Genomic DNA, 56,841 nt, shown 5'->3' with positions numbered 1-56,841 from the left:
CTCGGCCGTGCGCCGGATGGTCTTTGAATCGTCGATCACCATCACCCGAAGACCGTTCAAATCCCCGGCCGGGCTTGCAATGTCCGTCATGTCACTTCATCCCCTAGCGCGCAGCGCTTCTTCCCGGCGCTGCTGCGAAGTTGCCTATATCCCATCGCCCGCCCGGACGTGTCAAGCCGCCAGCGCGGACGGGCGCCGCGGAAGGACCTTAATGCGAACTGGGTCGCAGTGCGCGCCTGCTACCATCGCCGCTCCCACCGCACAGACCCCCAGCGCATGTCGTACGACGTCGTCGTCGTGATGGACCCGATCGGCTCCATCAAGATCGCCAAGGACACCACCTTCGCCATGCTGCTGGAAGCGCAGCGACGCGGGCACCGCCTGCGCTACGTGACCCCCGGCGGCCTGTCCATCCGCGAGGGCCGCGCCATGGCCCAGGTCGCCGACCTGACGGTGCAGGACGTCAAGCCCGGCCACGGGGACAGCTGGTTCACCCTGGGCCAGCCGCAGGCGATGGATTTCGGCCCCGGCCAGGTGGTGCTGATGCGCAAGGACCCGCCGGTGGACGCCGAGTACATCTACGACACCCAGGTGCTGGCGCTGGCGCAGCAGGCCGGCGCCCTGGTCGTCAACGACCCGCAGGGCCTGCGCGACTACAACGAGAAGCTGGCCGCGCTGCTGTTCCCGCAGTGCTGCCCGCCGACCCTGGTCAGTCGCGATGCCAAGGCCCTGAAGGCCTTCGTGGCCGAGCACGGCCAGGCCGTGCTCAAGCCGCTGGACGGCATGGGCGGGCGCTCGATCTTCCGCTCGGCCACCGGCGACCCCAACCTCAACGTGATCCTGGAAACCCTGACCGACGGCGGCCGCAAGCTGACCCTGGCGCAGAAGTTCATCCCGGACATCACCGCCGGCGACAAGCGCGTGCTGCTGGTGGACGGCGAGCCGGTGGACTATTGCCTGGCACGCATTCCCCAGGGCGATGAGTTCCGCGGCAACCTGGCCGCGGGCGGGCGTGGCGAAGGCCGCCCGATCAGCGAGCGCGACCGCTGGATCGCCCAGCAGGTCGGCCCGCTGATGAAGGAGAAGGGCATGTTGTTCGTCGGCCTGGATGTGATCGGCGACTTCCTGACAGAGGTCAACGTCACCAGCCCGACCTGTGTGCGGGAGCTGGACGCGCAGTTCGGCCTGAACATCGCCGGGCTGCTGTTCGACGTCATCGACCGCAAGTTCGCCGCCCAGGCATGAGCCCGCCGGCGGCCTCGCTGCGCACGCCAGGCGCCGGGGAGCACCAGCGCCTGAGCATCGCGCTGGCGGTGTCGCTGGTGCTGCACGGCCTGCTGATCCTGGGCGTGGGCTTCACCCTCAAGGGCGCCGCGCCGATGGTGCCGACCCTGGATGTGATCCTCAGCCAGACGCGCACGCCGCTGACCCCGAAGCAAGCCGATTTCCTGGCCGCGGCCAACCAGCAGGGCGGCGGCGAGCAGGACCAGACCCGGCGTCCGCGCGAAGCGCAGGCCGGCTTCGTGCCCAAGGCCGACCCGGGCATGGCTCCGCTGCCGCTGCAGGCGCAGACGCCCGCGCAGGCCCCGCCCCCGCAGGAGCGGGTGGTGACCAGCCGCGACCAACTGGACGCGCTCGCCCAGGCCCAGCCCCGCCCGCTGCAGGAAGACCCGCTGCCCGAGCCCAGCGCGGAGAAGATCGAACACGACGCGGAGATGGCCCGCCTGGCCGCCGAGGTGCACCTGCGCTCGGAGCTGTACGCCAAGCGGCCCAAGCGCAAGTTCGTCTCCGCCAGCACCCGCGAATACGTCTACGCCAACTACCTGCACGCCTGGGTGGAACGCGCCGAGCGCGTGGGCAACCTCAACTACCCGGACGAGGCGCGCCGGCAGCGGCTGTCCGGGCAGGTAGTGATCAGCGTGGCCGTGCGCCGCGATGGCAGCGTCGAGCAGAGCCGCATCATCCGCTCCAGCGGCATCCCGCTGCTGGACTCGACCGCCCTGCGCATCGTGCGCCTGGCCGCACCTTTCCCGCCGCTGCCCCAGACCTCCGAGCAGGTGGACATCCTGCACGTCACCCGCACCTGGGTGTTCCTGCCCGGCGGTGAAGTGCGCGACGAATAGCGCGCCGCGTCGGCTCCCGCGCTGTGCGGTCAGCCTGCGTGCGCCACGTTGACGACCGCCTCGATCCGGTGGCCGTCCGGATCCACCAGAAAGGCCGCGTAGTAGTCCGGGCCATAGTCGGGCCGACAGCCGGGCGAGCCGTTGTCGGTGCCGCCCACGCGCAGCGCATCGGCGTGGAACGCATCCACGGCCGGCCGCGAGGGAGCGGCAAACGCCAGGTGGAAACCTGGGCCGGAAGGTGCCGGGTCCGGCTCGAGATTCAACAGCAGCCAGTCCTGCCCCTCGACCAGACCGTAGCCGATCGAGGCCTCACCGCTGAACACCCGGCGGTATCCCAATGCGCCCAGCGCCGCATCGTAGAAGGCGCCGGACACCGTCAGGTCGCGAACCCCCAGGGAGACGTGGTGCAGCAGCGTCACGCCCTAAGCGCCCTTGGCCGCGCGCGCGGCCTGTTGCTCGACCAGGGTCAGGGCCACGTTGTTGCGCAGGTAGGCCGGCTCGATGGTTTCCGGGGCCGGGCGCGCGCCCTGCGCGTAGGCGGCGGCCGCCAGGCGGGCCAGATCGCCCGCATGCGGAAGCGCGGCCGCGTCCAGGCGCGCGGGCGGCCAGTCCAGATGCCGGGCCAGGGCGCCATCCTGGGCCGCAAAGCCGGTGCCGACTCCGTGCCAGTCCGCAACCGCCAGCGCAGGCAGGGCCACCGCCTCCGGGGCGCACACGCGCTCGGCGTCCAGCGCGCTCCAGCCCTGGCCCGCGCGCTGGAAAGCGGCCGCGTAGACCTCGCCCATGCGCGCATCGATCGCCGCCAGCACCTGGGTGGCCTCGGTCGGGGCGCGACAGGCCAGCACCTCCAGCGTGGACACGCCGATCAGCGGCCGATCCAGCGCCAGGGCCACGCCCTGGGCCAGCGCGATGGCCAGGCGCACGCCGGTGAAGGCGCCAGGCCCGCGGCCGACGGCAATGGCATCCAGCTGCGCGCGCGCCAGGCCGGCCTCGGCCAGCAGCGCGTCGGCCCACGGCAGCGCGAGCTCGGCATGCCGACGCGGGGCGATGTCATGGCGCTCGCGCACCTGCCCATCCAGATACACGGCGACCGAGCAGGCCTCGGTGGAGGTTTCAAAAGCGAGCAGTTTCATAGGCATCCAGTAGCGGGTCGGGTGCGACGGCATCGGCCTGGGGTTCGACCCCGAAGAAGCGCTGCACGTCCTGCACCTGGCGGGTGCGGGCAAACGGCGGTAGCGAGTCCAGGAACAGCCGGCCGTAGGATTTGCCGGTCAGGCGCGGGTCGCACAACACCAGCACGCCGCGATCGGTCTCGCTGCGGATCAGCCGGCCCACGCCCTGCTTGAGCGCGATCACCGCCTGCGGCAGCTGTTCGTCGCGGAAAGGGTTGCCGCCGCTGCGGCGGATCGCCTCCAGGCGCGCCTCGAACACCGGGTCGTCCGGCGCGGCGAAGGGCAGCTTGTCGATGACCACCACGCTCAGCGCATCGCCGGCCACATCCACGCCCTCGCGGAACGAGGCCGAGCCCAGCAGCACGCCGTTGCCGGACTCGCGGAAGCGCTGCAGCAGCGTGGCGCGCGGCGCCTCGCCCTGCACGAACAGCGGCCAGGGCGCATCGCGCAGGGTCTCGGCGGCCTCGCGCAGGGCGCGGTGCGAGGCGAACAGCAGGAAGGCGCGGCCCTGTGAGGCCTGCAGCACCGGGTAGATCGCGGCGATCAGGGCGGTGCCGAAGCCCCGCGCGTTCGGGTCCGGCAGGCCGGTGGGCAGATAGCACAGCGCCTGCCGTGGCCAGTCGAAGGGGCTGGGCTGCAGCAGGATCTGCGGGTCGTCCAGGCCCAGGCGCTGGGCGATGTGGTCAAAGCCCTGGCCGACGGCCAGGGTGGCCGAAGTGAACACCCAGGCCGCCTGCGATTTCTGCCGGTGCTCGCGCAGCGGGCCGGATACATCCATCGGCGTGCGCTGGCAGCGGAAGCCGCGCGGGGTCAGCTCGTACCAGACCACGTCGGTGTCCGGCGGGGCCGGGGTCGGCTCGGCGTCGAAATCCGGCAGTGGTTGATCCTCGCCCAGCCAGCGCAGCAGGCGCGCGCTGAACTCGGTCAGGCGCGCGGCGCAGGCGTCCATGCCCACCGAAGCATCGGCCAGGCTCGCCAGCGGCTCGGCCAGGCCGGCCATTGCCGCGATGAGGGTCTCAAAGCCATGCCGCACCGGCGCCTGCGCCAGGGCGCGGTCCTGGGTGCCGCGCGCGGGCAGGCCCTCCATCGCCGCGCGCAGGTCGCGCAGGGCCTGCTCCAGCTCGCTGGCCGGGCCCTGCAGCGTCGCCTGGCCGCCGGCGATGTGGCGGGCCTCTTCCATCACATCGCGCGCAAGCTCCTGCAGCGGGCGCATGCCGAAACCCTCGCCGAAGAAGTTGGCGGCCAGCTCGGGCAACTGGTGGGCCTCGTCGATCACGAAGGCTTGCGCCCCGGGCAGGATCTCGCCGAAGCCTTCCTGCTTCAGGGCCAGGTCGGCCAGCAGCAGATGGTGGTTGACCACCACCACGTCGGCCGCCTGCGCCCGTTGCCGGGCCTGCACCACGAAGCATTCGGCCCAGAACGGGCACTCGTTGCCCAGGCAGTTATCCACGGTGGAGGTCACCCGCGGCAGCAGCGGCGAATCCTCCTGCAGGAAGGACAGCTCGGCCATGTCGCCGTACTGCGTGCGCCCGCCCCAGGCCACGATGCGCTGGAACTGGCCGGCCTGCTCGCGCGTGGTGAACTGCGGCTCGCCGCGGGCCTGCTCCAGGCGGTAGCGGCACAGGTAGTTGGCGCGCCCCTTGAGCAGGGCCGAGGAATGTCCCACGCCCAGGGCCTTGCGCACGCGCGGCAGGTCGCGGTGATACAGCTGGTCCTGCAGCGCGCGGGTGCCGGTGGAGATGATGGTCTTCAGGCCCGACAGCAGCGCCGGCACCAGATAGGCGAAGGTCTTGCCGGTGCCGGTGCCTGCCTCGGCCAGCAGCACTTCGCGCGACTCCAGGCAATCTGCGACCGCCTCGGCCAGGTGCTGCTGCGCCGCGCGCGGGACAAAGGCATCGAGCTGGTCGGCCAGCGCCCCACCCTCGCTCAGGGCTTGTCGGCTGGCGTAGGCGAGGCGGGACATGGGGGCATTGTAAGAGCGAGGAACGAGTTAAGAGGAACGAGGAACGAGTAAAAGCGGAGTTCACTGCTTTCCACTCGTTCCTTGTTCCTCATCCCCAACAGCGATTCAAACCCGCCATCGTGTCGCTTTGGATCTGAGGAGGCGTTGACCCGTCGGCCAGCGCCCAGCTCCCGCTAAGGGCTCGTCGGCTGGCATAGACGAAGTGGGATACGTGCCACTTTAAGAGCGAGGAAAGAGTTTGGAGGAACGAGGAACGAGTGAAAGTGGGGTTCACTGCTTTCCACTCGTTCCTTGTTCCTCATCCCCAACAGCGATTCAAACCCGCCATCGTGTCGCTTTGGATCTGAGGAGGCGTTGACCCGTCGGCCAGCGCCCAGCTCCCGCTAAGGGCTCGTCGGCTGGCATAGACGAAGTGGGATACGTGCCACTTTAAGAGCGAGGAAAGAGTTTGGAGGAACGAGGAAAGAGTGAAAGCGGGGTTCATCGCTTTCACTCGTTCCTCATCACTCGTTCCTCGTTCCTGCCCCTTAGTACCGATTCAACCCCGCCACCGTGCAGCTTTGGATCTGCGTCTGCGCCGAGGCGGCGTTGGCCTCGTCGCCACGGGCCAGGCGGGCCTGCCAGATGGTGGCCCAGTGGCGGCGGCACAGCGGGCCGGTCTTGGAGCCGAGCTGGATCGCCTTGTGCGCGAAGGCCTCGGCCTGGGCGTCATCGGCCAGCAGCAGCGCGACCTCGGCGCGTTCCTGCAGCACGGCCGGGTCTTCCGGCGTGATCTCCAGGGCCTGGTCCAGCACCTGCGCGGCGGCCTTGGCGTCGTTCTTGGCCAGCGCGTTCGCTGCCGTCTCGCGCAGGTCTTCGACCTGAGGGTCACGCAGCGGCTGCACGTTGAGCTCGCGCTCATCGCTGCCCTGCCCGGCCGCTTTCACCGCCTCCAGGCGCGCCTGCGGGCTGACCTGCGGCTTGGCCGGCGCAGGCGGCTGCGGCGGCGCGGTGACGCAGGCCGACAACGCCAGGGTGAACGCCAGCGCGGTCAGGGTCAGGCGGGTATGACGCATTACGGTGTCTCCTGTGCGGATCCGGCAGCACTCTGCTCGGTGTCGTCCTTCTTCGGCGGCAGGCCGAACCAGCTGCGCCAGCCACCACCACTGTCCTCTTGCGCCGGCGGTTCGGCGACGCAGGCGCTGTAGGCCGGGGCGTAGCCGGCCACGAACGGAAACTGCCGGGCGCCGGCGCAGGTGGCGTCGGTGGCGTTGTCGCCCACCACCCACTGCCAGTCCATGCCCTTGTCCGACACTTTCAACGGCGCGCTGGGAAGTCGCGTGAAGATGCCCGACCACACCCGCATCGCGCCGGTGGCGCCGTACAGGCCGGTCTGCTCGTTCTGGTCGTTGCCCATCCACACCACGGCCAGGTGATCGCCGGTGAAACCGGCGAACCAGCTGTCGCGACCATCGTTGCTGGTGCCGGTCTTGCCCGCCGGCGACAGCCGGCCCAGCCCGCTGCTGAGCAGCGAGCGTGCGGTGCCCTCGGTGACCACGCGCTGCATGGCCACGCTGACCAGATGCGCGGCCACCGAATCGCCCTCCTGCGCATCGGCCGGCGCGGTGTCGTAACGCTTGAGCACCTTACCCTGCGGATCGATCACGCCGCGCACGGCATGCAGCGGCTGGATCTCGCCGCCAGAGGCAAGGAACTGGTACAGCTGGGCCATCGCGTACGGGCTCTGGTCGGTCGAACCCAGGATCAGCGCCGGGTTGGGATCGGCCTGGATGCCGGCCAGCACCTTGATCAACTGGGCGATGCGCTTGGGATCGACCTGCATGCCCACGCGCACGGTGGCCTGGTTGTAGGAATGGGCCAGCGCATCGATCAGTCGCACGGTGCCGTGGCTGCGGTTGTCCGAGTTGCCCGGGCTCCAGCGCTTGCCACGGCCAAGCTGCACGGTCACCGGCGAATCGTCGACCCAGGTGGCCAGCGAATTCTTGTCAGGCTGGGCCAACGCCAACAGGTAGACGAAGGGCTTGAGCAACGAGCCGACCGGACGCGCCGCTTCCACCGCGCGGTTGAAGCCCTGCGCCGAGACGTTGCGGTCGCCGACCACCGCCAGCACGTCGCCGTTGTGCACGTCGGTCAGCACCAGCCCGGCCTGCAGCGGCGGGCGCCGCTTGTTCTCCAGCGCCTTGATCGTGCGCGTGACCGCGCCTTCGGCATAGGCCTGCGCCGAGGGCGACATGCCGGTCATCACGCTCAGGCCTGCGCCCTGCAGCGCGCTTTCCGGGTAGTCGCGCGCCAGCTGGCGGCGGACCAGGTCCACATAGGCCGGGAAGCGGTTAGCGGCCACCAGCCCGGGCTCGCGCGGCACCCCCAGCGGGGCGGCCAGGGCGCGCTTGAACTCGGCCGCATCGATCAGCCCGGCCTCGTGCATGCGCCGCAGCGCCAGGTTGCGTCGGTCCAGCGCGCGCTCGGGCCAGCGCCGCGGGTCGTAGTACGAAGGCCCCTTGACGATGCCGATCAGCAAGGCGATCTGCTCGGTGGTCAGGCTGTTGAGATCGCGCCCGAACCAGAACTCGGAGGCCGCGGCGATGCCGTGAATAGCCTGGTTGCCGCGCTGGCCCCAGAACACCTGGTTGAAATACGCCTCCAGGATGGTGCGCTTGTCGTAGCGCGCCTCCAGGATCAACGCGTAGAGGATCTCGTTGAACTTGCGGGCCGGGGTCTGTTCCTTGCCGATGCCCAGCAGCCCGCTGCGCGCCAGCTGCTGGGTCAGCGTGCTGGCGCCCTGCTTGACCTTGCCGCCGCTGCTGACGAACTCCCACAGGGCGCGCGCCATGCCGGCCGGATCGATGCCGATGTGGCTGCCGAAATCCTGGTCTTCCACCGACTGCAGGCCGGTCACCAGCAGCTCGGGCACGTCTTCCAGGCGCACCAGCCGGCGTTCTTCCTGCTTCTGGCCGTAGAGCGTGGCGATCCGCGCCGGGTCCAGGCGCGCCTGCTTGAGCGGCCGGTTACGGACCAGGTCGCGCACCGCCACCACACGCCCGCCGGACAGGCTGACCTGGATGCGCGAGGGCGCGATGACCCCACCTACGTCGGTGAAGCCACGGCTGGAGATGAGATAGCGACTGCCTTCGCGGTGATACGTGCCCGGCAGGGTGGCGTGCTCGTCCTCGCGGTAGGACGCCGCATCCAGCTCGGTCTTGAGCGTGGCCGCGTCCATCGCCACGTCCGGCGCCAGGTCCAGGGGACGGGCATAGACCCGGGTCGGCAGCTGCCAGCGCAACGCCCCGAAGCGCTCGCCCACCTCATGGTTGAGGTAGGCCACGTAGGGAATCATGAACCCCAGCCCCAAACCCACCAGGGCCAGCGCTGCCGTGATCAGTCGCGAACGCCAGCTGCGCGAGGCGCTTTGCGCGTCGTTGTCATCGTCGTCTTCGTCGAACGTGTCGTCGTCGTAGTCTTTTCGGGGCACGGGGAATGAGACAATGGATGGATAAACAAAAGGTTAGCGCACACCGGTCCGGCAAACCCGTCCCGGCGTCGCACCGATCAGCTGGAGTTGGGATTTAGCGCATGCAGATGTGGACGTGGATCGAGGAGTTCCGGGTGCGGTTGCGCGGCCTGCAATCTGCATGGCGGAGCGCCCGCACCAGCCTGCGCACCCGCGGCCTGGCCCCGACCCTGCGCCGGATCCACCTGCGCCTGCGCCAACGGCTCAGCCGCCGCCCGCCCCAGCGCCAGCTGTTCGCACTGGCGCCTGTGGCCTTCGCGCCGTTCGCCGTGCCCCGCTCGGCGCATCCGGTAGCCAGCGTGATCATCCCGGTCTACGGCCAGGTGGACATGACGGTGGACTGCCTGCGCGCGCTGGCCGCCCATCCTCCAAAGGCGCCGATCGAGATCATCGTGGTCGACGATGGCTCCAAGGATCAGACCGCGCAGTACATGCCGCGCATCGACGGCCTGCGCTACCACCTGCGCGCGCAGAACGGCGGGTTCATCGCGGCCTGCAACGATGGCGCATCCCTGGCCACCGGGCAGTTCCTGGTCTTCCTCAACAACGACACGATCCCGCAGCCGGGCTGGCTGGACGCCCTGCTCGACACGTTCACCGCCTTCCCCGATACCGGGCTGGTCGGCGCGCAGCTGATCTATCCGGACGGCCGCCTGCAGGAGGCCGGGGGCGTGGTGTTCTCCGATGCAAGCGCATGGAACTACGGCAAGTTCGCATCGCCGGAGGACCCGCGCTTCAGCTACATGCGCGAGGCGGACTACTGCTCGGGCGCGGCGATCGCCATTGGCCGGCAGCTGTTCGAGACGCTTGGCCGATTCGATACGCGCTATGCGCCGGCGTACTACGAGGACACCGACCTGGCCTTTGCCGTGCGCCAGGCCGGGCTCAAGGTCCGCTACCAGCCGGCCTCGCGCGTGGTCCATCGCGAAGGCGTCACCTCCGGCACCGACACCGGCGCGGGAGTGAAGGCCTACCAGGTCCGCAATGCGGGCATCTTCGCCGAGAAATGGCGCCAGGCGCTGAGCCATCAGCTCCCCAACAGCGTGGAGCCCTCGCCGCGGACGCTGCACCGCGACCGCAAGCAGGTGTTGATCGTCGACACGCAAACGCCCTGCCCGGATCGGGATTCCGGATCGCTAAGGCTGGTCAACCTGATGCGGGTGCTGCAGGAAGAAGGCGCGCACGTGTGCTTCGCACCACTGGACCTGGCCTATGTCGCAGGCTACACCGAGGCCTTGCAGGCCTCAGGTGTGGAGGTATGGCATGCGCCCTGGGTCGCAGGATTTTCCGACTTGCTCAAGCGGCAGGGCACGCGCTTTGACAGCATCGTGCTGTGCCGCCATGCCACTGCCAACGCGCTGCTGCCGCTGGCCAGGCGCCATGCCCCGCAGGCCAAGCTCGTCTTCGATACGGTGGACCTGCACTACCTGCGCGAACTGCGGGGCGCGCGGATGCGCCAGGACCCAGCCCTGGAACGCCAGGCGCTGGCCACGCGCAAGGTCGAACTTGCAGCCATGCACGCGGCCGACCTGACCCTGGTGGTAAGCCCGATGGAACAGGAGGAGCTCTCGCGCCAGGCGCCCGGCGTGCCGGTCCAGGTGCTGTCCAACCTGCACCGGATCACCCAGCAGCAGGTGCCGTTCTCCGATCGCCACGGCCTGCTGTTCGTCGGCGGTTTCCACCACCCGCCCAATGTCGATGCGATGGCCTGGTTCATCGACGCGGTCCTGCCGCTGGTTCACGCGCGCGAACCGGGCATCACCCTGGACGTGGTCGGCATGGATCCGCCCGAGGAGCTCAAGCGCGCCGGGCAACGGGCGGGGGTGCGCATCCACGGCCACGTCCCCGACCTGGAGCCGCTGCTGGGACGTGCGCGCGTGTCCATCGCCCCGCTGCGGTTCGGTGCGGGCGTCAAGGGCAAGGTCAACCAGGCCATGGCCCACGGCCTGCCGGTGGTGGCCACGACCACGGCTGTGGAAGGCATGCATCTGCAACACGAGACCGACGTGCTCATCGCCGACGATGCGCAGTCCTTCGCCGATGCGGTCCTGCGGCTGCACGCCGATCCCGATACCTGGCAGCGCCTTGCACATCACGGGCTGGACAACGTACGCCAGCATTTCTCGCTGGACGCCGCGCGCGCGGTGGTGCGCCAGGCCTTGCTGCAGCGCGGTTGAGTCAGGCGCGCCGGCGGCGCGTCACGCGAACACCGGCGCAAACCGGCGCGGCTGCACGCCGAGCCGCTCGATCAGCCGTGTGTTGTCGGCGATGAGATCGGCGTCCAGGCGCGACACCGGCCCGCGCAGGGCCGGCTTGAGCCGGGTCAGCGCCTGCATCACCAGCTGCGGCACGAACACCGGCAGCGTGGCCACCGGCAGGCTGGCACGCACGCGCTCGAACATCTGCTGGTACGGCAGGCGTTCGCCGCCACCGATCGGCACCACCAGGTTGTCGGCACGCCCGTCCAGGGCGGCGACCACGGCCTGGGCGATGTCATCGGCATGCACCGGCTGGCGCAGGCCCTGGGCCATGGGGATCGGAAACAGGCGGGTGCGCATCGCGCGCCGCGCGATCGGCGTCAGGCTCTTGTCCAGGCCGGCACCGTAAATCAGCGTCGGCCGCAGCAGGGTCCAGGCGATGCCCAGGCGCTCGCAGGCCTGGCGGATGTCGGCCTCGGCAGTCTGCAGCCGCGCCACCAGCGCGCGTTCGGCCGCATCCTGAGAATCGGCCTTGCTCTCCACGCTCATCGAACCGGTGGCGATCAGGCGCGCGAACGGCAGCTGCGACTGCGTGCGCAGCCAGCGGCCCAGCCCGTCCAATGGCCCGAAGCTCACCAGGGTGCGGCACTCTGACAGCGGCGCCAGCGGCAGACCTTCGGCCAGATCGGCCTGCAGCCAGCGCTCATTGGGCAATGCATCGGCCGCAGGCCGGCGACTGATCGCGGCCACCGCGATACCGCGCTGCGCCAGCCGTGGTCGCAGGAAAAAGCCGATCTGGCTGGTGGCTCCGGTCAGGACGAGCGACATGCGAAAGAGGCGCCAAGCGAGGACGGGCCATGATAGCGGCGTGCCCTGCGCGTCCGCCGCCCGCTACGGCGCCACCTGTGCGCTGCGTACGCGCGCGTCGAAGTCGGCCAGACCGGCGGCAGCCGGGTCCAGTCCGCGCGCCTCGCCGACCGCGCGCAGGGCGAAGGGCACATCGCCCGCGCCCAGGCGCTCGGTGCCCACCGCGATCCAGCGCGCGGCCAGGCGGCGGCGGCCATCGCGCACCCGCTGATCGCCGCGCGCCAAGGCCTGCCAGGCGTCCAGGCAGCCGCGGGCGCGGCCGATGCGATTGGCGCTGAGCTCGTTTTCGAAGCAGCGCTGCACTTCCGGGACCAGGCTTGCGGCCGCCTGACGCACGCGCGGGTCGTCCGGCGCGATCGCCTGCGCGGCGCGCAGGTGGTCGTAGGCGCTGTCGCCCGGGGGTTCGATCCACTGGCCCTTGCCGGCGGCCTGCTGCATCTGCGCCAGATGGTCGATCACGCGCTGCTGCTGGCCCAGCGGCGTGCCGCCGGTCCGACCCAAACGCGCCATCGAATCGCGCGACTGGCTCAGCGACGCCTCGACCTGGCGCACGGCCGCCGAGTCCGGGGCGATGGCCTTGGCCTGCGCCAGTTCCTGCTCGGCATCGGCGAACTGGAAGTCGCCGGCGGCGCGGCGCGCGCGCAGGGCATGGGCTTCTGCCACCCGTTGCAGCGCCGAGCGCGTGAGCGCCTCGTCCGGCCGGTAGCGCAGCACCTGCTGGTAGGTGGTGGCGGCATTGTTCAGATCCCCGGCGGTCAGCAAGGTGTCCGCGCGTGCACGCAAGGCATCCACCGCACGCTCCCACTCGGCCTGAGCCTGCGGCAGGTCGGCGTGGCCAGGGTCGAAGCGACGCACGCGCGCCAACGCCGTGGTCGCCAGGTCCAGGTCGCCGGCCTGCAGCTTGGCGCGCACCCGTGCCAGGACGCCCGCCAGCAGATCCTCGCGGGCCTCCAGCGCCTCGGTGTTGTCCGGCTGCAGCGACAGCACCCGCTGATACAGGGTCAGCGCGGCCTCCTCGTTGCCGCTGCGCCGGCCGGCCTCGCGGGTTTGCCGGGCCTTGGCCAGGATCGCCTCGATGCCCGTGCCGCGGGCTTCCTTCTGCCGCAGCTCCCGGTCCACCGCGTCGGACTCAGCCTTGGGCACCTGCAGCGCCACGGCCAGCTCCAGGCGCTGGCGCGCCAGCACCACGTCGTTGCCGGCCATGGCCTGGCGGGCCTGCTGCAGCGCCGCCAGGCCGGTACGCATCAGCCCGTCACGCGCCTCGCTGCGGTCGCTGTCCAGGGCCAGGGCCGCCTCGAACTTCTGTCGGGCGCCACTGCCGTCGGGGGCATCGAGCATGCCCTGGGCCAGCGCCGCATCGCCCTGCGCCAGCAGGGACTGCAGGCGCGTGCCGGGCCAGCCGTGTCCGAGCAGTGCCGCCCCGCCGGCCACGACCGCGATCACCGCCAGCAGTCCCAGGAAGACCGGCCAACCATTGCGGTTGCGCGGCGGCCGGGGTGGGCGCGGGGGCGCGGCCATCGGCGCACGCACCGGGTCGGGCTCGCCGCCGAGATGCGGCTCGATGCGTTGCATGGGGTCCGGCGGGCGGCGTGTGCTCACGGGGGGCAGCTTAGAGGCTCAGCCTGAACGGCGCGCATGCTCCACCCCCGGCAGAGCGTCGAGCTTGCCCAGCAGGTTGGAGAGCTGGCCGTAGTCGGACACCTTCAGTCGCAGGCGCAGGCGCACCCGGCCCAGCCGCTGCGCGGTGTCGCTCTGGATCGACAGCACGTGCGCATCCTCCTGCGCGATGAGGTTGGTGATGTCCTTGAGCAACCACTTGCGGTCCACCGCGTCGATATGGGCATCGACCTCGTAGCCGCCACCGGCCACGCCCCACTCCACCGGCAGCACCCGCGGCGGATGCTGTGCGGCCAGGCGTCGGAAGGCGGCGCAATCGCTGCGGTGCACGCTCACCCCGCGGGTCTGGGTCAGGTAGCCGGAGATCGGTTCGCCCGCCACCGGCTGGCAGCACCTGGCCATCTGCACCAGCAGGTTGCCCACCCCCTGCACGGTAAAGCGCGAGGCTTGCGCGGGCGCGGCGCCGTGTCGCGGCGGGCGCGGGGCGGCCACTGCATTGGCCGATGGCTCCGGCGCGGCCGCGGCGCGCTGTTCCTCGGCCAGTGCACGCGAGACCTGGTTCGGCCCGGTGTCGCCCAGCGCGATCTGGATGTACAGCTCCTCCAGCGACTCGGCGCGGAATTTCTTCAGCACCCCGGCCATGTCGGCGTTGAGCAGGCCCAGCCGGCGCAGTTCCCGGTCCAGCAGCTCCTTGCCGGCCTGCACGTTGCGGGCGCGGTCCAGCTTGTGGAACCAACCGCGCACCTTGTCGCGCGAGCGCCCGCTGGCCAGGAAGCCGTTGGCCGGCAGCAGCCAGTCGCGCCGCGGCTCGGCCTCCTTGCCGGTCAGGATCTCCACCCGGTCGCCGCTGCGCAGTTGGTACCCCAGCGGCACGATGCGGCCATTGACCTTGGCCCCGCGCGTGCGGTGCCCGACCATGGTGTGCACGTGGTAGGCGAAATCCAGCACCGTGCCGCCGCGCGGCAGGTCGATGACCTCGCCCTTGGGCGTCAGCGTGTAGATGCGTTCCTCGGCCAGTTCCGAACTGAGCCCGCCGGACAGGCTCTCGCCTTCGGCGGTGTGCTCCAGCAGCTGGCGCATCCAGGCGATCTTGCGGTCGAAGGCCGCATCACCGCCGCCTTCCTTGTAGCGCCAGTGCGCGGCCACGCCGAGCTCGGCCTGGGCATGCATCTCGTGGGTGCGGATCTGCACTTCCAGCGTGCGACCTTCCGGGCCGATCACCGCCGTGTGCAGCGATCGATAGTCGTTGGCCTTGGGCCGGGCGATGTAGTCGTCGAACTCGCTGGGGATCGGCGGCCACAGCGCGTGGACCACGCCCAGCGCGGCATAGCAGGCGGCGACATCCTTGACTGCCACCCGCACCGCGCGCAGGTCGTAGAGCTCCTGGATCGGCACCTGCTTGCGCTGCATCTTTCGCCAGATGCTGTAGATGTGCTTGGGCCGCCCGCTGATCTCCGCGGCGATGCCGTGGCCGGCCAGCGCATCGCGCAGCTGGGCCTTGACCGCCTCGATGTACTGCTCGCGACCGGTGCGCTTGTCGTCCAGCTGCTTGGCGATGGCGCGATAGGTCTCCGGCTCCAGGTAGCGGAAGGACAGATCCTCCAGCTCCCACTTGAGCTGCCAGATGCCCAGCCGGTTGGCCAGCGGCCCGTGGATGTCGCGGGTGAGCCTGGCCAGGGCCACGCGCTGCTCCGGCGGATACAGCTCGGCCGCGCGCAGCCTGGCCAGCTGCCGCGCCAGCAAGATCGGCACCACCCGCAGGTCCTGCACGATGGCCAGCAGCAGCCTGCGCAGGCCTTCAGTGTTGCGCGCGTTGCCCTGCTCGGCGTGCAGCGCCCACACCTGGGCGGCGGCGTTCTGCCCATCCAGCAGCGCCGCCACCTGCGGATGCGCCGCCATGCGCGGCTTGTCCATCACCGACTGCAGCGCCGGCAAGGCGAACAGCAGCGCCGCGGCGGCCACCTCGCCATCGGCCGACAGGCCGCGCAAGGTGTCCAGCGTGCCGGCCACCACGCGCAGCGGGTCCGGCGCACCGCTCAGCACATCGCCCTGGGCCATGCGCTCGCCCATGGCCGCGTGCAGGTCGGCCGGCAGGCCGCCCTGTCGGGCCAGTTCGAGCAATGCGAGAGGTGAATCGATCGACGTCATGGAAAGCGTTGGGGGACGGGAGGCGGCATTGGCGACGCCCTCACCGAATACACTAACGGCCTCAGCACGAAGGAAACAGCCCATGTCGTCTCTGCGCAGCGCGCTCGTGATCGCCCTGTTCGCCCTTCCACTGCACGCCTGGGCCCAGGCCGGCGGCGGGACCGACCTCAAGCAGCAGATGAGCGCGACTGAGTTCAAGGCCGCCGGCCTCGAGCGGCTCAGCGCCGCCGAGTTGGCGGCGCTCAATGCCTGGCTGGATACACGGGGCTCAGCGCCGGCGCCTGCTGGCGCCGCGGCCACGGTGGCGCCCACGCCAGCCCTTGGCACCGCGGCGGCGGCGACCGCTGGCGATGCCGATGCGCTTGAACGCGCCCGCGAGGAAGGCCGCCAGGAAGTCATCCAGAAGAACCGCGGCTTCTTCGACTTCGGCAGCACCGAGCCAATCGAGTCCACCCTGGTCGGCGAGTTCCGCGGCTTCGGCAAGGGTCGTCGCTTCGTGCTGGCCAACGGCCAGGAATGGGAACAGACCGACACAGCCAGCCTGGCCGGCGTGCGCCGCAGCGAGCCGGAGGTCTCGATCAAGCCCGGTGTGCTCGGCAGCGTCTGGTACATGCGCATCGACGGCTACAACACCTCGGCCAAGGTCAAGCGCGTCAAGTAGCCGCGAGCGGCCTGGCGCGGGCCGGGCGTCGCTGGCAACGGGCCCCGCCGCCCCAACGACGGAGGCGCCGGGCCAACGCCTCATGCTTGGCCTCGGCGGGCAAACTTCGCGTTGTCCACTCGACGTCGTAGGGTGGATGACGCTCCTTCATCCACCATCGGGCGGCCCAGAGGGTGGTCGGGCGTGGCCGGCATCGGGTCCTGCCTCCCCCACGCCAAAAGGACCGGGCCGACCCTTCATGCGCGATCTAGGTGGACAAGCTTCGCGTTGTCCACCCTACGCCGTTTCGCGGTGTCCACTCCACTCCACGCGGCGGGTGGACGACGCGCTTGCATCCACGCTCGGGCGGCCAACGGCGGGCGTGGGCCCGCGCCGGTCAACGTAGCGCCGCCACCCGCTGGGCAAGCTTTTTCGGCGAGATGCCGCCGCGTGCGCCCAGCTCCTGGGCGAACAGCGACACACGCAGCTCTTCCAAGTCCCAGCGCAGCGCCTGCCAGGCCTGCTGATCGCGCTTGCCCAACAGGGCTGCCTCCTCCAGCGCCTCGATGAAGGGGGTCAGCTCCAGCATGCGTTGCTGGTCGCGCGCCGGATCGCGCTTGGCCCGCTCGGCGCGTAGCTTCATCGCCTTGAGATAGCGCGGAAACTGGGCCAGCGCCTCGGCCGGCGTTTCCCGCAGGAACCCCGGATGCACCAGCGCGGCCAGCTGCGCCTCCAGGTCGTCCAGGTTGCCGCGCGCCCAACCCATCAACGGGGCTTCCAGCTCGGGCTTGAGTTCGGCCACCGCGCCCAGGATGGCCTCTGCCAGCTTCAGCCGCTCCATCGCTTCGCTGAACAGCGCCTTGCCGGCGCTGTCGCGTCGCTGGGCGAAGCTGCCCGGGTCGCGGATCTGCTCCAGCCCGTCGGCCAGCACCGCATTCAACGCCGCATCGACGATGTCGCCACGCAGCCGCTCCTGCGATTCCAGCGCCGCGTACAGCAGCCCGGTCTTGGGCGAGACCGGCAGCTGCTTGCGCGCCTGCTTGACCTTGTCGGCCAGGGCGATCTCCAGCAGCCGACGCACGCCACGTGGATGCGAAGCCTGGGCCTGGTTGCGGTCGGCGAAGATGCGCAGGGCCGCCACATCGCCGGTATCCACCAGCGCCGGATACGCCGGCACCCCGGCCTCGCCAGGCACCTGCAGCGGGATCGCCACGGCGGGAAAGGCGTGCAGGCCCTCGGCCGCCATGTCGCGGCCGGCGCGCGCGGCGAATGCGTGGCCGGCACGCTCGCCGAAACGCGCGCGCAGCGCGTCCAGGTCGCGCGACTCGGCCAGCGGCTGGCCGCGGTCGTCGTGCAGGCGCAGGTTCATGCGCAGGTGCGGCTCCAGCGCCTGCTCGTCGAACTCCAGGGCCGACAGCTGGGTGCCGGTGGTCCTGGACAGGAAGCGCGCCAGCTCCCCGCGCAGGTCGTCGGCCGAGGGCGCGTTGAACGCCTCGTAGAAGGCCTGTCCGAAATCCGGGGCCGGCACGTAGTTGCGCCGCAAGGCCTTGGGCAGGCTGCGGATCAGGCCGGCGGCCTTCTCGGCGACGAAGCCCGGCGCCAGCCACGACAGCCGTGCCGGATCCAGCGCATTGAGCAGATGCAGCGGCACGTCCAGGGTCACGCCATCGTCAGGCGCGCCCGGCTCGAACCGGTAGTGCAGCGCCAGCCGCGCATCGCCCATCGGGAAGTACTTGGGATAGCGGTCTTCCTCGCTGCCCTCGCCCGGCAGCAGGTCACTCAGCGACCAGCGCAAGCCGCGCCGCTTGTCCTCCGGCAGCGCTTTCCACCAGGCATCCAGGCCGGCGGCCGAATGGATGTCCGAGGGAATGCGGTCCAGGTACCAGCGCGCCTGCCAGTCCTCGTCGGCGACGATGCCCGCGCGGCGCAGCTTGGCTTCTTCCTCGTGCGCGGCTGCCAGCACCTTCTGGTTGTCGGCCACGAAGGTGGCCCGGGTGTTGATCTCGCCCGGCACCAGGCCCTGGCGCACGAACAGCTCATGCGCCTCGGCCGGAGCGATGCGGCCGTAGTGCACGGGCTTCTTCGGCGCCAGCACCAGGCCGAACAGGCTGATCTGTTCCGAGGCCAGCACCTGCCCCTGCGCGCGCGACCAGTGCGGATCGAAATGCCTGCGCAGCAGCAGGTGCGGCAGCTCGGCAATCACCCAGTCCGGCTCGATGGACGCGTTGGTCAGGCCCCAGACCTTCTGGGTATCCAGCAGGGTGGCAGCGAGGAGCCAGGCGGGCGGTTTCCTGGCCAGCGCCGAGCCCGGGAACGGCAGGAAGCGCCGCTGGCGCGGGCCGAGGAAATCGCCCTTCTCGGTGCGATGACCGACCTGCGTGGGCAAGCCCACCAGGATGGCGCGGTGCAGCGACTGATAGGCCTGGGCGCGGACGCGCTCCGGAAAACCGGGAGGAAAACCGGGGTCAGAGTCGACTTTTCTCTCCTTGCCGCCGGTACTCGCAGCATCTCCGGGAAAAGTCGACTCTGACCCCGGTTTTCCTGCCGACTTCCCTTCGCGCGCCAGGCGCGCGGCCCGGTGCAGTTCACCGCGCGGAGGCCGCTGCGGCTTGGCTTCGCCCGGTGCCGCGCCCTGCGGCGATCCGGCCAACAGTGGCAGCAGCGAAGCGGCGGCTTCTTCCTGCGCCCAGCCCAGTTCCTCGCACAGCACCTGCAGCTGGCGATGCAGCTCGCGCCATTCGCGCATGCGCAGGAAGCCCAGGAAATGCTGTTCGCACCAGCCACGCAGCTTGGATTGGGTCAGGTCCTCATGTGCCTGCCGATAGCCTTCCCACAGCCGCAGGATGCCGACGAACTCCGAGCGCGCATCGGCGAACCTGGCGTGGGCATTGTCGGCCGCTTCGCGCGCCTCCGGCGGGCGCTCGCGCGGGTCCTGGATACCCAGGAAGGCGGCGATCACCAGCATCGGGCGCAGGCAGCCGGCCTTGTGCGCGGCCACCAGCATGCGCGCCAGCTTCACGTCCACCGGCAGGCGCGCCATCTGGCGTCCCACCTCGGTGAGCTTGCGCTGGCCGTGGTCCGGCTCGCTGACCGCGCCCAGTTCCACCAGCTGCTGCCAGCCATCGGCCACGGCGCGCTCGTCCGGCGGCTCCAGGAACGGGAAGTCCTCGATGCGCCCCAGCCCCAGCTGCAGCATGCGCAGGATCACCCCGGCCAGCGACGAGCGCCGGATCTCCGGATCGGTGAATTCCGGACGCGACTGGAAGTCGCTCTCGGCATACAGCCGGTAGCAGATGCCCTCGGCGATGCGCCCGCAGCGCCCCTTGCGCTGGTTGGCGCTGGCCTGCGAGACCGGTTCGATATGCAGGCGGTCCAGCTTCTGCCTGGGCGAATAGCGCTTGACCCGCGCATAACCCGGATCGACCACGTAGCGTATCCGAGGGACGGTCAGCGAGGTTTCTGCGACATTGGTGGCCAGCACCAGCCGGCGCTTGCTGCCCGGGTTGAACACCGCGTCCTGGTCCTTGGCCGACAGGCGCGCGTACAGCGGCAGCACTTCGGTCTCGCGGTACTTGCGCCGCTCCAGCGCCTGGTGGGCATCGCGAATCTCGCGCTCGCCCGGGAAGAACAGCAGCACGTCCCCACGCGGGTCGGCGCGGGTGATCTCGTCCACCGCCGCGACGATGGCTTCGTTGATGCTGAGGCCGGGATTGGGGGTGCGGGATTCGGGATTGGCAGAAGCACGAGCAGCCGAGCGCTGGCGACCATCGGCCGTTTCCAATCCCGAATCCCCACTCCCCACTTCCGGCTCATCCAAAGGCCGATAACGCACCTCCACCGGAAAAGTGCGCCCTTCCACGCTGATCACCGGCGCGCCATCGAAGTGCTGGGCGAACCTTGCGGTATCGATGGTGGCCGAGGTCACGATGACCTTCAGTTCCGGCCGCTTGGGCAGCAATTGCTTGAGATAGCCGAGCAGGAAGTCGATGTTCAGGCTGCGCTCGTGCGCCTCGTCGACGATGATGGTGTCGTAACGCGAGAGCCAACGGTCGCTGGCGATTTCCGCCAGCAGGATGCCGTCGGTCATGAACTTGATGCAGGTCTGCTCGCCGACGTTGTCGGAAAAGCGCACCTGGTAGCCCACGGCCTGGCCGATCGGAGTGTGCAGTTCCTCGGCTACGCGCCGGGCCACCGCACGCGCGGCGATGCGCCGGGGCTGGGTGCAGCCGATCATGCCGGCCACTCCGCGCCCAGCCGCCAGGCATAGCTTGGGCAGCTGGGTGGTCTTGCCCGAACCGGTCTCGCCAGCGATCACCACCACCTGGTGCTGGCGGATCAACGCGACGATGCGCTCGCCCTCGCGCGCGATCGGCAGCGCCTGGTCCAGGGTTACCGCCGGGATCTGCGCCGCCCTGGCCTCGCGCGCGGCCAGCGAGGCCGCCAGCGACTGCGCGAACCGCGCCTGCAAGTCGGCATCGTCAGGCTTGCCGCGCCAGCGCGACCACAGGCCGTGCAGCCGCCCCTGATCGCGGGTCAGGGCCTGGCCGATTGCCCGACGGGCGGCCGTCAGCTCAGCGTTCGATGGTTCGATAGAGGACATGGATCGTTCTGCGTGAATCTTTCGATGACACAAGCTGCACTAGGCTGGTTATTGTGACGCATCCCCTCCAGGAGCCCGACATGGCCAAGACCAAGACCCCCTCCAAGAAGCCCGAGAAGGCCACCCCGCTGGCGCAGACCGCGCCGAGCGCGCCCAACATCGATATCGGGATCTCCCCGGGCGATCGCAAGAAGATTGCCGATGGCCTGTCGCACTTCCTGGCCGATGCCTACACGCTGTACCTGAAGACCCACAACTTCCATTGGAACGTCACCGGCGCGATGTTCAACTCGCTGCACGTGATGTTCGAGACCCAGTACACCGAGCAATGGGGCGCCCTGGACGAGGTGGCCGAGCGCATCCGCGCCCTGGGCTTCAATGCGCCGGGCTCCTATCGCGAGTTCTCCAGCCTGACCTCCATCAAGGAGGAGCCCGGCCTGACCGACAGCGCCGACTGGCGCGAGATGGTGCGCCAGCTGGTGGTGGGCAACGAGGCGGTGTGCCGCACCGCGCGGCAGGTGCTGGACACGGCCGACGAGGCCGACGACGCCCCGACCGAGGACCTGATGACCCAGCGCCTGCAGACGCACGAGAAGTACGCCTGGATGTTGCGGTCGCTGCTGCAGTAAGCGGACGCCGTTGCCTGCGATGCAGGCACGCCTCCCAGCATTCGCTACGCAAATGCTGGGCCCCGCCTCGCATCTCCAATCCCCGCGCCTATCGGCGCGCCCCCTTACTAAGGGGGCTCCTGGTCTGAAACATCGTGCCTGCGACACAACACCCGGCTTCGGCTGGGTGTTGTTGTTTGGGGGTGTTTCCCACGGGGATGCGGGGTTGATCCCTACTTGGGTTGAGACGGCCAGCGGCTATCCTGTGCACATGCAGCAACGCGCCGTCGAACTCCTCCAACGCGTCTTCGGACATGCCGGTTTCCGCGGCGAACAGGCCGCCATCGTCGAGCACGTGGCCGGCGGCGGCGATGCCCTTGTGCTCATGCCCACCGGCGGCGGCAAGTCGCTGTGCTACCAGGTCCCGGCGCTGCTGCGCCAGGGCACGGCCATCGTCATCTCGCCCCTGATCGCCTTGATGCAGGACCAGGTCGAGGCCCTGCGCCAGCTGGGCGTGCGCGCCGAGTTCCTCAATTCCTCGCTGGAGGCCGCCGAGGCCGAGCGCGTGCAGCGGGCCCTGCAGGACGGCGAGCTGGACCTGCTGTACGTGGCCCCCGAGCGCCTGCTGACCCCGCGTTTCCTGGCGCTGCTGGACCGGGCCGAGATCTCGCTGTTCGCCATCGACGAGGCCCACTGCGTCTCGCAATGGGGCCACGATTTCCGCCCCGAATACCGGCAGCTGACGATCCTGCACGAGCGCTGGCCGCAGATCCCGCGCATTGCCCTGACCGCCACGGCCGATCCGCCGACCCAGCGCGAGATCGCCGAGCGACTGCAGCTGGAGGATGCGCGGTGGTTCGTCAGCTCCTTCGACCGCCCCAACATCCGCTACACCGTGGTGCAGAAGGACAACGCCCGCCGGCAGCTGGTGGATTTCCTGGATGCGCACCGCAGTCAAGCCGGCATCGTCTATTGCATGTCGCGGCGCAAGGTCGAGGAGACGGCCCAGTTCCTGAGCGAACGCGGCTACAACGCCCTGCCCTATCACGCCGGCCTGGACGCGTCGGTGCGCGCGGACAACCAGCGTCGCTTCCTGCGCGAGGACGGCATCGTCATGTGCGCCACCATCGCCTTCGGCATGGGCATCGACAAGCCGGACGTGCGCTTCGTGGCGCACATGGACCTGCCCAAGTCGCTGGAGGGCTACTACCAGGAAACCGGCCGCGCCGGCCGCGATGGCGAGCCGGCCCAGGCCTGGCTCTGCTACGGCCTGGGCGATGTGGTGCTGCTCAAGCAGATGATCGAGCAGTCCGACTCCGGCGAAGAACGCAAGCGCCTTGAGCACCGCAAGCTGGACCAATTGCTGGGCTACTGCGAAACCATGCAATGCCGGCGCCAGGTACTGCTGGCTGGCTTCGGCGAGGTCTACGCCACGGCCTGCGGCAATTGCGACAACTGCCTGCATCCGGTCACCGGCTGGGACGCCACCGTCGCCGCGCAGAAGGCGCTGAGCTGCGTGTACCGCAGCGGGCAGCGCTACGGCGTCACCCACCTGATCGACGTGCTGCGCGGCGGGGAGACCGAGCGCGTCAAGCAGCTGGGCCATGACCACCTGTCCACCTATGGCGTGGGCAAGGACCTGGATGCCAAGACCTGGCGCAGCGTGTTTCGTCAGCTGGTGGCCGGCGGGCTGCTGCAGGTCGATGGCGATGGCTACGGCAGCCTGCACCTCACCCCCGCCAGCCGCGCGGTGCTGACCGGCGGGCAGAAGCTGATGCTGCGCCGCGAACAGCCCACGACCCGCCGCGAGCGCGACGCGCCGGGCAGCATCGTCGTCGCCCCGCAGGACATGGGCCTGTTCCAGGCCCTGCGCGAGCTGCGCGGGCGCCTGGCCAAGGAACAGAACGTGCCGGCCTACGTGATTTTCCACGACAGCACCCTACGCACCATCGCCGAACAGCGCCCGCAGGACCTGCGCAGCCTGGGGCGGCTGGGCGGCATCGGCGGCAGCAAGCTCGAGCGCTACGGCGAGGCGGTGATCGACGTGGTCCAGCAAGCCGGCTGACGGAAAGTTCACGCGCGCCGCCATGCGCTGGCGCACACTGGCACCGACATATGCAGCGGCGATTCAAATGCCGGTTGCTAGCGTTGTCGCCTTGCCCGTGCCGCCCGGAGTCCACATGAAAGCCCTGCTGGTGATTCCCTTCCTGCTGCTTGCCGGCACTGCCTGGGCGCAGGACACGGCGCGCGAACTGGATCTGACGCTGCCCAAGGAGAACACCCCGTCTCCTTTCACCGCCGATCCGCCGGGAACCTATTACGGCGACAAATCCGGCCCCCGCCTGCCCGACCCGGGCGCGCGCGAGGACGGCATCGATCCGGACAAGGCGCAGATCCACGGCAGCTTCACCACCGGTATCGGCTACAGCTCGCGTGGCGGCAACAGCAACTTCAACGCCGCCAACCTCAATATCACCAAGGCCTACGGCGAGAACAAGGACAAGAAGGTCGGCGTCAGCATCAGCGTCAGCCAGTACGACGGCCCCGGCTACTTCGGTCCTGGTCCTTATGGCTCGCCATACGGCTACCCCGCCCCGCCGCCGTTCGGCTGGTAACCCTCAGGCCTCTCGCGATGAAGGACACGCGGTGGGCTAACGCCGCGGTCCAGCCGGTACAGACGACCGAAAGATCAGTCGGGTCGTGAACGAAAACTCAGCTGCCCCTGTGCATCCACGCCCACCACCGCCTCCAGACGGCGGCGCAGCTGTTCGTCCACCAGCTCCACCTCTCTCAAAGCACGCGTGACTACCTGGCTACTGAGCAACAGCCCCGTCGGTCCATATACCTGCAGTACACCGACGATCCCATCGATGGCGTGATCCACCGCATAGGTCGTCTCGATGGTGCAGTCGCCGACTTTGCGCTTCACAGCCGTTCCCAGGATCCACATCGCTCGCGGATAGCTTCCGGTGAAGTCCTGTGAGGACCCGTGAAATCAACGGGACATGCGCGCGCCGATGCTCTGTGTCCGGGTCAAGCCCGGAAACCGGGTGGCGATGGTGGGCCGTGATGGATTCGAACCATCGACCAAAAGATTAAAAGTCTTCTGCTCTACCGACTGAGCTAACGGCCCGGTTGCGTCACCGGCCGGCGTTGCGCCGGGCCGGCATTCTAGCGCAATGCGCGCCAGGCTTCACGTGTAGCGGGTGGGGTCGGCCACGCCGGCATCGATGAAGCCGGCCCTGCGCAGCGTGCATGCGTCGCAGTGTCCGCAGGCGCGCCCCTGCGCGTCGGCGCTGTAGCACGACACGGTCTCGGCGAAATCCACGCCCAGGCGGACGCCTTGGCGCACGATGTCGGCCTTGCTGAGGAACTGCAGCGGCGCATGCACGCGCAGCCCGGCGCCTTCCACGCCAGCCTTGGTCGCCAGGTTGGCCAGCGCCTGGAAGGCGGCAATGAATTCGGGGCGGCAGTCGGGATAGCCGGAGTAATCCACGGCATTGACGCCGCAGAAGATGTCGGCCGCGCCCAGCACCTCGGCCCAGCCCAGCGCCACGGACAGCATGACCGTGTTGCGTGCGGGCACGTAGGTCACGGGGATGCCCGCCCCTCCGGATTCGGGCACGTCGATGTCATCGGTCAGCGCCGAGCCGCCGATGCTGCGCAGGTCGACGTTGACCGTCTTGTGCGCGGCCGCGTGCTGGGTCTGCGCCACGCGCGCGGCGGCGTCCAGTTCGGAGGTATGGCGCTGGCCGTAGCTGACGCTCAGCGCGTACGGCGTGAAACCCTGCTCGCGGGCCATGGCCAGGACGACGGCCGAATCCATGCCGCCGGAGACGAGGACAACTGCTTTCTTCATGGTGTGACTCTTCTTGCCGGCGGGACAGGCCGGGGACTGCATAGCGTAGCGGCGTGGCGCGGTTTCGGCGGGGCTATCGGCCCGGCTCGTCGTTCCACAGCAGCTTGTGCAACTGCATCTGGAAGCGCACCGGCAGGCGGTCGGCGACGATCCAGTCGGCCAGCTCGCGCGGGGTGACCTCGCTCTTGCTCGGCGAGAACAGCACCATGCAGCGCTGGTGCAGGGCCTCGCGCAGGACGAGTTCGCGCGCCCATTCGTAGTCGGCCCGGCTGCACAGCACGAACTTGACCTGGTCGCGCGCGGTCAGCAACGGCAGGTTCTCCCAGCGGTTGCGGTGCTCCTCGGCCGAACCCGGGGTCTTGATGTCCAGCACCCGCGACACCCGCGGGTCCACCGCGCCGATGTCCAGCGCGCCGGACGTCTCCAGCGACACATCCAGCCCGGCATCGCACAGGCGCTGCAACAGGCCGATGCAGCGCTTCTGCGCCAGTGGCTCGCCGCCGGTGACGCACACATGCCGCACGCCGTGGCGGGCGACCTCTGCCAGGATGTCCTCGATCTCCCACCAGGTGCCGCCGTGGAAGGCGTAGGCGGTATCGCAGTACTGGCAGCGCAGCGGGCAGCCGGTCAGGCGCACGAACACGGTGGGCCAGCCGGCCGCGTCGGCCTCTCCCTGCAGGGACAGGAAGATCTCGGTGATCTTCAGGCGGTCCAGGGGGGACTGGACGATCTCGCTGGGGATGGCGGCGGCGTTCATCGGTTCTGGAAAATGACAGGCCACCGCGGCGGCGACGCTGCAGTGGCTTGGGGGTCTTGCGTCGATTGTCGCACCGGCGCGCGGCGCGCCTGGTGGCGTGATGCTTAGCGCAGCTGGCCGAGCTGGATCGAGCGCAGGCGGTCGTTGGCGGTACGCGCCACGTCGCTGTTGGGATACTTGCCGATCACGTCCTTCAAGGTGCCCTCGGCCTGCTGCACCTGGCCAAGGCCGTACTGCGCCAGGCCGAGCTTCAACATCGCGCCCGGGGCCTTGTCGTGTGTCGGGTACTGACCGAGCAGGCCGCGGAACTGCTGGGCGGCCATCTCGTAGTTCTGGGTCACGTAGTAGCTCTCACCCAGCCAGTACATGGCGTTGGGCGCGTAGACGCCACTGGGATACAACTCAAGGAAACTGGTGAACAGGTTCGCCGCATCGGCGTACTTGCCGCCCTTCAGCGCATCGAAGGCCACGTTGTAGGCAGTACGCTCGTCGGCGGCCTGGGCCATGACACCCGGGTCCCCATGCACGGCAGGGGCGCGCTCGGGCGCGGTCGCGCCGGCCGGCGGCGGGTTCGACGCTGAAGGCGGTGCGATCGGCGGGGTGTTCCCTGCCGGCGCGGCAGGTGCGCCGGCAGCCCCACCCTCAAGACGTCCGATCCGGCCGTCGAGGTCCAGGTACTGGTCACGCGCACGCTGCTTGAGTTGTTCGTTCTCGTTCTGCAACTGCTCGATCGTGCCGCGCAGCGAGGTGACCTCGTTGCGGAGCTGATCCAGCTGGTTGAGCAGCACGGTATTGCCCTGATTGGCCTGCGCCTGCGACTCCAGCGCCGCGACGCGATCGGCCAGACTCTGGCGTTGCGCCAAAGCCGGCGCGGCGACCCCCAGGGTCGCCGCGACGGTCAGGATGAGACCTTTCAAACGCATGGCGCTCATCATCAACGCCGATTACTTGGCGGTGTAGACGATTTCCACGCGACGGTTCTGGGCCCAGCAGTCCTCGTTGGACTCGGTGCAGACCGGACGCTCTTCGCCGTAGGACACCACGGTCAGCTGGCTGGCCGAACCACCGCTGGCCTGCAGGGCCGAGGAAACGGCGTTGCCGCGACGCTCGCCCAGGCCGACGTTGTACTCGCGCGAACCGCGCTCGTCAGCGTTGCCTTCCAGGGTGATGCGCGAGGACGGACGGTCGCGCAGGTACTTGGCGTGGCAGGACATGATGGCCTGGAACTCCGGCTTCAGGGCGTCCTGGTCCAGATCGAAGTAGACCACGCGCTGGCGCAGGCAGGCATCGGTGTCCAGATCGCTCGGGCCGTACAGGCCGGAGGTCGGGGCCGGAGCCGGGGCAGCCGGCGGCGGGGTGGTTTCAGCAGGTGCGGTTTCCTTGACCTGCTTCTTGCAGCCGGCCAGCACGGCCACAGAAAGAAGCGACAACATGACGACGCGGGTGGTGGTGTTCATGAGATTTCCTGAAAGAAAAGACTCGGTGCGGTGTATGAATCAAACAGCAGCGGGATTTTAACCCTTAATTAAGCTTAGGGAGTAGTGCTCGCGGGGGTCTGGGTCCGATAGGGGGACCAGGCCGGCTCCCGAACGTCGCCGTCGGCCAGCACCAGGCGCTGGCGCACCCGCGCATCGGCGGAGACGGCATACAGCACGCCACGACGGCCTTCGCGTGCGGCGTAGAGGATCATGCTGGCATTGGGCGCGAAGCTGGGCGACTCATCCAAAGAGCCCGGCGAGAGCGTGCTCCAGCGCGGCGAACCCAGGCTGCTGTCCATCATTGCAATCCGGTAAGTGTTGCCGCTGCCCTGGGCGACGGCGATCTTCTTGTCGTCGTAGGAGACGGTGGCCGTGGCGTTGTAGCTGCCCTGGAAGGTCACACGGCTGGCGCTGCCGCCGGTAGCCGGCGCCTTGTAGATCTGCGGGCGGCCACCGCGGTCGGAGGTGAAATAGATGGAGGAACCGTCAGCGCTCCAGGTCGGCTCGGTATCGATGCCGTACTGATTGGTGATCTGGGTCAGCGCCTTGCTGCCCAGGTCCATCACGTAGATCTCCGGGTTGCCGCTGCGCGAAAGCGTCAGCGCCAGCTTGCGGCCATCGGGCGAGAACGCCGGGGCGCCATTGATGCCGCGGAAGCTGGCCACGTGCTCGCGTCCACCGGTGGCGATGTCCTGGATGTAGATCGAGGAGTTGCCGCTCTCGAAGCTCACGTAGGCCAGCTTGCGGCCATCCGGGCTCCACGAAGGCGACAGCAGCGGCTCGGCCGAGCGCACCACGGTCTGTGGGTTGAAGCCGTCGGAGTCGGCCACCATCAGCGCGTAGCGGGCGCTGTTGCCCAGACCGGTCTGGGTCACATAGGCGATGCGCGTCCAGAACGCGCCGCGGATGCCGGTGATCTTCTCGTAGATGGCGTCGGCCATCTGGTGGGCGACATCGCGCATGGCGCTGGAACGCGCGGTCATGGCCAGGCCCAGCATGCGCTCGCCCTTGGCCACGTCGTAGAGCTCGTACTCCACGCGATAGGCGCCGGCACCGCCGTCGAGCACACGGCCGACCACGATGTAGTCCTGCTTCAGCGCACGCCAGGTCGGAAACTGGATCTCACTGCCCCGCACCGGCTTTTCGACGATGGCCGACTCGGCCAGGGTGCGGAAGGTACCGGAGCGGTCCAGGTCCGCGCGCACCACCTGCGCCACATCGGTGGTCGGGGCCGTGCCCGAGCCCTGGTACGGCATCGGCACCACGGTGATCGGCGTGGCCGAGGCGCTGCCGCCGACAATGTCGATTTCCAGTCCCTGTTGCTGGGCCGAGGCGAGGAGGGGAAGCAGGAGGGCAACGAGAGATGCCAGCCAGATCGGCAGTTTCTTCATGGGTCTGGTGCGCGGATTCAAGGGTGCGGAAGGGATAACAAGGCAAGGATGAACACTTTCGCAATCGTGAACGAAAAGCGACGTGAACTACCGATCCCTGGCCTCGAAGTTGAAGTTGAGCTGGCGCGTGAAGACCGTCTCGAACCCGCGATAAGGCAGCGGCTGGGCGGCGAGGACGGCGCGCTCCAGCGAATCCTGGCCCGCCTGGTCCATCGGGCAGCCCGGCTGGACTTCGGCCTTGATCACCTCCCCGCCCGGCAGCTGGGTGATGCTCACCCGGCACCGGGTCCCCAGCGCCACCGAATCCGGACGGCGCCACTGCTGTAGCACCGCCTGCTGGATCGCCGCGGCGTACTTGGCGCGCAGGCTGTCGTCGGTGCCGTTCTGGCCGGTCTGCGGTGCGGCGGTGGCTGCCTGTGCGCTGCTGGCCGCGGCCTGCTGGCTGGCGGTGCGCGCGCGCGCGTCGGTGAGCTGGCGCAGTTTCTGCTCGGCCAGGTCGGCCTCGCGCGCGGCCTGCGCGCGCGCCTTGCGGATTTCGGCCAGCTTCTTCTGGCGGTCGTCCTCTTCCTGCTGCTTGGCCAGGCGTTGCACGCGCTCGGCCTCTTCCTGGCGCTTGCGCTCGGTCAGGTCGATCTGCTCCTGGCGACGTTTCTCTTCCTGTTCCTTCTCGGCCTTTTCCTGGGCGATGGCCAGGCGGCTGGCCGCCTCCTGCGCCTCGGTGTCCGGGTCGGGGATACGCTCCTGCGCCACCTGCTGCTGCGGCACCGGCGAATCCTGCGGACGCGGCTCGGGCAGGGGCTGCGGCGGCGGCACGGTTTCTTCCTCGGCCACCTGGGTGACCGGCTGCGGATCGGGCTCGGGCTTGGGCGGCACCTTGGAGGCTTCCTGCACCGCGCGCTGCACCGCGCGCGCATCGGCGGCGGACATCTCCAGGGACGCTTCCACCGCGGGCGAGCCGGCCGCGGCCTCGGCCTGTTCGCTGTCCCAATGGAACCAGGAGGACAGGATGATGATCAGCAGCAGCAGGACATGCACGCCGATGGCCAGGCCCACGGCCGGGCCCAGCCTGTCGCGCGGATCGCGGTCGCCGTAGCGGGAGACGTCAGCGTGCATTGCCACCGGGCTTGCTCATCAGGCCGACCTTGGTCACGCCAGCACCGGCGACCAGGTCGGTGGCTTCCACCACGCGCTGGTAGCTGGTCTCGCCCGAGGCGCCCAGGAACACCGGCACGTCCTTGTTCTGCTCGACGAAAGCCTTCAGGCGCGCCTGCAGCTCTTCCTTGGAGTACTCCTGGATTTCCGCATCCTTGAGCTTGAGGAAGAAGCGCCCGTCCTGGTCGACGGTGACGATGATGGGATCGGCCTTGCTTTCCACCGAGCGCGCGTTGGATTTGGGCAGGTCCACGTTCACCGCCAGCGTCAGCATCGGCGCGGTCACCATGAAGATGATCAGCAGCACCAGCATGACGTCGATGTACGGCACGACGTTGATTTCGGACTTGAGCTTGCGGCGCTTGCGAAGGCGCGAGATGGCACCGGCCATGGGTGTCTTTCCTTATTCCTCGCCGCCCTGGCGCTGGAGGATGGAGCTGAACTCCTCGGCGAAGGTTTCGTAGCGCACCGAGATGCGCTCCACGCGGGTGGTGAAGCGGTTGTAGGCCCACACTGCCGGGATCGCCACGAACAGGCCGATGGCGGTGGCGAACAGGGCTTCGGAAATGCCCGGCGCGACCGCGGCGATGCCCGCCTGCTCGCCGCTGTTGAGCATGTCGTGCATGGTGACCATGATGCCGAACACGGTGCCGACCAGGCCCACGTAGGGGGCGGTCGAGCCGATGTTGGCCAGCAGCTCCAGGTTGCGCTCCAGCTGGTCCACTTCACGCGCGTAGGTGGCGCGCATCGCGCGCTGGGCGCCTTCCAGCTGCACGCGCGGGTCGACCCGGCGCTTGTCGCGCAGGCGGGTGAACTCGCGGAAGCCGGCTTCGAAGATCGCCTCCAGGCCGGTCACCACGCGGTTGCGGTCGGTGGCCGCCGAATACAGCTTGTTGAGGTCCGCGCCGGACCAGAAGCGGCTCTCGAACTCGTCGGCGTCGCGGTTGGCGCGCTTGAACACGCCGGCCTTGCGGAAAATGATCACCCAGCTGACCAGCGAGCCGACCAGCAGCAGCAACACGATGATCTTGACCGGCAGGCTGGCCTTGAGCAGCAGCTCCAGGTAGTTGATGCTGGTCTGCGCGGTGGCGGCGGTCGCCTGCTGTGCAGCATTGACCGTCTCCTCGGGCAGGGCTTGCACTACGGTGTCCTGCAGGGCCAGGAGCATTCCAATCATCCGTCGTTACCTCGGTGCTTCGTGTCAGGGTGTGGAGGGGATTTCGAGCGATTTGAAGGTGTCGTACAGCGCGTCGGACAAGGCCACCGGGCGGAACGCGGCGCTCAGCGAGGCCACCCGCACCTGCGCCTTGAGCAGTGTCTCCTCGCCCCGGGTGACGGCCTGGTCGAAGATCACGCTGGCCCGCCGGCACTGGCGCACCTGCACCGACACCTGCAGCAGGTCGTCCAGGCGCGCCGGGCGCAGGAAGTCCAGCTGCATGGCGCGCACGGCGAACACCAGGTCCTGCTCCAGCCGCAGCGTTTCCTGGCTATACCCCAATGCACGGACCCACTCGCTACGCGCGCGCTCCAGGAACGCCACGTACTGCGCGTGGTAGACCACCCCGCCAGCATCGGTATCTTCCCAATAGACGCGTGTCGGCCAACTGAACATGGCATCAACCGGCATCTTCGACATCCTCGAACAGGTCTGGACTGCCAGCGCGCGGCTTCAGGCCCAGGTGACGGTAGGCGCGCTGGGTGGCCATGCGGCCGCGTGCGGTGCGGATCAGGAAGCCTTGCTGGATCAGGTAGGGCTCGATCACGTCCTCCAGGGTGCCACGCTCCTCGCTGAGCGCGGCGGCCAGCGATTCCACGCCCACCGGGCCGCCGTCGAAGCTGTCGACGATGACCCGCAGCATGCGCCGGTCCAGCTCGTCGAAGCCCTCCGGATCGACCTTGAGCATGCGCATGGCCGCATCGGCCACCTCGCGGTCGATGCGGCCACCGGCCTTGACCTGGGCGAAGTCGCGCACCCGGCGCAGCAGGCGGTTGGCGATGCGCGGCGTGCCGCGCGAGCGCCTGGCGATCTCCGCCGCGCCGGCCGGCTCGCATTCCATGGCCAGGATCTTGGCCGAGCGCTGCACGATGCGGGTCAACTCCTCCGGCGAGTAGAACTCCAGCCGCTGGACGATGCCGAAGCGGTCGCGCAGCGGCGCGGTCAGCAGGCCGGCGCGGGTGGTGGCGCCGATCAGGGTGAACGGCGGCAGGTCGAGCTTGATCGAGCGGGCCGCCGGGCCCTCGCCGATCATGATGTCGATCTGGAAGTCCTCCATCGCCGGATACAGCACTTCTTCCACGACCGGCGAGAGGCGATGGATCTCGTCGATGAACAACACATCGTGCGGCTGCAGGTTGGTCAGCAGCGCGGCCAGGTCCCCGGCCTTTTCGATCACTGGGCCCGAAGTCACCCGCAGATTGACCCCCAGCTCGTTGGCGATGACATGGCTCAGCGTGGTCTTGCCCAGGCCGGGCGGCCCGAAGATCAGCACGTGGTCCAGCGACTCGCCGCGGCCCTTGGCCGCCTGGATGTAGATCTCCATCTGCTCACGCACCGGCTGCTGGCCGAGATAGTCGGCCAGTCGCTGCGGGCGGATGCTGGCATCCACCGCGTCGTCCTCACGGGTGGCGGCAGCGGCGATGAGGCGGTCCTGGGTCATGCGGCTATGGTAAGGCGAGGAGTGAGTGGAGAGGAGTGAGGAGTGAGCAAGAGCGAAGGCATGCTTCCCCTCACTCCTCACTCCTCTCCACTCACTCCTCGCCCTCAGATCTCCACCTGCGCCCCCAGCTCCACCAGCCGGTTACCGGGGATGCGGAAGAAGCCGGTCGCCGGGGCGGCGTTGCGGTGCATGGCAGCGAAGAGCTTGTCGCGCCAGATCGGCATGCCGCGGTGGGCGCTGGCCACGATGGTCTCGCGGCTGGCGAAGAAGGTGGTGTCCATCGGGTCGAAGTACGGCCCGCCCTTGTCGCAGGAACGCATCAACGCCAGCGGCACGTCGGGGGTTTCCATGAAGCCGAACTTGACGATGACGCGGTAGAACTCGTCGCCGATCTCCTCGATCTTCAGGCGTTTGTCGGCAGGCGCGTACGGCAGCGGCAGCGTGTCCACGGTCAGGAACACGTTGCGCTCGTGCAGCACCTTGTTGTGCTTGAGGTTGTGCAGCAGCGCGTGCGGCACCATGCCGGTCTGGGCGGTCAGGAACACCGCCGTGCCGGGCACGCGCACCGGCGGGGCCAGCATCAGCCCGGGCAGGAAGCTGTCCAGGCCGATGCCGTCCTTGCGGATCTCCGTGCCCAGCAACTCGCGGCCGCGGCGCCAGGTGCGCAGCAGGGTGAACACCACCACACCCAGGGCCAGCGGGAACCAGGCGCCATCGAAGAACTTGGCGCCATTGGCAATCACGAAGCCCAGGTCGACGATGAAGAACAGCACGCACAGCGGCAGTACCCAGGTGCGCCACTTGGGCCACAGCGCACGCGCCACCAGCGCCAGCAGCAGGGTGTCGATCAGCATCGTCGCCGACACCGAGATGCCATAGGCCGTGGCCAACCGTGTCGAGCTGCCGAAGGCCAGCACCACCGCCAGCACGGCCAGCATCAGCATCCAGTTCACCCCCGGCACATAGATCTGGCCGATGGTGTCGTGCGAGGTGTGCTTGACCGTCATGCGCGGGATATAGCCCAGCTGCATGGCCTGGCGGGCCACCGAGTAGGCACCGGTGATCACCGCCTGCGAGGCGATCACCGCGGCCATGGTGGCCAGGATGATCATCGGGTACAGCGCCCACTCCGGCACGGCTTCATAGAAGGGGTTGCGCACCGCGGCCGGGTTCTCCAGCACTAGCGCGCCCTGCCCCAGGTAATTCAGCATCAGGCACGGCAGCACCATGATGTACCAGCCATAGCGGATCGGCCGGGCGCCGAAATGGCCCATGTCCGCATACAGCGCCTCGCCGCCGGTCACGGCCAGCACCACCGCGCCCAGGATCAGCACCGAGTGCCAGCCATGGGTCACGAAGAAGTTGAAGCCCCACACCGGGTTGAAGGCCTTGAGCACCTCCGGGTCGCGCAGGATGTTCCAGACGCCGATGGCGCCCAGCGAGAGGAACCACAGGATGCAGATCGGGCCAAAGGCCTTGCCGATCTTCTCGGTGCCGAAGCGCTGTGCGGCGAACACCAGCACCAGGATGGCCACGGTGATCGGCACGATCCAGCTGTGCAGCGCCGGTGCAGCCACCTCCAGGCCCTCCACCGCGCCCAGCACGGAGATGGCCGGGGTGATCACGCCATCGCCGAAGAACAGCGAGGCGCCGAAGATGCCGAGGATGCCCACCACGTAGGCCGACTGCCCGCCCTTGGGCAGGGTGCGCTGGGCCAGGGTCATCAGGGCCATGATGCCGCCCTCGCCGTCGTTGTCCGCCCGCATGATGATGGTGACGTACTTCAAGGTCACGACCACCACCAGCGCCCAGAACACCAGCGAGAGGATGCCCAGGATGGTGTCGTGGTTGCCGACCAGGCCGAAGTGCGGCGAGAAGGCTTCCTTCAACGTGTACAGCGGGCTGGTGCCGATGTCGCCGAAGACCACGCCAATGGCGCCGACGACCAGCCCGGGCAGGCCTTTGTTGCCTTGCCCGTGGTGCGCGGCCGCAGTGGCGCTGGAGGCCTGGGTGGAGGAATCTGCCATGGGGAGCGCTAGCCTACTGCGGACGGGGTGACGGAAAAGAACCGAAAATTCACGCAGCTCAGCGCAGGGCCGACTGCAGCGCCTTGCGGATGATCATGGCGGCATCGTCGCCGGCGGCCGCGGCCTTCTGTGCCATGCGCAAGGCCTCGGCCGGCTTGTAGCCCAGCTGTTGCAGGGCGATGACCGCCTCGGACTGCGGATCGTCCGGAATCGTGGTCAGGGTCGCGCCTGCGCCGCCCAGGTCGGCGGCCTTGTCGCGCAGCTCCAGGACCATGCGCTCGGCGGTCTTCTTGCCGATGCCGGGGATGCGGGTCAGCGCGGTGACATCGCCGGCCTGCACCAGGCGGGCGAACTCGTCCACGCTGACCCCCGACAGGATCGCCAGGGCGATCTTGGCGCCGATGCCGGTGACCTTCTGCACGTCGCGGAACAGCCGCCGCTCGCTCTCGCGCAGGAAGCCGTACAGCGAAACGCTGTCCTCCTTCTGCGCGTAGTGGGTGAACAAGGTGACCTCGCGGCCCAGCTCGGGCAGGTCGTAGATCGTGCTCATCGGCGCTTCCAGCTCGTAGCCGACCCCGCCGTTGACCTCGATCATCAGCCACGGCGGTGCCTTGGCGACCAGGACACCTCGCAGGCGGCCGATCACGCGAGGGCTCCGGTAGAGCCGGGACCGGGGACCGGGGACCAGGGACCCGGGAAAGCGGCGCCTTCTGCACCGGGTTTCCGCGCGCGGGCATCTGCTTTTCCCCGGTCCCCGGTCCCCGGTCCCCGGTCCCGGCCTTCCACGCTGTTCATCATTTCCTTCCCCAAGCCTGGCGCACGTCCACGCCCAGGCGGTTGGCGGTGGCACGGACATGCGCATGGGTGATGGCCACGGCCAGGGCATCGGCCGCATCGGCCTGCAACTTGATACTCAGGCCCAACATCGCCCCGACCATGTGCTGGACCTGGGCCTTGTCCGCCCCGCCCCGCCCGACCACGGCCAGCTTGATCTCGCTGGCGGCGTACTCGCTGACCGGCAGGTCGCGCAGGACCACCCCGGCCAGGGCGGCGCCGCGCGCCTGTCCCAGCTTCAAGGCCGAATCGGCGTTGCGGGACATGAAGACGCGCTCGATCGCCACCTCCTGCGGCTGCCACTGCTCGATCACCTCGCCCAGCCCGATCAGCAGGCGACGCAGGCGCGCGGCGAAGTCGCCCTCGCCCAGCAGCCGCAGCGGCGCATGGAACACATGGGTGGTGCGCCCGCTGGCATCGACGTCGACGATGCCGACCCCGGTGCGTTGCGAGCCCGGGTCGATGCCAAGGATCCTGGTCACGTCAGGCTGTTACGCGTAAGCGTCCTGGCCCAGATCCGCGTTGGAGTACACGTTCTGCACATCGTCCAGGTCTTCCAGCATGCCCAGCAGCTTGGTGACCTGCGGAGCGGTCTCGGCGTCCACGGCGATATCGTTGTCGGCGCGGAAGGTAATCTCGGCATAGCCAGGCTCGAAGCCGGCGGCGGTGAGCGCCTGCTTGACCGCTTCGAAGGCCTCCGGGGCGGTGATCACATCGATGGCGCCGTCCTCCGGATACACCACCACATCGTCCGCACCCGCCTCGATGGCCGCCTCGGTCAGCGCGTCCTCGTCGGCGCCGCCGGCAAAGCTGAGCACGCCGAGCTTCTTGAACATGAAGGCCACCGAGCCCTCGGTGCCCATGTTGCCGCCGCACTTGCTGAAGGCATGGCGCACGTCGGCCACGGTGCGCACGCGGTTGTCGGTCAGGCAGTCCACGATCACCGCCACGCCGCCGGGCGCGTAGCCCTCGTAGCGGACGTTCTCGTACTCCACGCCCTCCAGCTCGCCGGTGGCCTTCTTGATCGCGCGCTCCATGACGTCCTTGGTCATGTTGGCCGACAGGCCCTTGTCCATGGCCGTGCGCAGCGCCGGATTATTGGCCGGGTCGCCGCCCCCGCTGCGCGCCGCCACGCTGATCTCGCGGATGATCTTGGTGAACACCTTGCCGCGCTTGGCGTCGGTGGCGTTCTTGCGGGCTTCGATCGACGGGCCTCTCCCCATTGCGGACTTCCAGCTGGTGCATGTGGCGAAGCGGCAATTTTACCCCGATTGCCGGGCGCTGGCGGTCATTGGGACCGAAGGGGCTCAAAGCGCCCCTGTCGCAGGAAGCAGGCCGCCTGGCGGGCGGCCGGGGCCGAGAACACCAGGCCGGTGTGGCTGGCCGGCACCAGGCAGTGGTCGGCCAGCCCATCCAGGCGGGTCTCGGCCAGGGCCACGGTGCCGTCCGAATCGCGCCCCAGCCCGCCGATCAGGCGGCCGATGCCGTGCGGAATGCTGCCGGCGACCATGCCGACCTCGGTCGCGCCCTGCCACGGCTCGCAGCCCCGGTGCAGCAGGCTGCCGCTGCGCCCGAGCACCAGCCCGGCCGCGCGCCAGCGACGCAGCCCGCGCGCGGTCGCGCTGCCGCACAGCGGCGAGCCCAGGCAGACCAGGCGCGGTACCGGCAGGCCTGGGTGCCGACGCAGGGCTTCCAGCGCCACCAATCCGCCCAGGCTGTGCCCGACCAGATGGGTGGGCGGCCCGTCCGCCAGGCGCTGCGAAAGCGCTTCGACCGCCGCCTCGGGGCCGCCGAGGATGCTGGCATAGCCGAACACCGACACCTGAAACCCTTCAGCCCGCAGTTTCCACGCCAGCGGCAGCAGCCAGGCGCGCGCATTCCAGATGCCGTGGAGAAGCAGCACGCGGTCGCAGGGCGCCGGCGCTGCGTCCATCAGGCAGCAGGCGCCGTCGCGGGGATCATCCGGCGGGCCGGCGCAGGATGAATTCCAGGTCGCGGGTCTTGCCGACCGGGAACTCGTAGGTGCCGACCTGGGTGAAGCCGTGGCGCGCATAAAAGCGCTGGGCGCCGAAGTTCTCCGACCACACGCCGATCCACAGGGTGCGCGGGCCATCGCGCAAGAGCCAGGCCATGGTGGCGTCGAACAGGCGCGAGCCGCGTCCGCCGTTCTGATGCGTGGCCAGCAAATACAGCCGCTTCAGCTCGCCATCGCCAGGGGCGAGATCGTCATGCGGCAGGCCGCAGGGGCCGGCGGCGGAATGACCGATGGCCACGCCGTCCTCTTCGGCCAGGAACACCGCGTAATCCGGATGCGACAGGATCACCCGCTGCTTGTCCACCGCGTAGGCATCTTCGAGGAACTCGGCCAGATCCTCCGGCGGATACAGATGCCCGAAGGTCTCGGTAAAGGTGCGACAGGCCAGCGCCGACAGCGTGGCCGCATCCTCGACCGTAGCGCGGCGGATGGTCAGAACCGGCGTCAAGGCGCTCACTCCTTGCCGTGCGGCTCGTGGGCTTCTTCGTCCTCGTCCTCTTCTTCCTCTTCTTCGTAGTCCTCGTCGTCTTCGTAATCCTCGACGCCGAAGTCTTCGCCATCCCAGCGGCCCTCGCCATCGACCACGAAGGTCAGCGCCATGGTCGCCGGGCTATTGCCCACGCGCACCAGCCAGCCGCCGAACACGCGGGCGCGCTGGGTCACCAGGCCAGGCTCGGCGCCTTCGTTGCCCAGGCTTTCCCACTCGAGCGAAAACGGAACGTCGGTCATTTCTTGGTTGTCCTGTTGTTGGGTGCTAGGAACGAGTGGAGAGGAACGAGGAACGAGTGAAGAACTGCGCCATGGCTGGATTTGGCGGATGCATTTCCACTCGTTCCTCGTTCCTCATCCCTCGTTCCTCTTCTCGCGCACCTGGATATGCACTTCGGCCAGCTGCGCATCCGGGATCGGCGAGGGCGCGTCGGTCATCAGACACTGCGCGCCGGTGGTCTTGGGGAAGGGAATGACATCGCGAATGGACTCGGTGCCGGCCATCAGCGCGGCAATGCGGTCGATACCGAAGGCAATGCCGCCGTGCGGCGGCGCGCCGTAGTTGAGCGCGTCCAGCAGGAAGCCGAACTTGGCGCGCGCTTCCTCTGCGCCAATGCCCAGCAGTTCGAACACCGCGCTCTGCATTTCCGGGCGATGGATACGGATCGAACCACCGCCGATCTCGTTGCCGTTGAGCACCATGTCATAGCCGCGCGAGACCGCGGTCTTGGCGTGCGCGCGCAGGTCGTCGATCGAATCCACGGCCGGCGCGGTGAAGGGGTGATGCAGGGCGACGTAGCGCTGCTCCTCATCGTCCCATTCAAACATCGGGAAGTCGGTGACCCACAGCGGCGCCCAGCCCTCCTTGACCAGGCCGAAGTCCTTGCCGGCCTTCAGCCGCACCGCACCCATGAAGTCGCTGACCTTGTTGTAGGCCCCGGCACCGAAGAACACCAGGTCGCCGTTGCCGGCGCCGACGTGCGCGATCAGCGCGGCGAACGCGTCCTGCGCAAAGAACTTGGCGATCGGCGAGGTGACCTCGCCGGTTTCGGCGATCTTGATGTAGGCCAGGCCCTTGCTGCCGTACTTGGCCGCGTGCGCGGCGTACTCGTCGATCTGCTTGCGCGACAGCGTGGCCCCGCCGGGGATGCGCAAGGCGGCCACGCGGCCATCGGCATCGTTGGCCGGGCCGGTGAACACGGAAAACTCGCTGTCCTTGACCAGCTCGGCCACGTCCACCAGCTCCAGGTCGATGCGCAGGTCCGGCTTGTCCGAGCCGTAGCGACGCATCGCCTCGGCCCAGGTCATGCGCGGGAACTGCGCGGCCAGGTCGACATCGACCACTTCCTTGAAGATCGCGCGGATCATCTCCTCGACGAAATCCTGCACGTCGCGCTCGCGCACGAAGGCGAACTCCATGTCCAGCTGGGTGAACTCCAGCTGGCGGTCGGCGCGCAGGGCCTCGTCGCGGAAGCAGCGCGCGATCTGGTAATAGCGGTCGAAGCCGGCCACCATCAGGATCTGCTTGAACAGCTGCGGGCTCTGCGGCAGGGCATAGAACTCGCCCGGATGCATGCGCGCCGGCACCAGGAAGTCGCGCGCGCCTTCCGGGGTGGCCTTGGTCAGGATGGGGGTCTCGATGTCCTGAAAGCCGCGCGCATCCAGATGGCGGCGCAGGGCCTGCACCAGCTTGATGCGGGTGCGCTGCATGCGCTGCATCTCCGGGCGGCGCAGATCCAGGTAGCGGTACTTCAGGCGGGTTTCCTCGCCCGGGTTCTCATGGGCATGGAACGGCAGCGGCGCGGCCTTGTTGAGCACGGTGATGGCGTTGGCGATCACCTCGACCTTGCCGGTCTTGAGCTTGTCGTTGACGGCATGGCGCGCGCGCACCACGCCCTGGACCTGCAGCACGTCCTCATAGCCCAGCGAGGCGGCGGTCTTGAACACCTCGGCGTTGTCCAGCTCGACGGTGACCTGCACGATGCCCTCGTGGTCGCGCAGGTCGATGAAGCACACGCCGCCCTGGTTGCGGGCCACGTCGGTCCAGCCGGCCAGGGTGACGGTTTGGCCGATCAGGGTCTCATCGACCAGGCCGCAGAAGTGGGTACGCATGAACTTGGAACTCCGGAAAGACACCGGCGCCGAGCGAGCCGGAAAGCCGGTCATTTTGGGGTGCCCGGGCGGCGGCGGCAAATCCCGCCCTTGGCTCACCGGGCTTTCAGGCCCGGCGTGGATATAGTCCGCGCACCAACCAACCGGTGGAGGGGTGCCATGTTGCGACTGCTGTGCGTGTGTGTGCTGGCGTGCTGGGCCGTGTGGCTGGCGCCGCCGGCGCGGGCCCAGGGCCCGACCGTGACCTGCGAAAGCAAGGACGCGCGCTATCGGGAATGCCCGGCCGGATTCCGCCGGGCCGAGCTGGTGCAGTCCCTGTCCAAGAGCCCCTGCATCGAGGGCCGCACCTGGGGCAGTCGCAACGGTGCGGTCTGGGTGGACCGCGGCTGCCGCGGCCGCTTCGCCGAAGCCAGCGGCGGCTGGGGCGGAGGGGGTGGCGGTGGCGGCGCGGTGATTCGCTGCGAGAGCACCGACCGCCGCTATCGCGAATGCCCGGCCGACTTCCGCGGCCGCGCCGAGCTGAGCCGGCAGCTGTCGGGCACGCGCTGCGAGGAAGGCCGCACCTGGGGCCAGCGCCGTGGCGCGATCTGGGTCGACGGCGGCTGCCGCGGCGAGTTCCGCCAGGGCCGCGGTGGCGGCTGGGGCCCGGGCCGCCCCGACGATGGCTGGGGACCGGGCGGTCCTGGCCGTCCCGGCGACGGCCCGGCGCAGGCGGTGACCTGTTCCAGCAACGACAACCGCCAGCAGGTCTGCGCCTGGGAGCCGCGCTGGGGCCGCCCAGTGCTGGTCAGGCAACTGTCTAAGACCCCCTGCCGCGAGGGCAGCAACTGGGGTTACCGGCGCGGCCAGCTGTGGGTCAGTGGTGGCTGCCGAGCCACCTTCTCCAGCCGCTGACGGCCGCGGCAGGCGCCGGGCCGCGGGCGGGGACAGCCCCGCCCGGGCCGGCGCCGATCAATCGGCCTTGGTCGCAGCGCCCGAGGGCGCCGCCGTCGCCGGCTTGCTGTCGGTCTTGGCGGCGCCACCAGCGTCGCCCGAGGGAGCCTTCGGCGCCCCGCTGCTGCCTTCGGTCAGGTTGCGCTTCTTGTCGCCGTCCTTCTTGAAGTCCGTTTCGTACCAGCCGCCGCCGGCCAGGCGGAACGAGGGCGCGGTGACCTGCCGGCGGATCGCCGCCGCGCCGCAGGACGGGCAGGTCTGCGGGTCGGGATCGGACAGTTTCTGGAGGCGGTCGAAGGTGTGACCGCACTGGTCGCACTGGAAGGCATAGATCGGCATGGCGAGCAGCAAGGATGACGCGGGAGGGCGGCAGTATCGGGCCTAAGCCGCGGCTTTCAAGCCCGGCGACGCCCGCCATCGCCACGATGGGTCTTCACCCGCCCTCCCGTGCGCGCAGGCCACGATGGTGCAACGCACCGTATCGGCGTGGGAATTGGCATGAAATTGACGGCGTTTGACGACATTTGCCGCCGTTACGCTCGCAATCCATCTTGTGCCGCCTGGACCAGACCCCGGGTTTTCGTTAGAATCGAGTTATGACCGAGTCCCCCTCCCGTTCGAGGTGGTCGGCGTGCTGAGGCTGACCACCCTGCTGTTCGGCGTGGCGTTGCTCCTGACGGGCAGCGGGCTTCTGGGTACCTTGCTGGCGGTCCGCGGCGCGCAAGCCGGCTTCGACGACCGCACCCTTGGACTGGTGATGTCCGGCTACTTCGCCGGGTTCTTCTTCGGCACCTTCATCGGGCCGCCGATGATCGGCCGCATCGGCCATATCCGCGCCTTCGCCTTTTTCGCCGCACTGGCCGCCATCGCGGTGCTGCTGCATCCGGTCTGGGTCAACGCCTGGGCCTGGGGCCTGCTGCGCCTGATCACCGGCGCGGCGCTGGTGGGCCTGTACACCACCATCGAGAGCTGGCTCAACGCCGAACCCAACGCGCAGACCCGGGCGAAGGTGTTCTCGGTCTACATGATGGTGAACCTGTCGGCGCTGGCCTTGGGCCAGGTGCTGCTGGGCTGGGGCGGCATGGCCATGGCCACCTTGTTCTCGCTGACCGCGATCCTGATCTGCGCCTCGGTGATGCCGGTCTCTGCCACCCCGCTGCTGCAGCCGGAGGTGCCGCCGCTGACCCGCTTCAGCCTGCGCCGGCTCTACGCGCTGGCCCCGGCCGCCACGGTCGGCGCGGCGCTATCCGGGCTGGCCATGGGCGGGTTCTGGGGCCTCTCGCCGGTCTACGCCGGGCGCATCGGGCTGGACACGCAAGGCGTGGCCTTGTTCATGCTTTCGGCCATCGCTGGCGGCGCCCTGCTGCAGGTGCCGATCGGGCGCATCAGCAACGGCCGCGATCGCCGCGCGGCGCTGGCGGCCACTGCCCTGGTCGCCGCGCTGGTGGCCTTGGCCATGTTGTTGCCGGCGGTGCAGGCCGACCACCGGCTGCTGTTCGGCCTGTTCTTCCTGTTCGGCGGGCTGAGCTTTTCGCTGTATCCCTTCGCCGTGGCGCACATGCTGGATTACCTGCCGCGCGAGCATCTGCTCTCGGGCTGCTCCAGCCTGCTGCTGGTCAACGGGGTGGGCTCGGCCATCGGCCCGGCGCTGGCCGGCGGGGCGATGCAGCGCTTCGGCGCGCAGGCGCTGCCGGTCTACTTCGCGGTCATGCTGCTGGCGCTGACCTGCTACCTGGGCGCACGCCTGCGCTTCCCGCGCCACCGCATCTTCGCCACGCCGTTCCGGCCGATGCTGCGCACCACCCCGTCCGCGCTGGAGCTGATCCCGGAGACCGAACCTGCCCCGGCGCACTCCCCTTCCACTCACCACAAGGAACCCCATTGACCCCGCAGAAACCACACAACGCTCCCTCATCCTCCGCCTCCAACGAGGCCAAGCTCATCCTCGCCACCGATCTGGATGGCACCTTCCTGGCGGGCTCGCCGGAAGACCGCTTCAAGCTCTATCGCCTGATCGACCAGCACCCGGAGATCCAGCTGATCTTCATCACCGGCCGCGGCCTGGAAGCGGTGATGCCGCTGCTCAACGACCCCTCGGTGCCGCGCCCGGACTATGTGGTCTGCGACGTGGGCGCCACCGTGGTCGATGGGCGCACGCTGCAGTCGCTGCACCCGCTGCAATCCAGGATCGATGCCCGCTGGCCGGGCGACTACGTGGTGGCACAGGCGTTGCGTGAGTTCCCGCAGCTGGTGCGCCAGGACGTGCCCCAGGCCCGACGCTGCTCCTACTATTGCGACCCGCAGACGCTGGCACCGATCCGCTCGCAGATCGAGAAGACCGCCCAGGACCTGGGCTGCGCCGTGCTGTATTCGGGCGAGCGCTACCTGGACGTGCTGCCGCCGGACACGGACAAGGGCCGCACGCTGGCGGCGCTGGCCAAGCACCTGAAACTGCCGCGCGAGCGCATCCTGGTCGCTGGCGACACCCTCAATGATCTGTCCATGTACGCGGCCGGCTTCCGCGGCGTGTGCGTGGGCGATTCGGAGCCCGCGCTGATCGAGGCCACCGGCTCGCTGGCGCAGGTCTACCACGCCAAGGCGCCAGGCTGCGGCGGCATCCTTGAGGCCATCGACCATTTCGACCTGCTGGGCGACAGCGGCCTGCCGGCCACGCCCGCCCCGCGCAAGGGCGGGGCCGAACTGCTGATGGTCTACCACCGCCTGCCCTACGAGGAGTTCTTCGAGGGCGGCAAGGTGGTGCGGCGCCAGCCCAAGTCGCCCAACGGCATCATTCCTTCGCTGCTGGGTTTCTTCGAGGGCGGGCAGAAGGGCTCGTGGGTGGCTTGGAGCATCGACGACCCCAAGCGCGGGCCGTTCGAGACCCACACGCCAGTCGATGCAGAGAAGTACCCGACGCTCACCGCCGCGCGCGTGCCGCTGACCAAGACCGAGGTCGACATCTTCTACAAGCGCTTCAGCAAGGAAGCGTTCTGGCCGATGCTGCACGTGTTCTGGGAACGGGCCAAGTTCCGCGAGGACGACTGGCAGGTGTTCCTGAAGGTCAACCGCAAGTTCGCCGAGGCCACCGCTGCCGAAGCCGCCGACGGGGCCACGGTGTGGGTGCACGACTACAACCTGTGGATGGTGCCGGCCTACCTGCGCGAGATGCGCCCGGACCTGAAGATCGCCTTCTTCCACCACACCTACTTCCCCTCGGCCGATGTGTTCAACGTGGTGCCCTGGCGCCGGGAGATCATCGGCAGCCTGCTGTCCTGCGACTACGTGGGCTTCCACATTCCACGCCAGGTGGAAAATTTCGTGGACGTGGTGCGCGGGGTGGCGCCGGTGGAGCGCGTGCGCACCGAGAGCTGCGCGCCCCGCTTCCTCACCTATGGCTGCGCGGTGGGGCTGGACACCATGACCACGCGCCTGCGCGTGGGCCACCGTGAGGTCGCCCTGGGCGCGCACCCGGTGGGCACGGACATGCGCCGCATCAAGGCCACGCTGGGCAAGGCCGACGTGCGCAACAACATCTTCAAGCTGCGCCGCGAGATCGGCGCGCGCAAGCTGGTGCTGTCGGTCGAACGCCTGGACTACACCAAGGGCACCCTGGCCAAGCTGGAGGCCTTCGAACGCCTGCTGGAAACGCATGCCGAGCACCACGGCAAGGTCACCCTGCTGATGATCTGCGTGCCGGCGGCCAAGGAAATGACGGTCTACCGCCAGCTGCAGAACCAGATCGAACAGGCCGTGGGGCGCATCAACGGCCGCTTCGCGCGCATGGACTGGACGCCGGTGCGGTTCTTCGCCCAGGCCTTTCCCTTCGATGAGGTGGTGGCGCACTACGCGGCGGCGCAGGTGATGTGGATCACCCCGCTGCGCGATGGCCTGAACCTGGTCGGCAAGGAGTTCGTGGCCACCCAGGGCATCGAGGGCGGCGACGGGGTGCTGGTGCTGAGCGAGTTCGCAGGTGCCGCCGCCGAGCTCAAGGGCGCGGTGCTGACCAATCCGCACGACACCAACGATCTGTCCAACGGACTGCACCAGGCGCTGACCATGCCCGATGCGGAGATCGCCGGCCGCATGCGTCAGCTGGTGGAGATCGTGGAGTACTACGACGTGGACCGCTGGGGCAAGGATTTCCTCGAAGCGGTGGGGCAGGCCGGCGCGCGCCCTGCCGGGCGCAGGAAGTCCGTGGCCGCGCGCCCGGCGCCCCGCCGTGCCAGCGAGAACAGCCCCGCCTGAGGCAGAGCTAGGCCCGTTCCGGATCGTTCCGAACGGGCCTGGGCCCCTGGCGCACAAACGCCCGAACGGCGCCATCCGCAGCGTCGCGGCGGCGACGAAAGTGTGACAATGGGCGCCTGCTGCGCTGTCCCTGCGACGCCCACCCCACGAGCGCCAGATGTCCAACTCCCCCTATGTGTCTGGTTTCGACATGCCTGGCGCCGCGCTTGGCCCTGAGCTGGAAACGGTGCTGGTCGCCTTGCTGGACCGGGTGCCGGATGCGGCCTGGCAACAGGCGCTGCTGAGCCAGTCCAAGCGGTTCGTGGCGGCGCAGGGAATCACCCAGCTGCGCCTGATCGGCACCCACCTGCACCTGGTCGGGCCGGCGGCACGGCTGCGGCTTGCCGCCGCGGCGGTGCAGAAGCTGGTGGCCGATGTGTCACGCGCCGCCCTGCTGGCGCGCCTGCAACAGCGCGGCACCGCGCAAGCGCCAGCGCCTGCCGAGATCGAACGGGCCCTGGCCGCGCACGCGCAGGCCGACGTGCGCAACGACGAGGTTCGCGCCGTCGCACGCGTGCCGCAGCTGCAGGACCTGCTGGCGAAGGTCTGCAGCGTCACCGGCATGCGCTTTGCCGCCGTGGCGCGCGTGGCCGAACACCGCTGGACCACCTGCGCGGTGAACGACCTGCTGGATTTCGGCCTGCAGCCGGGCCAGGACCTGATCCTGGAGACCACGATCTGCCGCGAGCTGCGGCCCGGGCAGACCACCGCCTTCGGCCAGGCCAGCGCGCATCCGCTTTATGCCCGACATCACACACCGAAGATCTACGGCTTCGAGAGCCATATCTCGGTGCCGCTGATGCTCGGCGATGGACGGCTGTTCGGCTCGCTGTGCGCGCTGGACCCCAAGCCGGTGCCGATGGACGAGGCGGTGATCGCGCAGGTCCAGGCGGTGGCGGCGGCGATCTCCTCGCACCTGGTGCTGGAGACGGCGCCGGCGCCGCAGGTGGCGGACTAGCCCGCCGCGCTGCCCTGGCCTGCGCGGCGTCGCGCTCAGGCGCTGCCGACGGCCTCGGCCACCGCAGCACCGACGTTGGCGATGACCGCATCGCGTGCGGCCGCATCCTGCGGGCTGCCGGTGAGGAAACAGCTGACCACCAGCGGCGCGGCATCGCGCGGCCAGAGGATGCCGACATCGTTGCTGGTGCCGTTGCGGCCATCGGGCGTTCCGCTGCTGCTGCCGGTCTTGCTGCCGACGGTCCAGCCCGGGGGCAGCCCAGCCCGCAGGCGCGCGGCGTTGGTCTTGCAGCCGCGCAGCCAGGCCTGCATCCGCGCACGGCTGGCGGCGCTGAGCGTGTCGCCCAGGGCCACGCGCTGGAGCGTGTCGGTCATGGCCTCGGGCGTGCTGGTGTCGCGCGCATCGCCGGGGATGCAGGTGTTGAGCATCGGCTCGATGCGGTCCGAGCGCGTCTGGGCGTCGCCGATGCCGCGCAGATAGGCGCTCAGGCCGGCCGGGCCGCCGACCAGCGCGAACAGTAGGTTGGCCGCGGCGTTATCGCTCTGCGTCATCGCCGCCTCGCACAGCGTCAGCACGTCCACGCCCTGCCCGCCGATGTGTTGTTCGCTGTAGGGCGAATACGGCAGCAGGTCCTTTCGCGCGATGACGATGCGCTGTTCGGCCCTGAGGGTGCCGGCGTCGATGCGCGCCAGCACCGCCGTGGCCAGCGGGAACTTGACCGTGCTGCACATCGGGAAGCGCTCGGTCTGACGCCAGCCGGCGCGTTGTCCGCTGGCGGTGTCCAGCACGCTCACGCCCAGCCGCCCCTGGCTCTGCGCTTCGATCCGCCTCAGGGCCTTGCGCAGGCCTGCCTGGTCCAGCCGGCCATGCGTTGCCGGCAGTGCCGCCCAGCTGCCGCCGCTGCCGAGCGCGGCCAGCGTCAGCCCGGCCAGTCGCATGAAGTCACGTCGTTTCATCGCGTCTCCTCAAGATTGTTGGCGATCCGGATCGATCGGCTTGGCCGACCGATGGTGATTCAAGGCTTGGCCTGTTCGGCACGCAGCTGTGCCTGCAGCGCGCGCTCGGCGGCATCGGCGTAGGCCACGCACGAGGTGGGACGCGGCTGCGGATGGGCGGCATCGGCATAGTCCCAGCCGCTGTTGTCCGCGTGCGGGGTCAGCAACAGGTCGCAGGGCAAGGCGCGCACCGTGGCGAAGCTGGCGCGGTAGGCCGACAGCAGCTTGGGCACGCGCGGGTTGTGCTGAAGCCGATAGCCGGGCGCGCTGAGGCTGTCCACGTAAGCCATGCGCAGGGCCTGGCCCTGGTGCGTGTCGGTCCAGGTCCAGCTCATGCTGCCCGGGGTGTGCCCCGGGGTGAAATGCACGGTGAAATCGATGCCGCCCAGTTGCACCGTTTCACCGTCCTGCACCAGACGATCCACGGCCACTGGAGGGAACAGGATGCTGTCGCCGAAGTGCAGGTCATCGCTGCCGCCCCGCTGCAGCAGCACCGCCGACTCGGCGTTGCTGACCAGGCGCGCGCCGGTGAGGCGGCGCAGCTCGGCCAGGGGCCCGGCGTGATCGGCATGGGCATGGCTGTGCAGGATCAGGCGCAGGTCCTGCGGACGCACGCCCAGGCGCGCCATGTTGTCCAGCAGCAGGCGCGCGCTCTGCTGCATGCCGCCATCGATCAGCACCGCGCCATCGTCGGTCTTGACCAGCAGCGCGGTCAGGCTGCGCGTACCGATCTGCCAGACATGGTCGCTGATCCGCACCGGCGGCACCGGGGTCAGCCATTCGGGATCGACCGTGTAGGCCTCCAGCTGCAGCAGGGGCTGGGCCGCGCAAGCCGGGACCCTCGTGCCGGCGGAGATGGCGGTGGCCACCAGCATCGTCATCCACATTCCCATCCGGCTTGCCGGCATGCGCTTTCCTTATCGAATGATTGGTGCCCCACATCCTCCCAGGGCTCCACGGCCGCCACCACCGCGAAGATTTGATCCGAGGCATGAGAAGAACTTATGGTTCGGCATGCTCCGGACCCAGCTCCCGCTCAATGCCCTGCGTGCCTTCGAGGCCGCCGCGCGCCACCAGAACCTGACCCGCGCCGCCCTGGAGCTGCACGTCAGCCAGGCCGCGCTGAGTCACCAGATCCGCCAGCTGGAAGAGCGCCTGGGCCTGACGCTGCTCCAACGCCTGCCGCGCGGCGTGGCCCTGACCGAGGAAGGCGCGGCCCTGGCGCCGGAGCTGAGCGCGGCCTTCGACCGCATCAGCGCGGCGCTGGACCGCGTGGAAGGCGGGCGCTTCCGCGAGGCGCTGACCGTGGGCGTGGTGGGCACATTTGCCACCGGCTTCCTGCTGCCGCGGCTGCAGGACTTCGCGCTGGCACACCCGGGCATCGATCTGCGCGTGCAGACCCACAACAATCGCATCGAGCAGGCCGGCGACGGCCTGGAGCTGGCCATCCGCTTCGGCGATGGCCAATGGGCCGGGCTGGAAGCCACCGAGCTGGCCGCCGCCCCGCTTTCGCCCGCCTGCGCGCCAGCCCTGGCCGCGCGCCTGCAGCATCCGCGCGACCTGATGGGCGCGGTGCTGCTGCGCTCGTTCCGGCAGGACGAATGGCGCCGCTGGTCGGCGGCGGCCGGGATTCCCCCGCTGGAGGCGCGCGGGCATGTGTTCGATTCCTCGCTGGCTTTGGCCGATGCGACTGCGGCGGGTGTCGGGGTGGCACTGCTGCCCTTGGCGATGTTCGAGCGCGACCTGGCCAGCGGACGCCTGTTGCGCCCATTCGCCGCACAGGTCGATGTCGGCCGTTACTGGCTGACGCGGCTGCGTTCGCGGGCCGAGACTCAGGCGATGCGTGCGTTTCGGCTGTGGCTGGTGGCGCGGTGCGCTGGTGAGTGACCAGGGCGCTCAAGGTGCGATCGGACAAGCAGCTTTTTCAGACCATCGCCCAAGTGCGGCTTCAGTCGCGCGGCTGTAAGCGCAGCCTGTGGAGCAAGCTGTGAAGACAGTTGTGGCAGTAAGTGTGGGAGCGGCTTCAGCCGCGAATGGGCTTTCCCGATTGATCAGACCTGGTCGGGCAAGCCCCTTCGCGGCTGAAGCCGCTCCCACAAAAGCTGCTCCTGTGAATAGCCGCTCCTGCGAACAGGTTCGACCCCGCTAGCCATTAGGCCACGCATTTCAGCGCGCCGCCGTCCGGGCGCAGGCCGCGCGCCTCAGGCGCTTTCCAGCAGCTCCATCCAGGTCTGCTCGGCATTGGCCAGCTGCTCGGCGGTGGCCTGGCGGTCGCGGGTGATGCTGGCCATGCGCGCCTTGTCGCTGTAGTGCTTGGGATCGGCGAGCTGGCGGTCCAGCTCGGCCAGCGCCGCGGTCAGCTCCTCCACGCGCTTTTCCGCGGCCGCCAGCTTGTGCGGGTTGGCCGGCTTCCTGGCCGCAGCAGGCTTGCTGGGCGTGGGCGGGGCCAGCGGCTTGGTCGGCGGCGGCGGGGTGGGCGCGGCCTGGGCCATCTTCTGCTTGGTGCCCTGCGCGTTGGGGCGCGTGCGCAGCCAGGCGGCGTATTCGTCCAGGTCGCCGGCGAAGGGCTCGACCACGCCGTCGGCCACGCGCCAGAAGGTGTCGCAGACCAGGCCGATCAGGTGGCGGTCATGGCTGACCATGACGATGGCGCCCTCGAAGATGCTCAGCGCCTCGGCCAGCGCCTCGCGCATCTCCAGGTCAAGGTGGTTGGTCGGCTCGTCCAGCAGCAGCACATTGGGCTGCTGCCAGGCGATCAGCGCCAGCGCCAGGCGCGCGCGCTCGCCGCCGGAAAAGCCATCGACCACCTCGAAGGCGCGGTCGCCCGGGAAGTTCCACTTGCCCAGGAAATCGCGGAAGGACTGCGTGGAGGCATCCGGGGAAATCTCGCGGAAGTGGTCGATGGGCGACTGGCCCTCGTGCAGCGATTCGACGGTGTGCTGGGCGAAGTAGCCGATGCACAGGTCCGGGTGCGCGCTGCGCTCGCCGCGCACCGGCGCCAGCTCGCCGACCAGGGTCTTGACCAGGGTGGACTTGCCCGCGCCGTTGGGCCCCAGCAGGCCGATGCGGTCGCCCGCCTCCAGGCCGAAGCCGACCTCGTGCAGGATCACCGCGTCCTCGCCGTAGCCGGCCTCGACGTGGTTGAGGCGGATCAGCGAGTACGGCAGGCGCGCCGGTGCGGCGAACTCGATGCGGAACTCGCGCTCGGCGCGCACCGCCTCGGTACCGGCCATCTTGGCCAGGCGCTTGATGCGGCTCTGCGCCTGGCTGGCCTTGCTGGCCTGGGCCTTGAAGCGGTCGATGAAGCTCTGCAGGTGCGCGCGCTCGGCCTCGGCCTTCTCGTGCTGGATCTGCTGCTGGCGCAGGTGTTCGGTGCGCTGGCGCTCGAAATCGGTGTAGCCGCCCACGTACAGCTTGGCGCCGCCGCCGTGCAGGTGCAGGGTGTGGGTGGCCACGTTGTCCAGGAACTCGCGGTCGTGGCTGATCAGCAGCAGCGTGCCCGGGTACTTCAGCAGCCACTGCTCCAGCCAGAACACCGCGTCCAGATCCAGGTGGTTGGTGGGTTCGTCCAGCAGCAGCAGGTCGCTGGGCATCATCAGCGCGCGCGCCAGGTTCAGGCGCACGCGCCAGCCGCCGGAGAAGTCCTTGACCGCGCGCTGATGGGTATCGGCCGGGAATCCCAGCCCATGCAGCAGCTTGCCGGCGCGCGCCTGGGCGTCGTAGCCGCCCACTTCCTCCATGCGGATGTGCACGGCGGCCACCGCTTCCCAGTCCTCGGCGGCGATGGCGTCGGCCTCGGCCTTGAGCACGGCGGCCACCTCGGTGTCCCCGCCCAGCACGAAGTCCAGCGCCGCATCCGGCAGGGCCGGAGTTTCCTGCGCCACGCTGGCCGTGCGCACCTTGCCGGGCAGCTCGACATCGCCCTTGTCCGCTTCCAGCTCGCCCTTGACCGCGGCGAACAGGCTGGACTTGCCGGTTCCATTGCGGCCAACCACGCCCACGCGGTACCCCGCGTGCATGGTCAGGTCGACGTTGGACAACAGCAGGCGTTCGCCGCGACGGAGGGCGAAATTGCGCAGGGAGATCACGAAGGCGTTCCGGTGGGGGGCCGCGGCAGCGGCAGGACAAGTCGCGCAGTTTAGCAACCCGGCCCCGGACCATGCCGGGAACCGCCAAGGGCCAGTCCGCGCGCGCATGGCTGGAACACGCCATTGCGCCGGTCGGCTCATGGCGATTGCGCCGGCCGAAACAGCCAAACGTCATGACGCAAAGTCATGACTTGCCGCGTGCTTTAACGAATACTTAGCGAACGCCCGCTCAAGCATTCCCCTGCATTGATGGCCTGCGCCGGGCGTGGCGCAGGTCCTTGGAGTCCAGACGTCATGATCCGCCAGCAGTCCGCGCTCGCCCTTGCGATCGTTCTTGCCCTGTCCAGCAGCGCCGCCTCGGCCCAGGACACTCCCTCGGCCGCCCCCCAGGCCAACACCCTGGACACGGTGATCGTCACCGGCACCCACGTCTCGGACCGCACCGTGGCCGAGTCGCAGTCGCCGATCGACATCATCACCCCGGAGGCCCTGCAGGCCACCGGCACCTCCGAGCTGGCCACCGCGCTCTCGCGCGCCCTGCCCTCGCTGAACTTCCCGCGCCCGGCGCTGACCGACGGCACCAGCGGCGTGCGCCCGGCGCAGCTGCGAGGCCTGTCGCCGGACCAGGTGCTGGTGCTGGTGAACGGCAAGCGCCGACACACCTCGGCCCAGGTCAACGTCAACGGCAGCATCGGCCGTGGCTCCTCCGCGGTGGACATCAACGCCATTCCGATCGCCTCGATCGAGCGCGTGGAGGTGCTGCGCGACGGCGCCTCGGCGCAGTACGGCTCGGACGCCATCGCCGGCGTGATCAACATCGTGCTCAAGGGCAGCGGCCGCGGCGGCGCCCTGGGCGGCAGCCTGGCGGTGGATTACGGCCAGTACTCGGCCGGCGATGGCGCCAAGACCCAGATGTCCGGCGACACCAGCCTGCAGTTCGCCGATGGCCGCGGCCAGCTTAGCGTGGCCGGCCAGATCAGCCAGCAGGACGAAACCAATCGTGCTGGCCCCTACCAGGGCACCGCGCCGAACACCGGCAACTTCCCGTCCATCGGCCAGACCACCTTCGTGGTCGGCGACCCGGAGGTGGACGCCACGGCGGTGTCGGCCAACGGCAGCTTCCAGTTCAACGATGCCCTCAGCGGCTATGCCACGGCGATCGCCAGCAACCGCGACATCACCTCCTTCGCCTTCTACCGCTCGCGCGCGCACAACGGCCAGGCCGCGCTGCTGGCGCAGGTCTATCCGGATGGCTACGTGCCGGAGATCAACCAGTATTCGAAGGACCGTTCGCTGGTGGCCGGCCTGCGCGGCTCCACCGAGGGTGGCTTTGCCTGGGATGTGAGCTACAACTACGGCTACAACCGCATCGACTTCCACACCCGCAACAGCATCAACTACAGCCTGGGGCTGGACAGCCCGTCCAACTTCTACGACGGCGCGCTGGAGTACACCCAGAACATCGTCAATGCGGACTTCACCCAATCGCTGGACTGGGGCCTGGCCTACCCGGCCACGCTGTCCTTCGGTGCCGAGTACCGTGAGGAGAAGTGGAACCAGTCGCCGGGCGAGCCCAGCGCCTACACCGGCACCACGGGCGGCGCGCAGGGGTTCGCCGGCTTCACCCCGGCCAATGCGGTGCACGCCGATCGCCACAACTACGCGGTCTATGCCGGCATCGAAGCGGACTTCACCGACAAGTTTTCCGCCGGCATCACCGGCCGTTACGAGGACTATTCGGACTTCGGCGACAAGGCCTCGGGCAAGCTGTCGGCGCGCTATGCCTTCACCGACGCGGTCGCCGTGCGCGCCACGGTGGCCAACGGGTTCCGCGCGCCTTCGCTGGCCCAGCAGAGCTACCAGGCGGTGACCAGCGCCTTCATCAATGGCGCGTTCTTCGAGTCGGGCACCTTCCCGGTCGGCAGCGGTGTCGCCCAGGCGCTGGGGGCCACGCCGCTGGAGGCCGAGACCTCGCTGTCCTACAGCCTGGGCCTGGTGCTGCAGCCGGTGGATCGCCTGTACGTCACCCTGGATGCGTACCAGATCAAGATCGACGACCGCATCCTGCTCTCGTCCAACCTCAACGACGCGGCCGTGCTGTCGACCCTGCAGCAGCTGGGCTACACCAACGTCACCAGCGTGCGCTACTTCGCCAACTCGGCCGACACCCGCACCCGCGGCGTGGATCTGGTGGCGACCTACACGCTGCCGTTCGCGGCCAGCTCGCTGGACCTTACCGCCAGCTATGGCTACGCCAAGACCGAGATCACCGATGCGGTATCCCAGCCTGCCGCCCTGGCTGCCATCGGCTCGACCCAGACCATCCTGGGGCGCGATGAGATCGGTCGCCTGGAGGACAGTTTCCCCAAGGACAAGGCCATCCTGAGCGCGACCTGGAAGCTGCAGCACTGGGACTTCAACCTGGCCGCCACGCGCTACGGCGACTTCACCGTGCGCAACGCCGCCAGCGCCTCGCGCGACCAGACCTACGATGCCAAGTGGATCGTCGATGCCTCGGCCAGCTTCAAGCCCAGCGAGAACTGGACCCTGTCACTGGGCGCGGACAACCTGCTGGACGAGTACCCGGACCGGACCGAGAACCTGACCAACTCCACTTTCGGCATGCTGCCCTACAGCAATTACTCGCCGTTCGGCTTCAATGGCGCCTACGTGTACGGACGCATCCGCTACACCTGGTAACACCAGGAATCGACGAGAGGCCCCGGATTTCCGGGGCTTTTTCGTTTTGAACCCGGCACCAGCGCAGGTGGACGGCTGGTTTCATGCGCAACGACGCATAACGAAAATTTGACCTTTGCACGCGCGCTGTGTCATTGGTGAGGCGTGCACGCAGCATTGGCCATGGAGTGCCACCTGAGTCGTTCATGGCGTGATGCGGCGGGCACATCACCCATCTGGAGCCGTACCGCATGACACGACGCATGACCCCCCTGGCGATCTCGGTCGCCATTGCGCTTTCTTGCAGTTCCTTCGCCACTCTTGCCCAATCCGATACACCACGCACGCTGGACAACGTGATCGTCACCGGGACGCGCGTGGCCGACCGCACCGTGGCCGAATCGCAATCGCCGATCGACATCATCTCCCCCGAAGCGCTGTCGTCTACCGGCACCACTGAGCTTGCCACCGCGCTGGCGCGCGCCGTGCCTTCGCTCAACTTCCCCCGCCCTGCGATCACCGATGGCACCGATGCGGTGCGTCCGGCACAGCTGCGCGGGCTGTCGCCGGACCAGACGCTCGTGCTGGTCAACGGCAAGCGCTACCACACCAGTGCGCTGGTCAACCTCAACGGCAGCCAGGGCCGCGGCTCGGCCCCGGCCGACCTCAACACCATTCCCATCGCCGCCATCGAACGGGTGGAAGTGCTGCGAGATGGCGCCGCGGCGCAGTACGGTTCCGATGCCATCGCCGGCGTGATCAACATCGTGCTCAAGGGCAGTGGCCAGGGCGGCAGCCTGAGCGTGCGCGGCGGCCAGTACAGCGCCGGCGACGGCGAGCAGTACCAGGTCTCCGGCGATGCCGGCGTGGCCCTGGGCGAAGCGGGCCAGGTGCATTTCGCCGCCCAGGCCGGCCACCAGAACCAGACCGACCGCGCCAAGCCCTACCAGGGCGTGGTGGAACAGCGCTATGGCGATCCGGAGGTGGAACAGGGCGCGTTTTCCTACAACGGCGAACTCAGCCCCACCGACTACCTGACGTTCTACTCCTACGGCATGGCGAGCAAGCGCAAGGTGCTGTCCAACGGCTACTTCCGCTGGTCCGGCGACAACCGCAACCGCCCGGAAATCTATCCGGACGGCTTCCTGCCGCAGATCTACAACGAGAGCGAGGACCGCAGCTGGGTGGGCGGGCTGAAGACTTCCACCGAGGGCGGCCTCAACATCGACCTGAGCGCCAACTACGGCAGCAACAAGCTCAGCTTCGACGTGCGCAATTCGCTCAACAACTCCATGGGGCTGGCCTCGCCGACCGAGTTCTACGCCGGTGCGCTGGAGCTGAGCCAGTACGTGCTCAACGCCGACTTCAACAAGCAGCTGGACTGGGGCCTGGCGTACCCGGTCACCCTGGCCTTCGGGGCGGAGTGGCGCGGCGAGGACTACGAGCAATCCCCGGGTGAGCCGGCGTCCTATCTCAATGGCGGAGTGCCCTCTGCCAATGGCTCGCTGCTGCCGGGCGCGCAGGTGTTCGCCGGCTTCAAGCCGTCCGACTCGGGCAAGTTCGACCGCAACAGCCACGCGTTCTACGTGAACCTTGAGGCCGATCTCACCGACAAGTTCTCTGCCGGCGTGGCCGGGCGCTACGAGAAGTACAGCGACTTCGGCGACACCAGCAACGGCAAGCTGTCGCTGCGCTATGCCTTCACCGACAAGGTGGCGCTGCGTGCCACCGCCTCCACCGGCTTCCGTGCGCCGTCGCTGCCGCAGCAGTTCTTCCAGTCGGTGGCCACCAACTTCATCGGCGGCGTGCCGTATGAGATCGGCACCTTCCGCACCGACAATCCGGCGGCCATCGCCCTGGGCGCCGAGCCGTTGAAGGCCGAGGAATCGACCAACTACGGCCTGGGCCTGGTGCTGCAGCCGGTGGATGGGCTGTATGTCACGCTCGATGCGTACCAGATCGAGATCAAGGACCGCGTGGTGCTGTCGGAAAACCTGACCTCCACGCCGGTGCGCAACTACCTGCAGGCCAACGGCTTCCCGGGCATCGGAGGCGGCCGCTACTTCACCAACGCGGTGGACACCACCACGCGCGGCGTGGACCTGGTGGGCACCTACCGCTGGGCACTGGCCGGCAGCAACCTGGACCTGAGCGCCGGCTACAACTACAACGAGACCGACATCGACAAGGTCGCCGGCAACCCGGCCGCGCTGGCCGCGATCGACCCGGCCGCCGTGCGCATCGGCCAGGCCGAGCTGAGCCGCATCAAGGAAGGCGCGCCCAACGACAAGTTCTACCTCAGCGCGCTGTGGAGCCCGGGCGATTGGCAGTTCAGTGCCACCACCACCCGGTGGGGCGAGTTCGTGGTCTACAACTCGCCGACCACCGTGCCGGTGGAGCAGACCTTCGATGCGAAGTGGACGCTGGACCTGGCCGCCACCTACAACCTGGGCCGGTGGAGCTTCACCGTCGGTGGCGACAACGTGACCAACGAGTATCCGGACCAGTCGCTGGCCGGCCAGGGCACGCGCACCTACCTGCCGTATGCGACCAACTCGCCGTTCGGGTTCAACGGCGCGTACATGTACGCGAACGTGGGTTTCAAGTGGTAGGCCAGCGCTGACGATGCCCGCCACAGCACCCCGGGCAGTCCCCGGGGTGCTGCCACG

Annotated in this window: 47 protein-coding genes and 1 tRNA gene (1 of these 48 only partly in view); 14 read left to right on the top strand and 34 right to left on the bottom strand. The window is 69.0% G+C overall.

Features of this window, described 5'->3' with window-relative positions; translation table 11 throughout:
• On the bottom strand, positions 1–90 hold the beginning of the coding sequence (locus EPA99_RS12735) for a response regulator (protein ID WP_129471607.1). Its footprint begins 312 nt before the window's first position; 90 of the gene's 402 nt are visible here — the first part of the coding sequence; it begins with the start codon at positions 88–90; the stop codon falls past the left edge of the window.
• Between the two features lie 186 nt (positions 91–276).
• Here EPA99_RS12735 and gshB point away from each other — a divergent pair, with 186 nt between their 5' ends.
• Positions 277–1,245: a glutathione synthase gene (gene gshB / locus EPA99_RS12730; RefSeq protein WP_129471606.1), complete on the top strand. Its 969-nt coding sequence runs from the start codon at positions 277–279 to the stop codon at positions 1,243–1,245.
• A complete protein-coding gene (locus EPA99_RS12725) occupies positions 1,242–2,123 on the top strand; it encodes an energy transducer TonB (protein WP_129471605.1) in 882 nt (293 codons plus the stop codon). The genes gshB and EPA99_RS12725 overlap by 4 nt, the downstream gene beginning before the upstream one ends.
• Before the next feature lie 29 nt (positions 2,124–2,152).
• Here the strand turns inward: EPA99_RS12725 and EPA99_RS12720 are convergent, their stop codons facing one another.
• The 5 genes from EPA99_RS12720 to mrcB form a co-directional block, all read right to left on the bottom strand.
• On the bottom strand, positions 2,153–2,536 hold the full coding sequence (locus tag EPA99_RS12720; protein ID WP_129471707.1) for a VOC family protein: 384 nt from the start codon (positions 2,534–2,536) through the stop codon (positions 2,153–2,155).
• A gap of 9 nt (positions 2,537–2,545) precedes the next feature.
• On the bottom strand, positions 2,546–3,256 hold the full coding sequence (tsaB, locus tag EPA99_RS12715; RefSeq protein WP_129471604.1) for a tRNA (adenosine(37)-N6)-threonylcarbamoyltransferase complex dimerization subunit type 1 TsaB: 711 nt from the start codon (positions 3,254–3,256) through the stop codon (positions 2,546–2,548).
• Positions 3,237–5,258 (bottom strand): DNA repair helicase YoaA, encoded by a 2,022-nt coding sequence (gene yoaA / locus EPA99_RS12710; RefSeq protein WP_129471603.1) that lies wholly within the window; start codon positions 5,256–5,258, stop codon positions 3,237–3,239. Before yoaA ends, tsaB begins: the two co-directional genes overlap by 20 nt.
• Before the next feature lie 527 nt (positions 5,259–5,785).
• Positions 5,786–6,313, bottom strand: coding sequence for a hypothetical protein (locus EPA99_RS12705; protein WP_129471602.1), 528 nt, complete (start codon positions 6,311–6,313; stop codon positions 5,786–5,788).
• Positions 6,313–8,727, bottom strand: a complete 2,415-nt coding sequence (gene mrcB / locus EPA99_RS12700; protein WP_129471601.1) for a penicillin-binding protein 1B — start codon at positions 8,725–8,727, stop codon at positions 6,313–6,315. The genes EPA99_RS12705 and mrcB overlap by 1 nt, the downstream gene beginning before the upstream one ends.
• A 101-nt stretch (positions 8,728–8,828) precedes the next feature.
• Here mrcB and EPA99_RS12695 point away from each other — a divergent pair, with 101 nt between their 5' ends.
• Entirely contained in the window at positions 8,829–10,943 is a 2,115-nt protein-coding gene (locus tag EPA99_RS12695; protein ID WP_241688381.1) for a glycosyltransferase, read from the top strand.
• A gap of 21 nt (positions 10,944–10,964) precedes the next feature.
• Here the strand turns inward: EPA99_RS12695 and EPA99_RS12690 are convergent, their stop codons facing one another.
• From EPA99_RS12690 to EPA99_RS12680, 3 genes are all read right to left on the bottom strand, one after another.
• Complete coding sequence (locus EPA99_RS12690; RefSeq protein WP_129471600.1) at positions 10,965–11,792, bottom strand: SDR family oxidoreductase; 828 nt, start codon at positions 11,790–11,792, stop codon at positions 10,965–10,967.
• 63 nt (positions 11,793–11,855) lie between these two features.
• The gene (locus EPA99_RS12685; RefSeq protein ID WP_129471599.1) at positions 11,856–13,430 is read right to left on the bottom strand and encodes a tetratricopeptide repeat protein; all 1,575 of its coding nucleotides are present in this window, start codon (positions 13,428–13,430) and stop codon (positions 11,856–11,858) included.
• A gap of 18 nt (positions 13,431–13,448) precedes the next feature.
• Positions 13,449–15,596, bottom strand: a complete 2,148-nt coding sequence (locus EPA99_RS12680; protein WP_129471598.1) for a RelA/SpoT family protein — start codon at positions 15,594–15,596, stop codon at positions 13,449–13,451.
• Positions 15,597–15,678: 82 nt separating this feature from the next.
• On the opposite strand from EPA99_RS12680, the gene EPA99_RS12675 reads away from it, so the two are divergent.
• On the top strand, positions 15,679–16,257 hold the full coding sequence (locus tag EPA99_RS12675; protein WP_129471597.1) for a hypothetical protein: 579 nt from the start codon (positions 15,679–15,681) through the stop codon (positions 16,255–16,257).
• Positions 16,258–16,633: 376 nt separating this feature from the next.
• On the opposite strand, the gene hrpA is transcribed toward EPA99_RS12675, so the two are convergent.
• Positions 16,634–20,836: an ATP-dependent RNA helicase HrpA gene (gene hrpA / locus EPA99_RS12670; RefSeq protein ID WP_129471596.1), complete on the bottom strand. Its 4,203-nt coding sequence runs from the start codon at positions 20,834–20,836 to the stop codon at positions 16,634–16,636.
• Positions 20,837–20,916: 80 nt separating this feature from the next.
• Between hrpA and EPA99_RS12665 the strand changes: the two genes are divergently transcribed.
• From EPA99_RS12665 to EPA99_RS12655, 3 genes are all read left to right on the top strand, one after another.
• A complete protein-coding gene (locus tag EPA99_RS12665; RefSeq protein ID WP_129471595.1) occupies positions 20,917–21,465 on the top strand; it encodes a Dps family protein in 549 nt (182 codons plus the stop codon).
• A gap of 250 nt (positions 21,466–21,715) precedes the next feature.
• Positions 21,716–23,509 carry a DNA helicase RecQ gene (gene recQ, locus EPA99_RS12660; protein WP_129471594.1) on the top strand — a complete coding sequence of 598 codons (1,794 nt, stop codon included), beginning with the start codon at positions 21,716–21,718 and terminating at the stop codon, positions 23,507–23,509.
• 115 nt (positions 23,510–23,624) lie between these two features.
• Complete coding sequence (locus EPA99_RS12655) at positions 23,625–24,059, top strand: hypothetical protein (RefSeq protein WP_129471593.1); 435 nt, start codon at positions 23,625–23,627, stop codon at positions 24,057–24,059.
• 74 nt (positions 24,060–24,133) lie between these two features.
• Here the strand turns inward: EPA99_RS12655 and EPA99_RS12650 are convergent, their stop codons facing one another.
• From EPA99_RS12650 to aspS, 20 genes are all read right to left on the bottom strand, one after another.
• Entirely contained in the window at positions 24,134–24,373 is a 240-nt protein-coding gene (locus EPA99_RS12650) for a hypothetical protein (protein ID WP_129471592.1), read from the bottom strand.
• A 128-nt stretch (positions 24,374–24,501) separates the two neighbouring features.
• A tRNA-Lys gene (locus EPA99_RS12645) sits at positions 24,502–24,577 on the bottom strand.
• 60 nt (positions 24,578–24,637) lie between these two features.
• Positions 24,638–25,303, bottom strand: a complete 666-nt coding sequence (gene queC, locus EPA99_RS12640) for a 7-cyano-7-deazaguanine synthase QueC (RefSeq protein WP_129471591.1) — start codon at positions 25,301–25,303, stop codon at positions 24,638–24,640.
• Between the two features lie 73 nt (positions 25,304–25,376).
• Positions 25,377–26,060 carry a 7-carboxy-7-deazaguanine synthase QueE gene (queE, locus tag EPA99_RS12635; RefSeq protein ID WP_129471590.1) on the bottom strand — a complete coding sequence of 228 codons (684 nt, stop codon included), beginning with the start codon at positions 26,058–26,060 and terminating at the stop codon, positions 25,377–25,379.
• Positions 26,061–26,164: 104 nt separating this feature from the next.
• A complete protein-coding gene (gene ybgF / locus EPA99_RS12630; protein ID WP_206733754.1) occupies positions 26,165–26,983 on the bottom strand; it encodes a tol-pal system protein YbgF in 819 nt (272 codons plus the stop codon).
• A 21-nt stretch (positions 26,984–27,004) separates the two neighbouring features.
• Entirely contained in the window at positions 27,005–27,517 is a 513-nt protein-coding gene (gene pal, locus EPA99_RS12625; RefSeq protein WP_129471589.1) for a peptidoglycan-associated lipoprotein Pal, read from the bottom strand.
• Positions 27,518–27,591: 74 nt separating this feature from the next.
• Positions 27,592–28,929, bottom strand: coding sequence for a Tol-Pal system beta propeller repeat protein TolB (gene tolB / locus EPA99_RS12620; protein ID WP_129471588.1), 1,338 nt, complete (start codon positions 28,927–28,929; stop codon positions 27,592–27,594).
• A gap of 87 nt (positions 28,930–29,016) precedes the next feature.
• Entirely contained in the window at positions 29,017–30,042 is a 1,026-nt protein-coding gene (tolA, locus tag EPA99_RS12615; protein ID WP_129471587.1) for a cell envelope integrity protein TolA, read from the bottom strand.
• Positions 30,032–30,472, bottom strand: a complete 441-nt coding sequence (gene tolR, locus EPA99_RS12610) for a protein TolR (protein WP_129471586.1) — start codon at positions 30,470–30,472, stop codon at positions 30,032–30,034. The genes tolA and tolR overlap by 11 nt, the downstream gene beginning before the upstream one ends.
• A gap of 12 nt (positions 30,473–30,484) precedes the next feature.
• Entirely contained in the window at positions 30,485–31,258 is a 774-nt protein-coding gene (gene tolQ, locus EPA99_RS12605) for a protein TolQ (protein WP_129471585.1), read from the bottom strand.
• Positions 31,259–31,282: 24 nt separating this feature from the next.
• Positions 31,283–31,717, bottom strand: coding sequence for a tol-pal system-associated acyl-CoA thioesterase (gene ybgC / locus EPA99_RS12600; protein WP_129471584.1), 435 nt, complete (start codon positions 31,715–31,717; stop codon positions 31,283–31,285).
• Positions 31,698–32,738 carry a Holliday junction branch migration DNA helicase RuvB gene (gene ruvB, locus EPA99_RS12595; protein ID WP_129471583.1) on the bottom strand — a complete coding sequence of 347 codons (1,041 nt, stop codon included), beginning with the start codon at positions 32,736–32,738 and terminating at the stop codon, positions 31,698–31,700. The genes ybgC and ruvB overlap by 20 nt, the downstream gene beginning before the upstream one ends.
• A gap of 104 nt (positions 32,739–32,842) precedes the next feature.
• Positions 32,843–34,765, bottom strand: coding sequence for a potassium transporter Kup (locus EPA99_RS12590; protein ID WP_129471582.1), 1,923 nt, complete (start codon positions 34,763–34,765; stop codon positions 32,843–32,845).
• 58 nt (positions 34,766–34,823) lie between these two features.
• Complete coding sequence (gene ruvA / locus EPA99_RS12585; RefSeq protein ID WP_129471581.1) at positions 34,824–35,411, bottom strand: Holliday junction branch migration protein RuvA; 588 nt, start codon at positions 35,409–35,411, stop codon at positions 34,824–34,826.
• 148 nt (positions 35,412–35,559) lie between these two features.
• On the bottom strand, positions 35,560–36,081 hold the full coding sequence (gene ruvC / locus EPA99_RS12580) for a crossover junction endodeoxyribonuclease RuvC (RefSeq protein ID WP_129471580.1): 522 nt from the start codon (positions 36,079–36,081) through the stop codon (positions 35,560–35,562).
• Positions 36,082–36,090: 9 nt separating this feature from the next.
• A complete protein-coding gene (locus EPA99_RS12575) occupies positions 36,091–36,822 on the bottom strand; it encodes a YebC/PmpR family DNA-binding transcriptional regulator (RefSeq protein WP_129471579.1) in 732 nt (243 codons plus the stop codon).
• A 65-nt stretch (positions 36,823–36,887) separates the two neighbouring features.
• Positions 36,888–37,532: an esterase/lipase family protein gene (locus EPA99_RS12570; RefSeq protein ID WP_129471578.1), complete on the bottom strand. Its 645-nt coding sequence runs from the start codon at positions 37,530–37,532 to the stop codon at positions 36,888–36,890.
• A 25-nt stretch (positions 37,533–37,557) separates the two neighbouring features.
• The gene (locus EPA99_RS12565) at positions 37,558–38,082 is read right to left on the bottom strand and encodes a GNAT family N-acetyltransferase (RefSeq protein ID WP_241688380.1); all 525 of its coding nucleotides are present in this window, start codon (positions 38,080–38,082) and stop codon (positions 37,558–37,560) included.
• Positions 38,083–38,087: 5 nt separating this feature from the next.
• Positions 38,088–38,363, bottom strand: coding sequence for a DNA primase (locus tag EPA99_RS12560; RefSeq protein ID WP_129471577.1), 276 nt, complete (start codon positions 38,361–38,363; stop codon positions 38,088–38,090).
• 114 nt (positions 38,364–38,477) lie between these two features.
• Entirely contained in the window at positions 38,478–40,235 is a 1,758-nt protein-coding gene (aspS, locus tag EPA99_RS12555) for an aspartate--tRNA ligase (protein ID WP_129471576.1), read from the bottom strand.
• Between the two features lie 159 nt (positions 40,236–40,394).
• Here aspS and EPA99_RS12550 point away from each other — a divergent pair, with 159 nt between their 5' ends.
• Positions 40,395–41,129 (top strand): DUF3011 domain-containing protein, encoded by a 735-nt coding sequence (locus tag EPA99_RS12550; protein WP_129471575.1) that lies wholly within the window; start codon positions 40,395–40,397, stop codon positions 41,127–41,129.
• Between the two features lie 57 nt (positions 41,130–41,186).
• Here the strand turns inward: EPA99_RS12550 and EPA99_RS12545 are convergent, their stop codons facing one another.
• Positions 41,187–41,507, bottom strand: coding sequence for an FmdB family zinc ribbon protein (locus EPA99_RS12545; protein WP_129471574.1), 321 nt, complete (start codon positions 41,505–41,507; stop codon positions 41,187–41,189).
• 292 nt (positions 41,508–41,799) lie between these two features.
• Here EPA99_RS12545 and EPA99_RS12540 point away from each other — a divergent pair, with 292 nt between their 5' ends.
• The 3 genes from EPA99_RS12540 to EPA99_RS12530 all read left to right on the top strand — a co-directional run bounded on the left by EPA99_RS12540 (position 41,800) and on the right by EPA99_RS12530 (position 46,410).
• Complete coding sequence (locus EPA99_RS12540) at positions 41,800–43,053, top strand: MFS transporter (protein WP_129471573.1); 1,254 nt, start codon at positions 41,800–41,802, stop codon at positions 43,051–43,053.
• Positions 43,050–45,413, top strand: a complete 2,364-nt coding sequence (ggpS, locus tag EPA99_RS12535) for a glucosylglycerol-phosphate synthase (RefSeq protein ID WP_129471572.1) — start codon at positions 43,050–43,052, stop codon at positions 45,411–45,413. Before EPA99_RS12540 ends, ggpS begins: the two co-directional genes overlap by 4 nt.
• Before the next feature lie 157 nt (positions 45,414–45,570).
• Positions 45,571–46,410: a GAF domain-containing protein gene (locus tag EPA99_RS12530; protein ID WP_129471571.1), complete on the top strand. Its 840-nt coding sequence runs from the start codon at positions 45,571–45,573 to the stop codon at positions 46,408–46,410.
• Positions 46,411–46,445: 35 nt separating this feature from the next.
• On the opposite strand, the gene bla (EPA99_RS12525) is transcribed toward EPA99_RS12530, so the two are convergent.
• Together bla (EPA99_RS12525) and bla (EPA99_RS12520) are read right to left on the bottom strand one after the other, a co-directional pair.
• Positions 46,446–47,366: a class A beta-lactamase gene (gene bla / locus EPA99_RS12525; RefSeq protein ID WP_129471570.1), complete on the bottom strand. Its 921-nt coding sequence runs from the start codon at positions 47,364–47,366 to the stop codon at positions 46,446–46,448.
• 59 nt (positions 47,367–47,425) lie between these two features.
• On the bottom strand, positions 47,426–48,292 hold the full coding sequence (gene bla, locus EPA99_RS12520; protein WP_129471703.1) for a subclass B3 metallo-beta-lactamase: 867 nt from the start codon (positions 48,290–48,292) through the stop codon (positions 47,426–47,428).
• Positions 48,293–48,419: 127 nt separating this feature from the next.
• On the opposite strand from bla (EPA99_RS12520), the gene EPA99_RS12515 reads away from it, so the two are divergent.
• Positions 48,420–49,292 carry a LysR family transcriptional regulator gene (locus EPA99_RS12515; RefSeq protein WP_129471569.1) on the top strand — a complete coding sequence of 291 codons (873 nt, stop codon included), beginning with the start codon at positions 48,420–48,422 and terminating at the stop codon, positions 49,290–49,292.
• Positions 49,293–49,606: 314 nt separating this feature from the next.
• Here EPA99_RS12515 and EPA99_RS12510 read toward each other — a convergent pair whose 3' ends face one another.
• A complete protein-coding gene (locus EPA99_RS12510) occupies positions 49,607–51,493 on the bottom strand; it encodes an ABC-F family ATP-binding cassette domain-containing protein (protein ID WP_129471568.1) in 1,887 nt (628 codons plus the stop codon).
• Positions 51,494–51,787: 294 nt separating this feature from the next.
• Here EPA99_RS12510 and EPA99_RS12505 point away from each other — a divergent pair, with 294 nt between their 5' ends.
• Entirely contained in the window at positions 51,788–54,193 is a 2,406-nt protein-coding gene (locus EPA99_RS12505) for a TonB-dependent receptor plug domain-containing protein (RefSeq protein WP_129471567.1), read from the top strand.
• A gap of 230 nt (positions 54,194–54,423) precedes the next feature.
• Positions 54,424–56,784, top strand: a complete 2,361-nt coding sequence (locus EPA99_RS12500; protein WP_129471566.1) for a TonB-dependent receptor plug domain-containing protein — start codon at positions 54,424–54,426, stop codon at positions 56,782–56,784.
• Positions 56,785–56,841 lie beyond the last annotated feature (57 nt).

The sequence above is a fragment of the Pseudoxanthomonas composti genome (genome assembly GCF_004122095.1).
GTDB classification, from domain to species: domain Bacteria; phylum Pseudomonadota; class Gammaproteobacteria; order Xanthomonadales; family Xanthomonadaceae; genus Pseudoxanthomonas_A; species Pseudoxanthomonas_A composti.
This window is presented reverse-complemented; position numbering and strand designations above follow the sequence as displayed.

What these genes read in the sequence shown, in the direction of transcription:
- ybgC (WP_129471584.1), bottom strand. Translation starts at nt 31,717, where the DNA reads ATGTCGAAGATGCCGGTTGATGCCATGTTCAGTTGGCCGACACGCGTC.
- EPA99_RS12545 (WP_129471574.1), bottom strand. Translation starts at nt 41,507, where the DNA reads ATGCCGATCTATGCCTTCCAGTGCGACCAGTGCGGTCACACCTTCGAC.
- queC (WP_129471591.1), bottom strand. Translation starts at nt 25,303, where the DNA reads ATGAAGAAAGCAGTTGTCCTCGTCTCCGGCGGCATGGATTCGGCCGTC.
- EPA99_RS12570 (WP_129471578.1), bottom strand. Translation starts at nt 37,532, where the DNA reads ATGGACGCAGCGCCGGCGCCCTGCGACCGCGTGCTGCTTCTCCACGGC.
- yoaA (WP_129471603.1), bottom strand. Translation starts at nt 5,258, where the DNA reads ATGTCCCGCCTCGCCTACGCCAGCCGACAAGCCCTGAGCGAGGGTGGG.
- EPA99_RS12590 (WP_129471582.1), bottom strand. Translation starts at nt 34,765, where the DNA reads ATGGCAGATTCCTCCACCCAGGCCTCCAGCGCCACTGCGGCCGCGCAC.
- pal (WP_129471589.1), bottom strand. Translation starts at nt 27,517, where the DNA reads ATGAACACCACCACCCGCGTCGTCATGTTGTCGCTTCTTTCTGTGGCC.
- EPA99_RS12680 (WP_129471598.1), bottom strand. Translation starts at nt 15,596, where the DNA reads ATGACGTCGATCGATTCACCTCTCGCATTGCTCGAACTGGCCCGACAG.
- tolR (WP_129471586.1), bottom strand. Translation starts at nt 30,472, where the DNA reads ATGGCCGGTGCCATCTCGCGCCTTCGCAAGCGCCGCAAGCTCAAGTCC.
- bla (WP_129471570.1), bottom strand. Translation starts at nt 47,366, where the DNA reads ATGAAACGACGTGACTTCATGCGACTGGCCGGGCTGACGCTGGCCGCG.
- EPA99_RS12505 (WP_129471567.1), top strand. Translation starts at nt 51,788, where the DNA reads ATGATCCGCCAGCAGTCCGCGCTCGCCCTTGCGATCGTTCTTGCCCTG.
- bla (WP_129471703.1), bottom strand. Translation starts at nt 48,292, where the DNA reads ATGTGGATGACGATGCTGGTGGCCACCGCCATCTCCGCCGGCACGAGG.
- tolB (WP_129471588.1), bottom strand. Translation starts at nt 28,929, where the DNA reads ATGAAGAAACTGCCGATCTGGCTGGCATCTCTCGTTGCCCTCCTGCTT.
- gshB (WP_129471606.1), top strand. Translation starts at nt 277, where the DNA reads ATGTCGTACGACGTCGTCGTCGTGATGGACCCGATCGGCTCCATCAAG.
- EPA99_RS12690 (WP_129471600.1), bottom strand. Translation starts at nt 11,792, where the DNA reads ATGTCGCTCGTCCTGACCGGAGCCACCAGCCAGATCGGCTTTTTCCTG.
- tolA (WP_129471587.1), bottom strand. Translation starts at nt 30,042, where the DNA reads ATGCACGCTGACGTCTCCCGCTACGGCGACCGCGATCCGCGCGACAGG.
- EPA99_RS12725 (WP_129471605.1), top strand. Translation starts at nt 1,242, where the DNA reads ATGAGCCCGCCGGCGGCCTCGCTGCGCACGCCAGGCGCCGGGGAGCAC.
- EPA99_RS12675 (WP_129471597.1), top strand. Translation starts at nt 15,679, where the DNA reads ATGTCGTCTCTGCGCAGCGCGCTCGTGATCGCCCTGTTCGCCCTTCCA.
- EPA99_RS12695 (WP_241688381.1), top strand. Translation starts at nt 8,829, where the DNA reads ATGCAGATGTGGACGTGGATCGAGGAGTTCCGGGTGCGGTTGCGCGGC.
- EPA99_RS12530 (WP_129471571.1), top strand. Translation starts at nt 45,571, where the DNA reads ATGTCCAACTCCCCCTATGTGTCTGGTTTCGACATGCCTGGCGCCGCG.
- tsaB (WP_129471604.1), bottom strand. Translation starts at nt 3,256, where the DNA reads ATGAAACTGCTCGCTTTTGAAACCTCCACCGAGGCCTGCTCGGTCGCC.
- queE (WP_129471590.1), bottom strand. Translation starts at nt 26,060, where the DNA reads ATGAACGCCGCCGCCATCCCCAGCGAGATCGTCCAGTCCCCCCTGGAC.
- ruvB (WP_129471583.1), bottom strand. Translation starts at nt 32,738, where the DNA reads ATGACCCAGGACCGCCTCATCGCCGCTGCCGCCACCCGTGAGGACGAC.
- EPA99_RS12575 (WP_129471579.1), bottom strand. Translation starts at nt 36,822, where the DNA reads ATGGGGAGAGGCCCGTCGATCGAAGCCCGCAAGAACGCCACCGACGCC.
- EPA99_RS12560 (WP_129471577.1), bottom strand. Translation starts at nt 38,363, where the DNA reads ATGACCGACGTTCCGTTTTCGCTCGAGTGGGAAAGCCTGGGCAACGAA.
- tolQ (WP_129471585.1), bottom strand. Translation starts at nt 31,258, where the DNA reads ATGATTGGAATGCTCCTGGCCCTGCAGGACACCGTAGTGCAAGCCCTG.
- recQ (WP_129471594.1), top strand. Translation starts at nt 21,716, where the DNA reads ATGCAGCAACGCGCCGTCGAACTCCTCCAACGCGTCTTCGGACATGCC.
- EPA99_RS12665 (WP_129471595.1), top strand. Translation starts at nt 20,917, where the DNA reads ATGGCCAAGACCAAGACCCCCTCCAAGAAGCCCGAGAAGGCCACCCCG.
- EPA99_RS12515 (WP_129471569.1), top strand. Translation starts at nt 48,420, where the DNA reads ATGCTCCGGACCCAGCTCCCGCTCAATGCCCTGCGTGCCTTCGAGGCC.
- EPA99_RS12705 (WP_129471602.1), bottom strand. Translation starts at nt 6,313, where the DNA reads ATGCGTCATACCCGCCTGACCCTGACCGCGCTGGCGTTCACCCTGGCG.
- EPA99_RS12655 (WP_129471593.1), top strand. Translation starts at nt 23,625, where the DNA reads ATGAAAGCCCTGCTGGTGATTCCCTTCCTGCTGCTTGCCGGCACTGCC.
- EPA99_RS12500 (WP_129471566.1), top strand. Translation starts at nt 54,424, where the DNA reads ATGACACGACGCATGACCCCCCTGGCGATCTCGGTCGCCATTGCGCTT.
- EPA99_RS12550 (WP_129471575.1), top strand. Translation starts at nt 40,395, where the DNA reads ATGTTGCGACTGCTGTGCGTGTGTGTGCTGGCGTGCTGGGCCGTGTGG.
- ybgF (WP_206733754.1), bottom strand. Translation starts at nt 26,983, where the DNA reads ATGCGTTTGAAAGGTCTCATCCTGACCGTCGCGGCGACCCTGGGGGTC.
- aspS (WP_129471576.1), bottom strand. Translation starts at nt 40,235, where the DNA reads ATGCGTACCCACTTCTGCGGCCTGGTCGATGAGACCCTGATCGGCCAA.
- hrpA (WP_129471596.1), bottom strand. Translation starts at nt 20,836, where the DNA reads ATGTCCTCTATCGAACCATCGAACGCTGAGCTGACGGCCGCCCGTCGG.